The organism is Kosakonia sp. MUSA4, from assembly GCF_013085925.1.
GTDB classification, from domain to species: Bacteria; Pseudomonadota; Gammaproteobacteria; order Enterobacterales; family Enterobacteriaceae; genus Kosakonia; species Kosakonia sacchari_B.
The window spans coordinates 3,180,796-3,237,528 of sequence record NZ_CP025697.1; the positions used below are offsets into that span (position 1 = coordinate 3,180,796).

The following is a 56,733-nucleotide window of genomic DNA, read 5'->3' on the forward strand; positions in this document are numbered from 1 at the left end:
GGACAACGGTTTCATTTGAGATATTAAACCGTGCAGCAGCCTCACGCATTGAAAGTTCTTCATCGGGAGCAGTCCGGACAACAGTCATCCGGAACGCCGGAGAATGGCGGTCATTTTTCCAGGTAATACCATCAAGACCGTGGAGTTGCCAGGCTCTTACCCAGCGTCGCACTGATGTTCTTTCAACACCAAAACGTTCAGCGGTACGGTGTGTTCCATCTTTTCCGGCGAGGTAGTGATTAACTACAGCTAATCTGGTTTCGAGGGAATATTTTGGCTTTGCCATAAAAAACTGCACCCTGGAGTGACCACGCTCCGGTAGACAGTTTCTGTCCTCACGACGGGGCCTGCTCGAAGGCCTCAGGACTGATGCTACCCAGATGACTGTGGCGTCGGGTCCGGTTGTAGAACACTTCAATGTAATCGAAGATATCTGCCCGTGCCATATCCCGGGTTTTATAGATACGTTTCCTGATCCGTTCTTTTTTCAGCGAGCTGAAGAACGATTCGGCCACCGCGTTATCCCAGCAGTTGCCACGCCGGCTCATACTCGGTGAAAGATTGTTGGCCCGGCAGAACCGCTGCCAGTCATCGCTGCCATACTGGCTCCCCTATTACCCTTTCCGACGGTTTATGTCGCCAGACCGCCATCATCAGCGCATCCAGCGCCAGTTCCCGAGCCAGCGTGGGTTTCATCGACCAGCCCACGACGTTACGGGCAAAGAGATCGATAACCACGGCCAGATACAGCCAGCTCTGCCAGGTACGGATGTAGGTGATGTCGGTTACCCATACCTGATTGGGCTTCAGAACAGTAAATTCACGCTGTACGCGATTAGGCGCTGTCAGCGATGGCCGCCCTCTGATCCCGCGAGGGACTTTATAACCATGTATGGCCTGTATCCTGTTTTTCTTCATGATCCTGGCAACGCGGTTTTTGCTGCACACTTCACCAATTTCACGAAGATCTCCATGGATCCGACGATAACCGTAGACTCCGCCGCTCAGCGTATAGGCGTCGCGAATAATTTCCAGCAGTCGCTGGTTATCCTTTTCTCCGGCAGAAACAGGCTTATGAAGCCAGACATAAAATCCAGCACGGGCAACCTTCAGAACCCGACACATTGTTACGATAGACTAGACTTCACGGTGATCATTGATGAAGCGGTACTTCAGTCGGGCTCCCTTGCAAAGTACCGCGCCGCCTTTTTCAGGATATCGCGTTCTTCTTCAGTGCGTTTGAGCTGTGCTTTCAGCCAGAGAATTTCTGTTCTGGCATCCAGTAAATCCTGTGCCTGTTGCCCGCTGTTATCCGGTTTTATTGCGCGGAGCCATTTATAAAGACTGTGTGCCGACACGCCAGGACGTTCGGAAACTTCAGCAATGGAATAGCCCCGCCCGGTAATCTGGCGGACAGCTTCTTCCTTAAACTCAGGGGTAAATCGTGGTGTGCCCATAGACTCCTCCTATGCTCAAAATATAGGGCAGATTTGTCTACGGGCTCAGGGGCACTCCATTAGTGGGCTATTCGTTATTCTCCAACCTAAAAAGGCTTCGTATACTTTCCAGTTTCAGGCGCGCTCAAAGAGCCTGACGGAGCCCAGAAATAATGCCCCACGCGCCAGGCTCAGGTTTGTAACTATCTGAGCAATCCTAAAGTTACAAACACTAAACCTGCATGTTCATGATGTCCTGATAAGCAGACACCAGTTTATTACGCACCTGAACGCCCATTTGCAGCGAAATGGATGATTTTTGCAGATCGGTCATCACGTCATTCAGCGCCACACCCGGTTCACCGAGTGTGAATTTCTCTGCCTGCACACGTGCTGCGTTTTGCGTATCGCTGATGCGATCCAGCGCAGCATGCAGCTGCCCGGCAAAGCTGATTGTCGGTTCGCTCTCCACGCTCTGATTGCGCGCAACGCCTGCAGTGGCCTGCAACTGGCTGATGACGCTTTCAATGCCCTGTATAGCCATTGTTTTTCCCCGGATGGTTTGATACTGGACAAGGTTAACAGCTTGTCAATGGGATAATGGCGGTAAATAGCGACAAAAAACCAGGTTATTTGGCGCATAGAAAATTGGGAATCATCAAATAATGGCATTGCCATGTTAATGGATAAATGTCGAGTTTGCCGACCCGGGAGTCTGTTTTGTTTCTCAACTCAAATAACAACATCCACCCAGAGTTACGAGGTGCGCAATGAGTGCGACTGCAACAACTGCACCGCAGAATAAATCTCTTGAGTGGCTTAACCGCTTACGCGCGAACCCCAAAATCCCTTTAATGGTGGCCGCGGCAGCAGCCGTCGCCATCGTTGTTGCTATGGTGCTGTGGGCCAAGAGCCCGGATTACCGGACGTTATTCAGCAACTTATCCGACCAGGATGGCGGAGCCATTGTCACGCAGTTGACCCAAATGAATATCCCTTACCGCTTCGCCGATGGCAACGGAGCGATTGAAGTTCCGGCGGATAAAGTGCACGAACTGCGTTTGCGTCTGGCGCAACAGGGTCTGCCGAAAGGCGGCGCAGTGGGTTTTGAACTGCTGGATCAGGAAAAATTCGGTATCAGTCAATTTAGCGAGCAAGTGAACTACCAGCGCGCGCTGGAAGGTGAACTGGCCCGTACCATCGAAACACTTGGCCCGGTGAAAAGTGCCCGTGTGCATCTCGCCATGCCGAAACCATCGCTGTTTGTTCGCGAACAAAAATCCCCTTCCGCCTCCGTCACCGTTAATCTGCAACCGGGCCGCGCCCTGGATGACGGCCAGATCAGCGCGATGGTACATCTGGTTTCCAGCGCGGTGGCAGGTTTGCCGCCGGGTAACGTAACGGTCGTCGATCAGGGCGGTCGTCTGTTAACGCAGGCCGGGACTGCCGGTCGCGATCTGAACGATGCTCAACTGAAATATACCGCTGACGTTGAAGGCCGTATCCAGCGCCGTATCGAAGCCATCCTTGGCCCTATCGTCGGTAATGGCAACGTACACGCACAGGTTACCGCTCAACTCGATTTCGCGAATAAAGAGCAAACGGAAGAGCAGTACAGCCCGAACGGCGGCGATCCGGCGCAAGCGGTTCTGCGTTCACGCCAGGTGAACAGCAGCGAACAGATTGGTGGCCAGTACCCTGGCGGTGTTCCAGGTGCGCTCTCTAACCAGCCAGCGCCGGCGAACAGTGCGCCAATCACGACGCAGAATAACCAGCAGAATGCGCAGGGTCAGCAAGGCACCAATACCTCCACTGCCAACAGCAGCAATGTGGGGCCGCGTAATACCACGCATAACGAAACCAACAACTACGAAGTTGATCGCACCATTCGTCATACCAAGATGAATGTCGGTGATATTGAGCGTCTTTCCGTTGCCGTGGTGGTGAACTACCGCACGCTGGCAGATGGTAAAACGGCTGCGCTGACCGCCGATCAACTGAAACAGATTGAAGATTTAACCCGTGAGGCGATGGGTTACACCGAAAAACGCGGTGATACCCTCAACGTCGTCAACTCGCCGTTTAACGCAACGGACGATATCGGTGGTCAGCTCCCGTTCTGGCAGCAGCAGTCGTTTATCGACCAGTTGATGACCGCAGGCCGCTGGTTACTGGTGCTGATTGTTGCCTGGCTGTTGTGGCGTAAAGCGGTACGTCCGCAACTGGTACGCCGCCAGGAAGAAGCGAAAGCTGCACAGGAAATTGCACAGGCACGAGCCGAAATTGAAGAGTCGGTGGAAGTTCGCCTGAGTAAAGACGAAGTGAACCAGCAGCGTCGTTCTAACCAGCGCCTGAGCGCAGAAGTGATGAGCCAGCGTATTCGCGAAATGTCAGATAACGATCCGCGCGTCGTGGCGCTGGTCATTCGCCAGTGGATGAATAACGAACATGACCAATAATCTTTCCGGGACAGACAAAAGCGTCATCTTGCTGATGACCATCGGCGAAGACCGCGCAGCAGAGGTGTTTAAACACCTCTCTGCCCGCGAAGTTCAGCATCTGAGTACCGCGATGGCCAGCGTGCGTCAAATCTCCAACAAACAGTTGATGGACGTATTGCAGGAGTTTGAGAACGAAGCGGAACAATTCGCGGCGCTGAACATCAACGCCAACGACTACCTGCGTTCGGTGCTGGTCAAAGCGCTGGGCGAAGAGCGTGCCTCCAGCCTGCTGGAAGATATTCTCGAAACCCGCGATACCACCAGCGGTATCGAAACGCTCAACTTTATGGAGCCGCAGAGCGCCGCCGACCTTATTCGCGACGAACATCCGCAGATCATCGCCACCATTCTTGTGCACCTCAAACGTTCTCAGGCGGCAGATATTCTGGCGCTGTTTGACGAGCGCATGCGCCATGACGTGATGCTGCGTATCGCCACCTTCGGCGGCGTACAGCCTGCCGCGCTGGCGGAACTGACCGAAGTACTGAACAACCTGCTCGATGGCCAGAACCTCAAACGCAGCAAAATGGGCGGCGTGAGAACGGCAGCCGAGATCATCAACCTGATGAAAACGCAGCAGGAAGAAGCGGTTATTAGCGCGGTTCGCGAGTTCGACGGCGAACTGGCGCAGAAAATTATCGACGAGATGTTCCTGTTCGAAAACCTGGTGGACGTGGACGACCGCAGTATCCAGCGCCTGCTGCAGGAAGTGGACTCCGAGTCCCTGCTTATCGCTCTCAAAGGCGCCGAGCCGCCGCTGCGCGATAAGTTCCTGCGCAACATGTCCCAGCGTGCTGCCGATATTCTGCGCGACGACCTCGCCAACCGTGGCCCGGTGCGTCTGTCTCAGGTGGAAAACGAACAGAAAGCAATCCTGCTTATTGTTCGTCGTCTGGCGGAAACCGGCGAGATGGTAATTGGCAGCGGCGAGGATACCTATGTCTAACGAATTGCCCTGGAAAGTCTGGACGCCGGACGATCTGGCGCTCCCGCAGGCTGCCGAGTTCGCTCCCCTGCTGATGAACGAGAGTGCATCAGAAGAAGTCGACGAGGAAGAAGACGTCTTAACCGAGGAGCAAAAACAGCAGCAGCAACTGGCGCAAATCCAGATGCAGGCTCACGACGCAGGTTACAACGCTGGCCTCGCTGAAGGACGCAAAGCGGGACACGATGTCGGTTACCAGGAAGGGCTGGCGCAGGGCCAGGAGCAAGGGCTGAATCTGGCTCGCCAGCAGCAGGCTCCCCTGCACGCGCGGATGCAACAACTGGTTAGCGAATTCCAGTACACCCTGGATGCGCTCGACAGCGTGATTGCCTCCCGTCTGATGCAAATGGCGCTGGAAGCGGCTCGCCAGGTGCTGGGACAGACGCCCTGTGTCGATAACAGTGCGCTGATCAAACAGATTCAACAGCTGTTGCAGCAGGAGCCGCTGTTCAGCGGCAAGCCGCAGTTGCGCGTTCACCCGGACGATCTGCAACGGGTAGAAGAGATGCTCGGCGCGACGTTAAGCCTGCACGGCTGGCGTCTGCGCGGCGACCCAACGCTGCATCCGGGCGGCTGTAAAGTTTCCGCCGATGAAGGCGATCTTGATGCCAGCGTGGCAACACGCTGGCAGGAACTGTGCCGTCTGGCGGCGCCGGGAGTGATTTGATGACTGCGCGTTTGACCCGCTGGCTGACAACGCTCGACAACTTTGAAGCCAAAATGGTGCAGCTTCCTTCTGTGCGCCGTTACGGGCGACTGACCCGCGCCACCGGCCTGGTGCTGGAAGCCACCGGTTTGCAGTTGCCGCTGGGCGCAACCTGCATCATTGAACGTCAGGAAGGCGGCGAAACTCACGAAGTGGAAAGTGAAGTGGTCGGCTTCAACGGTCAACGTCTGTTTCTGATGCCGCTGGAAGAAGTCGAAGGGATTTTGCCTGGCGCACGCGTTTATGCACGCGGTGCGGTGGGCGATGGTTTACAAAGCAGCAAACAGTTGCCGCTCGGCCCTGCCCTGCTGGGACGCGTGCTCGACGGCGCAGGTAAACCGCTCGACGGCCTGCCCGCGCCCGACACCGGAGAAACGGGCGCGTTGATGACGCCGCCGTTTAACCCGTTGCAACGTACGGCGATTGAGCACGTGCTTGATACCGGCGTGCGCGCCATTAACGCCCTGCTGACGGTAGGCCGCGGTCAACGTATGGGTCTGTTTGCCGGTTCCGGCGTCGGTAAGAGTGTGCTGCTTGGCATGATGGCGCGTTATACCCAGGCCGACGTGATTGTCGTGGGGCTGATTGGTGAACGTGGCCGTGAAGTTAAAGATTTTATCGAGAACATCCTTGGGGCTGACGGTCGCGCACGTTCCGTAGTGATCGCCGCGCCGGCGGATGTTTCTCCGTTGTTGCGTATGCAGGGCGCTGCCTACGCCACGCGCATTGCTGAAGATTTCCGCGATCGCGGTCAGCATGTGCTTCTGATCATGGACTCTCTGACGCGTTATGCCATGGCGCAGCGTGAAATTGCGCTGGCGATCGGCGAACCGCCAGCAACCAAGGGTTATCCTCCTTCTGTCTTCGCCAAATTACCGGCGCTGGTGGAACGTGCGGGGAACGGCATTCACGGCGGCGGCTCGATCACCGCTTTCTATACCGTCCTGACCGAAGGGGATGACCAGCAAGATCCTATCGCGGATTCTGCGCGCGCGATTCTTGATGGACATATCGTACTTTCCCGCCGTCTGGCGGAAGCCGGTCACTACCCGGCGATTGATATTGAAGCCTCCATCAGCCGTGCCATGACCGCGTTAATTACTGAACAACATTACGCAAGGGTCCGGAATTTCAAACAGTTGCTGTCTAGCTTCCAACGAAATCGCGATCTGGTGAGCGTTGGCGCGTATGCGCGAGGCAGTGACCCAATGCTGGATAAAGCGATTGCATTGTGGCCACAGCTTGAAGCCTTTCTGCAACAGGGCATCTTCGAACGTGCCGGGTGGGAAGATTCTATCCAGTCTTTAGAGCTGATCTTCCCGACAGTATAAGGTAGTGGAGAGCTGACTTTATGACGCAAAACAGCGCATTAACGACGCTAAAAGATCTGGCTGAGAAAGAGGTTGACGACGCGGCACTGAAGTTGGGTGAAATGCGCCGCAACTGCCAGCAGGCGGAAGAGCAGTTGAAAATGCTGATCGACTATCAGCATGAGTATCGCAACAGTCTGAATAACAACATGAGCCAGGGCATTGATAATCAGCGCTGGCAAAATTATCAGCAATTTATTCAGACGCTGGAAAAAGCCATCGATCAGCATCGTAAACAACTGATGCAATGGAACGAGAAAGTCGATATCGCTCTGGGTTGCTGGCGAGAGAAGAAACAGCGCTTACAGGCCTGGCAAACGCTGCAAGAGCGGCAAAGCGCAGCAGCATTACTGGCGGAAAACCGCCTCGATCAGAAAAAAATGGATGAGTTTGCACAACGCGCATCCCAGAGGAAAATAGAATGATCACCTTGCCAAAACTGGTAGTAACTGAATCCGATACCGCCACCAGCGCGCAGACAAGCAAAGCGGGCGGCGATTCGGCACAAGATTTCCTCGCCCTGCTTACTGGCGCGATGTCCGGCACCCAGGGGCAAACCCAGGAGAACGGTGAACCGCTGACGCTTGCCGATTTACAGGCTGCGGTAGCAAGCGGCAAGCTGGCGAAAGGCAACCTGACCTCAGCCGCCGGGGAAGATGCGCAAACGCCTGCGCAGAAACTCGCGGATCTGCTTGCGCGTCAGATTGCCAAACGCGACATCACCGCCGGGGCGACGGAAAGTACAACCACCACCGCTGACATGCAAAAACTCCTTTCTGGCCTGACGCCTGCGGCGAAAAGCGATGTTCTCGCCGCACTGAATAAAACGGCACAAAGCAGCGACGAGAAGAGTGATGCAACGGATGACGAACTGGCAGGCCTCAGCGCGCTGATGGCGATGCTGCCGCACCAGCAAACTGCGCAGCTGAGCGCTTCCGCGACGACGAAATCGACCGGCGTCAGCACGCAGGATGTTGCCGCAGCCGCTAACCGCGCGCTGAACAGCAGCTCACTCTCGACCGCTGCCGATACCGATATCTCACGTAGCGCCGCGAAAAATGATCCGGGTGCGAACACACCTTTCCAGGTGACTGACGATTCACAACAGGCCGCGGTACTGGCCGCTGCCAGCGCCACGAAGAAAGATAGCGACAATGCGCTGCAAACCACCAACACCACGGTTAGCGTGGCGCCAGTGACCACCAGTGCCAGCGCGGCTCAGGCCAGCACGCCTGTGGCAGCGCCGGTTATCAGCGCCCCGCTGGGTAGCCATGAATGGCAGCAGAATATCAGCCAGCACGTCACGCTGTTCACCCGCCAGGGCCAGCAGACGGCTGAACTGCGTTTGCATCCGGAAGATCTGGGCCAAGTGCAGATCTCCATCAAGCTGGAAGATAACCAGGCACAACTGCAAATGGTTTCGGCGCACAGCCACGTTCGTCAGGCGCTGGAAGCCGCATTACCGACGCTGCGCACGTCTCTGGCTGAAAGCGGTATTCAGCTTGGGCAGAGCAGCATCAGCAGCGAAAGTTTCACCGGCCAGCAGCAACAGCAGGCCTCGCAGCAGCAACACGCTTCACGTTCGGGTTCCGGCGATGTTTTTGGTTCCGACGATGATACAGCCCTCGTGACGCCAGCAAGCTTACAGTCTGTGGCTCGCGGTAACGGCGCTGTAGACATCTTTGCCTAAACGCCAGAGGTAGCATGATTATCCCCGTCTTTTCCGCGCTTTGACGCGAGCAGGACACGGGATAATCAACCTCATAAGCAGTACTAACAGGAAGCCCGTATCTAATGACTGACTCCGCTATTAATAAAAAACGTAAGCGCTCTATCTGGATCCCGCTGCTGGTGTTAATCACCCTCGCGGCATGCGCCACAGCTGGCTATAGTTACTGGCGTATGCAACAGAAACCTGCGGCAAACGCAAAAGCGGAAGCCCCGCCACCGCCAGCGCCGGTTTTCTTCGCGCTGGATACCTTTACTGTGAACCTGGGCGATGCCGATCGCGTGCTGTATGTGGGCATTACGCTGCGTCTGCATGATGACGCAACGCGCGCCAGACTGAGTGAATATTTGCCGGAAGTGCGTAGCCGCTTGTTACTGTTGTTCTCTCGTCAGAGTGCGCAACAGCTTGCAACTGATGAGGGTAAACAGGCGCTTGCTACCGCGATTAAAGAGACGCTTGCAACGCCGTTAGTGCCAGGACAGCCGAAGCAGGAAGTCACTGACGTTCTTTATACAGCTTTCATTTTGCGGTAAAGACATGGGCGATAGTATTCTTTCTCAGGCCGAAATCGATGCGCTGCTCAATGGCGACAGCGATAAGAGTGATGATCCGAAACCGGGTATGGGCGGCGATAGCGATATTCGCCCCTATGACCCGAATACCCAGCGCCGCGTGGTGCGTGAGCGTCTGCAAGCGCTGGAGATCATCAATGAACGTTTTGCGCGTCAGTTTCGCATGGGGTTGTTCAACCTGCTGCGTCGTAGCCCGGATATCACCGTTGGCGCGATCCGCATTCAGCCTTATCACGAGTTTGCGCGTAACTTACCCGTTCCGACCAACCTTAACCTGATCCACCTGAAACCGCTGCGCGGCACCGGCCTGTTTGTATTCTCGCCGAGCCTGGTGTTTATCGCCGTGGATAACCTGTTCGGTGGTGATGGACGCTTCCCGACGAAAGTGGAAGGCCGTGAGTTTACGCATACTGAACAGCGCGTGATCAACCGCATGCTCAAACTGGCGCTCGAAGCGTACAGCGACGCATGGAAGGCCATTAACCCGCTGGACGTAGAGTATGTCCGTTCTGAAATGCAGGTTAAGTTCACCAACATTACTACGTCGCCGAATGATATCGTCGTCAATACGCCGTTCCACGTGGAAATCGGCAACCTGACCGGTGAATTCAACATCTGTCTGCCTTTCAGCATGATAGAACCGCTGCGCGAGATGCTGGTGAACCCGCCGCTGGAAAACTCACGCACCGAAGATCAGAACTGGCGTGACAATTTAGTGCGTCAGGTTCAGCACTCTGAGCTGAATTTGATTGCCAATTTCGCGGATATTCCCCTGCGCCTGTCGCAGATACTTAAGCTCCAGCCCGGCGACGTGCTGCCGATTGATAAACCCGATCGCATTATCGCTCATGTGGACGGCGTACCGGTTCTTACCAGCCAGTACGGTACAGTCAATGGACAATATGCGTTACGTGTAGAGCACCTGATAAACCCGATTTTGAATTCGCTGAATGAGGAACAGCCCAAATGAGTGATATTAACAATCCGTCCGATGACAACAACGGAGCAGTGGACGATCTGTGGGCTGACGCGTTGAACGAACAAAAAACCTCGACTGGCAGTAAAAGCGCGGCTGATGCCGTGTTCCAGCAGCTTGGCGGCGGTGATGTTGGCGGCAATCTCCAGGATATCGACCTGATTATGGATATCCCGGTCAAACTGACGGTCGAACTGGGCCGTACGCGGATGACCATTAAAGAGCTGCTGCGTCTGACGCAGGGTTCCGTCGTCGCCCTTGACGGGCTGGCAGGCGAGCCGCTGGATATCCTGATTAACGGCTATCTGATTGCGCAGGGTGAAGTGGTTGTCGTCGCCGATAAATACGGCGTGCGTATTACCGATATCATCACCCCGTCTGAGCGTATGCGTCGTCTGAGCCGTTGAGGCGAGCATGAAAACACAGGCCACGGTTTCCCAACCGTCTGCCATTTCCGGTTCGCCACTGCTGCAAGTCAGCGGCGCACTGTTTGGCATTATCGCGGTGATCCTTGTCGCCGCGTGGCTGGCAAAACGCCTCGGCTTTGGCGGCAAAACCGCCGGTGCCAGGGGCTTAAAAGTGACGGCCAGCGCCTCTGTCGGCACGCGTGAACGCGTGGTGATTGTCGATGTTGAAGATGCACGTCTGGTACTCGGCGTGACTCCCAGCCAAATAAACCTGTTGCACAAACTTCCTCCTGCGCCTGCTGAAAGTGAAGACGTGAACGACAAAAATGCGGATTTCCAGTCCGTGATGAAGAATTTGCTTAAGCGTTCCGGGAGATCCTGATGCGCCGTTTGTTACCCCTTGTGCTGGCCGGTTTATGGCTGGTTGCGCCAGCCGCTTTCGCTCAACTTCCCGGTCTTATTAGCCAGCCGCTGGCTAACGGCGGTCAGAGTTGGTCGCTGCCGGTGCAGACGCTGGTGTTTATCACCTCCCTCACCTTCCTGCCGGCAATTCTACTGATGATGACCAGCTTCACCCGCATCATCATTGTGTTTGGTCTGCTGCGAAATGCGTTGGGTACGCCATCCGCGCCGCCAAACCAGGTGCTGCTTGGGCTGGCGCTGTTTTTGACCTTTTTCATTATGTCGCCGGTTATCGACAAGATTTATACCGACGCCTATCAGCCGTTCAGTGAAAGCAAGATCTCCGTGGATGTGGCGCTGGAACGCGGCGCACAGCCGCTGCGTGAATTTATGCTGCGCCAGACCCGGCAAGCCGATCTGGCGCTGTTCGCCCGCCTCGCCAATGAGCCGCCCATTCAGGGGCCGGAAGCCGTACCCATGCGGATTTTGCTGCCTGCTTATGTGACCAGTGAGTTGAAAACGGCTTTCCAGATCGGCTTTACGATTTTTATCCCGTTCCTGATTATTGACCTGGTGATCGCCAGCGTACTGATGGCGCTGGGGATGATGATGGTGCCACCCGCGACCATCGCCCTGCCGTTCAAGCTGATGCTCTTCGTGCTGGTCGATGGCTGGCAATTACTCGTCGGCTCGCTGGCGCAAAGCTTTTACAGTTAGGAGTAAAGCATGACACCCGAATCGGTCATGATGATGGGCACCGAGGCGATGAAAGTGGCCCTCGCACTCGCGGCCCCGCTGCTGCTGGTTGCGCTGATCACGGGTCTGGTGATCAGTATTTTGCAGGCTGCAACGCAGATCAACGAAATGACGCTCTCCTTTATCCCGAAAATCATCGCCGTGTTTATCGCGATTGTGGTTGCCGGGCCGTGGATGCTGAACTTGCTGCTTGATTACGTGCGCACCCTGTTCAACAACATTCCTTATATCATCGGGTAAACCCGCTTATGCTGAACGTCACCAGCGACCAGTGGCTCCACTGGATCAGTATGTATTTCTGGCCGCTGCTGCGTGTGATGGCGCTGATTATGACCGCGCCGATCCTCAGTGAATCGCGTATTCCGCGTCGCATTAAAGTTGGGCTGGGTATTGTCATTACCGTGGTCATCGCCCCGACGTTGCCGCCAACGCCCGATGTCGCCATTTTTTCACCATCGGCGCTGTGGCTGGCGTTACAGCAAATTCTGATTGGTGTCGCGCTCGGTTTTACCATGCAGTTTGCTTTTGCCACCATCCGTACCGCTGGTGAATTGGTTGGCCTGCAAATGGGTCTCTCCTTCGCCACCTTTGTCGATCCCACCAGCCACTTAAACATGCCGGTGCTGGCGCGTATTCTCGATATGCTGGCGATGCTGCTGTTCCTTACCTTCAATGGGCATCTGTGGCTGATTTCCATGCTGGTGGATACCTTCCACACGCTGCCTATCGGCGGCAATCCGGTAAACAGTAACGCGTATCTGGCGCTCACCCGCTCGGCGGGAATGATTTTTCTCAATGGCCTGATGCTGGCATTACCGGTTATCACCCTGCTGCTGACCATTAACTTGTCACTCGGTTTGCTAAACCGTATGGCTCCTCAGTTATCGGTGTTTGTCATTGGTTTTCCGGTGACATTAAGCGTGGGGATTTTGCTGATGGCGGTGATGATGCCGTTGCTTGCACCTTTCTGTGAACGATTATTCAGCGAGTTTTTCAATCTGTTAGCAGAAATTGTCAGCGAGCTGCCGCAGAATACTAATCCTTAGCTTTGGTATTGTCTTAGTAAGGATAATCCTAAAGTGAAATTTGCAAAACATCTTCCAACATATATCTGGCGCGGCTTATTTGTTTTTAGCAGTCTCACAGAACACAACATTTACTTTACTTTGAGATGATTCCTGGCAAATTATACGTAACTTTACGGGATAGTGGATTCGCCTGAAGTCTTCATCCTGCACTTCAGTAATATAAGTTTTTCCTGTATAGCTTTGGAAGCTTCTGGCGGGTGGTGAATTATCGTTACGCATTGAGTGAGGGTATGCCATGTCAACGATTATTATGGATTTATGCAGTTATACCCGGTTGGGATTAACAGGGTATCTGACGAGCCGGGGGGTAAAAAAACGGGAAATCAACGACGTACAAACAGTCGATGAACTCGAATCAGCTTGCACTACACTTCAGCCATCCGTGGTGTTTATTAATGAAGACTGCTTTATCCATGACCCAAGCAGCAGTCAACACATTAAGCAAGTCATTAATCAACATCCCCGAACACTGTTTATCGTGTTTATGGCGATAGCCAATATTCATTTCGATGAATATCTTTTGGTCCGTAAAAATTTATTGATTAGTTCTAAATCAATCAAGCCTGAGTCGCTGGACAATATTCTGGGAGATTATCTGAGCAAGGAGAAAAAAAGCGTCGGAACCATTAATTTACCCACGCTTTCATTGAGTCGTACAGAGTCCAGTATGTTGAAAATGTGGATGTCCGGGCAAGATACGATCCAAATATCGGATCAGATGAATATCAAAGCCAAGACGGTATCATCACATAAAGGCAATATAAAAAGAAAAATAAAAACACATAATAAACAAGTTATTTACCATGTCGTACGTCTTACCGACAATGTCACGACGGGTATATTTGTTAATATGCGTTAGAAAGTCGTATTTTTTTCACCCTCCCTGGCAGGAGGGCGAAATATTATTCTACTCGCTCGACAAAAATCCCATCAGGGTGGTCCTTTTCGTTAAAGAACCAAATACCGAGCGGGTAATCTTCAAGTGATACCAGGTACATCGTACCCTCATTGAATGCTTCAACAGCCAATACCACACCCGGACGGCGTGGACCCCCGTCCGTTTTGACTGTAACCCGATCGTTTACCTTCATATTTACCCTCCTGTCGCATTTACGCCAGTGTAGAACAAAACGCCGATGCTGGCAGCGTTCCGGCGTTTAGCTGGCGATTTTTTCTACCGTCTATACTTAACAACGGCATCGCAACGAGGTGACAGCATGAAAACGGCTAAAGAGTACAGCAATACCATCAAGCGAGACGTCGATATTGATGTTGATGCGCTACTGGCGGCCATTAATGAAATTAGCGAAAGCGAAGTTCATCGGGTCGAGGATGAAGAGGGCCAGCGCGTGAGCGTTGATGGTCGCGAATATCATACCTGGCGGGAACTGGCGGAGGCGTTTGAACTGGATGTTCATGATTTCAGCATTACGGAAGCGAATCGCTGAAGAAACATCCCGGCCGTAAAACGGCCGGGATAAAGCTTGCTTTCGCAAGAAGCACTTAAAATTCGTACACCAGGGAATCTGATGTAGCGCAACTTTATCGACAAAAACGGACAATGACAAGAATTATTGATCAGGCGAATAATTAGAAATACAACTGTATTCTGTTGGATACAATAACCCCGCCGCCTGCCCTTTTCCGCATGATAAGGAGCCGAAAATGCCGAGTCTGGACGATCCCCTACTGGTATTTACCGATGTCGATGGCACGCTGCTTGATAACCATACCGGCGAGTGGCAAGCCGCTGCAGAATGGCTTGCCCGCCTTCGCACACAATCAATCCCGGTCATTTTATGCAGTAGCAAAACAGCCGCAGAAATGATGGCCATTCAGAAATTGCTGCAACTGCAGGGGCTGCCGTTTATTGCTGAAAACGGCGCCGTCATTCAGCTTGATGAGCAATGGCAGGATCATGAGGATTATCCGCGTATTATTAACGGTTCGCCCCACGCTGATATTGCCAGCGTACTGACCCGGCTGCGTCAGCAGCATGGCTGGAAATTCACCACGTTTGGCGAACTGGATGAGCATGTGCTGGCAGACGTGACCGGTTTACCTCTGGCGCAGGCAAACCTTGCGCGACTCCAGGAGGCGTCAGAAACGCTGATCTGGCGTGACAGCGACGAGGCGATGTCTGCTTTCGATCAAACCCTTCAGCAACTCGGCCTGCGCTTTGTGCAGGGGGCGCGCTTCTGGCACGTTCTGGATGAACGCAGTGGAAAAGATCAGGCCGTCAACTGGCTCACGCGCCAGTATCATCACTACCGGGGCCAGCGCATGTTAACGCTCGGCCTCGGCGATGGCCCGAACGATGCGCCGCTGCTTGATAGCGTCGATTACGCTATCGTGGTGAAAGGCCTCAATCGCCAGGGCGTGCAATTGCGTCAGGATTCGCCAGAGCGGGTTTATCATACAATGCAGGAAGGCGCGGCGGGCTGGCGCGAAGGTATGGATCATTTCTTTGGCGCGCCGTCCGTAGAGCAAACCTGATTGCGTCCGTTGTTTTTCGCGCGGTACAGGCGGCTATCAGCAACAGATTGCAGGGATTCGAAATTGTAATCGCCATGCTCTGAGGCATCGCTGACGCCCAGCGACACCGTAATGCGCAGCGTGGTGTCTTTCTGCACCAGGATTTCTTTCCCTCTGATTCGCACGCGAATACGCTCGGCAACCCGGGCAGCCTGCTCCAGCGTGCTGCCCGGCAGCAGAATACAGAACTCTTCCCCGCCGACGCGCCCGGCGACATCCTGCCCGCCGATAGTATTGCTGATTATCCCGGCGGCATGAGAGAGCACCAGATCGCCAGCCTGATGACCGAAACGGTCGTTAACGCTTTTAAAGTGATCGAGATCCAGCTGGATAACGGCAAACGGCAGATTCTCCACGCGCGCCTGTTCGGATAACGTTTTTGCCCGTTCAAAAAATGAGCCGCGGTTATACAGGCGCGTCAACGGATCGAACCACGCCTGCCACTGCAACGTGTTCTGCATGCTGTACATGTTATTCACCATCCTGCGGATAATCCCCCAGGAGAACAGCAGCATGCCGGTAAAGAGTAGCCACAGCAGCGACAGCGCGATGCTGATGCGCCCAAAATCGCCGGTTATCCCTTCCCGCAGCGTGTGAATACGCACCAGTACGCCACCAAACTGTTTCAGCTTTTGCCAGCTAACATAGCGGCTACCGAGATTGCGCCCGCCGACGGTATCGCGTTCCATATCCGCCAGCAGTTGATTGCGTTCCTTCGCACTAAACACGGGTGCGGCCCCCTGCTCTGTCAGCGTGCTGGTCAGCAGATTAAAACTGCTGTCATAAAGCAGATATTGGCCCCCTTCCTGATCTTCACGCGCTTTGACCAGTAAGCGATTGATATTGCTAACGGGGAAGCTCAACACCAGCACGCCATACCAGTATCGCTGATAGTCCAGCGGCACGCTGGCGGCGACGAACCCGCGAGTTACGCTGCCCTGGCGCGCCTGATCGGTATACCAGCGGACGCCACGGGCCCGATTTTGCTGCTGTTGCTGCCCCCGAAACCAGGGGCGCATCAGCAGGCGGTAATAGGTCGGAACGATCTGGTCTTCACTCTCCACCGGGTTTGTCGAGAGATAGAAACCAGCGCGAGAAACGTAATATGCCTGGCGCGGCAACATCGAAGCATTGGCGGAGAGACGAAACAGATAGCCCAGCTCCATCGCCGCGGTCAGCTCGTCAGGTAAGCGCTCATCATCACGATTGAGGAGATCGCTTTGATTCACAAAATAATCGGATACGCCATAAATGGGCAGCGTGCGCGTGTTATCAATGCCGATTTCCCACTGCGGCTGTGTGCGCCGCAGGCCGAACTCCTGCTGTACATTATTCAGGACTTTAAAACCGAGCGGCGTTTGCAGTGCGGCCTGCATGCCGTTACGGAAAAACAGCAGCCTGTCCACGCCACTCTGCATTTGCATGTCCAGCGCGTTACTGACATTTTCCAGCTCGCTGCGCTGGCTGGCGACATAAGCCCCTTGCAGGACTATCACCTCTCGCCAGGTCAAAATTGTGGAGCACACCATGACAATCAGAAAGCAAAGGTTAACCACCCGCGCCGGGAGAAAATAACGCTTCAGAGTAATAAACGACTTCGGTTGTTTCACGACGCTGTTCTGCCGCACACGAGCTCCCTGGAATTCAGTCTGTATTGCCGCAGTCGGTCTTTAGCACTGGCGTCGAATGGAGAACAATAAAAACGCCCAGCAAAAGCCGGGCGTTTTTATGGGTTACACCTGCTCGTGCGCCCTTTGCCTGTCGCCAGGCATCAGTTCATCTTCACGAAAGGCTTCCCGTTTGACCCCATAACCGTCATACCATCGGCACTCCACCATACCGCTGGAGTAGCCGGTAACGATCATGCGAGGACCACCCTCTTTTGGTATCACTTCATCGCTGACCAAAAAGACCATCACTGCCTCCTGTATCAGGGCGAAACTTTTTCACATTAGACGAAGTTTGCCGGTTTTGCATAATCGCTGCGGCGAGATTTTACCTGGCCGCGCCGCGCAGATGCGTAATCCCTTTAACGATGGCCACGACCACCGCACCGATGGCGAATCCCAAAAGTAAATTAGCGACAACCGGTATCAGCATCTGCAGCAATGCGTGCTGGCCAGCCGCGAAATGCGCGATTGCATGGTGCAGCGGCGCTATGCCATGTACCACAATACCGCCGCCAACAAGGAACATCGCCAGCGTGCCGACCACGCTTAAGCTCTTCATCAGCCAGGGAGCCAGAACAAGCAGCCCTTTGCCCATTCCCTGCGCCAGCGCGCCTTTCCGTTCTGCCAGCCAGTAACCCATGTCATCAAGCTTGACGATAATCCCCACCAGGCCGTAAACACCGATGGTCACCAGCAGGGCAATGCCCGATAAAACCAGCACCTGGTTGAGCAGTGGCGCGTCGGCCACGATACCGAGCGTGATGGCGACAATCTCTGCCGATAAAATAAAATCGGTACGGACAGCGCCTTTGATTTTGTCTTTTTCGAACTGCAATGGATCCTGTGCGGCCAGCGCCTCCAGCCGTTGCTGCCGGGCTTCCGGGCTCTCTTTATGCTTACGCGCAGCCAGGGTGTGCAGCACTTTTTCCACACCTTCGAAACACAAAAACGCGCCGCCGACCATCAACAGCGGTGTGATGGCCCACGGGATAAACGCACTGATCAGCAAAGCCAGAGGCACCAGAATGACTTTGTTGAGCAGCGATCCGCGCGCCACACCCCACACTACCGGCAATTCACGGTTGGCACGAACGCCGGTTACCTGCTGCGCGTTGAGCGAAAGATCGTCTCCCAGCACACCTGCAGTTTTCTTCGCCGCCAGTTTGCCCATCACGGAAATGTCATCCAGCAAGGTGGCAATGTCGTCAAGCAATGTTAATAAACTACTTCCTGCCAAAATTTCTTCCTTTTCAGCGTTATCACTAAATTAAGTGCAGTATGCAGTAAAAAATCTATGGCGAAAATCATCCCATAGTGTCAACAAAAATTTAACAGTTTCTGCCGAATTAACCACTCGCAAGACGTATAGTTTTGACGTTTACTATAAGCCTCGTATCTTTTGTCGTGGTGAGTTATGCGTTTCAGGCAAGTTTTACCGCTTATTGGCGCGTTGTTTGCGCTCTACATCATCTGGGGTTCTACCTATTTTGTTATCCGCATTGGCGTCGAAAGCTGGCCGCCTTTCCTGATGGCTGGCATCCGCTTTTTATCTGCGGGCATCGTGCTGACAACCATTCTGTTGCTGAGCGGCCATAAACTGCCGCCGCTGCGCCCACTGCTCAATGCGGCGCTGATTGGCGTATTGCTGCTCGCTGTCGGTAACGGCTTTGTCACGGTGGCGGAGCATCAGAATGTACCGTCCGGCATCGCTGCGGTCGTTGTGGCGACCGTACCGCTGTTTACGCTGTGCTTTAGCCATTTTTTCGGTATCGCGACGCGAAAGCTTGAGTGGGCTGGAATTGCTATTGGCCTGGCGGGGATCATTTTGCTGAATAGCGGCGGAAACCTGAGCGGTAATCCGTGGGGCGCGGTCATGATCCTCATCGGCTCGCTAAGCTGGGCATTTGGTTCGGTGTACGGTTCGCGGATTGAACTCCCGAGTGGGATGATGGCGGGCGCGATTGAGATGCTGGCCGCCGGGATCGTATTGCTGGCCGCTTCTGCCCTGAGCGGCGAGCACCTTAGCGCCGTACCGCCGCTGTCCGGCTTTTTCGCCGTCGGCTATCTGGCGTTGTTTGGCTCCATCATCGCCATTAGTGCCTATATGTATCTGATCCGCAACGTGTCGCCGGCATTAGCAACCAGCTACGCCTATGTGAACCCGGTCGTGGCGGTACTGCTGGGTACGGGCTTTGGCGGCGAACATCTCTCTTCCGTTGAATGGCTGGCGTTGGGGATCATTATTCTGGCGGTGGTCATGGTGACGCTGGGCAAATATCTCTTCCCGCCGCGCCCGGTGGTTACGCCTTGCGCGGAGAAGTAACCGCCATCGCATGAATCCCCTGAGTGTCGATCTGCGCGGTTTGTTGCCCCTCGCAGATCCACTCTTCCAGCCGCTCGCTCAGTGCTTGATCGCTCAATTTCAGCTTGCCGCGCAATGCGCACTCCCACACCACCAGCACCCGCCAACCTTGTTCAAGCAGCAACGCGCAGTCACGCGCATCACGCGCCACATTTTTGCCGATTTTTTCCAGCCAAAAATCCGTACGCGTAGCCGGAACTTTAAACAGATAGCAGTTATGGCGATGCCAGTAACACCCGTGGGTGAAGATCACGCAGCGATACGCATCCAGCACAAAATCAGGGCGGCCTGGCAACGCGGCATCCTGTACGCGAAACGCCAGCTCCAGCGATTGCAGGCAGGCGGCCAGCCGTTTTTCGATGGCCGTATCGCGCGTGGCGATCGCCCGCATATTTTTACTGCGCGTCGCTTTGTCATGAACATCCGCCATGGGTTTTCTCCCTTAAAATGCTGAGGTACGAAAACGCCGCAGCACCTCATCATCAATCCGTTGATGATCGCCCTGCAGTTCCGCGCTCAGTTTCGCCATGTAATGCACCAGAAAATCGGCGTTATGCGCTGCCAGCTCCCGCCCTTTTGCCGTCTGCATGGTGGCAGGCAGCTTTAGTAACTTACAGCGGAAATGATCGAGGGCGTAGGCTTTGTCGTCCAGTTCCCGCTCTGCGGCAAAGGGATCGTTGCCGTCAAAGAGCGCCGCGCCCATCGCGCCGGAGACGGCAAACACGCGGGCCAGGCCAATCGCGCCAAGCGATTCCAGCCTGTCTGCGTCCTGAACGATTTTGGCTTCCAGCGTGAGCGGTGCGATACCTGCACTAAAGCTATGCGCTTCAATCGCATGACGCACGGCGGGCACCGAGCCTTCAGGAAAATCAGGGAAGTCGTTGGCCAGAATTTCAGCGGTTTTTTGCGCCGCCAGTACCGAGGACTGATGGCGTTGCGGGTGGTTTTTCGCAAAGCTGACAATGTCATGGAAATAGCAGGCCGCCAGCACCACCAGCCCATCAACCGGCTGCCCCTGCATCAGCGTCTGCGCAGTTTTCCACACCCGACGAAAGTGCGACACATCATGAGCTGCATCAGCATGATCAAAGTGTTGCGTAACCCATTTGTCGAAACGGTGCTGCCAGTCAGATAAATTCATTGTGCGTCCTGTCGATGAAAAGTCATTACCATAACATCTTCAGGCATCAGGATCGCGCGGGCCAGTATACCAGGCAATCGCGCCGAGTATCGCACCCACCACGCCAAGCAGCAGTACGCTGCTGACGCTGTTGAACCCATCCGTGCTGGTTGCGCCTCTTGCGCCATTCGCGTTGCCCGAAGGCGGCCCCGGCAGCCAGATATCGTTCAGCAGGCTCCAGATAAACCAACCACAGAAAATCCAGAAAACCCATAACGCCAACTTTCCCCCCAGACTTCGTTTCGCTTTATCTTCCATAATGTCGTTTTCCGCGCGGTTAAGGGTGAAAAGGAATCGCTTCTTTCAATACGAATGTGACTGCTTTCACATCATATCCTCAGAAAATGAATTTAAAAGATATATCAGCGTTATTTATATATTTCTTCATCACACGCCAGAGCGCCCTGTTTTGGTGCAAAAAAAATCGTAGAAATAAGCAGAATAAAAAAACAAAGTGCTTTGGTTTTATTTAAGGCTAAAAAATTAGTTTTCTTATTACAAAAACTGTGTAATTATCCTGACTCGTTTGTTATCCACCTTCCTTTCTTTATTTTTTACTGTCGCTCCTGTTTGACTTGTCCGACATTTTATGCCGGACTTTTTTTCGTCTGACAAAATAAAAAAACAACCCCTTCGTCTATTAACGCCACGCCATCCGTGACATTAAAATATAAATTTATTCATTAAAAACAATAAATTACATGAAAATTATTTTCCATTCATCGGCGTTAACACCAGAGAAGATGGTGTTTTTTCTTATGTGGAATAGATGATATTTTCAGCAATTACTTAAACTACCATACTGAGGAGAATTGTTATTTACCGAGGCTATTTCATTAATGAAATAAATAAGCAGAAAGCGAACCATCAATATAAATTATTTCTGTATAAGTACAGAAAGTTTACCGCTGCTACATCCTTTGCAAAATGGTTAACGAGCGCCAACCGGTAAGCGGATCAAAGCCGTGCATACATAAGCATGATTGATATGCAGTTCGATACATTAATGTCATTGAGGATACATACACACGTTGCGATGTTAATGAAAGGTTTATAAAAAAGTAAAGCAGTGTAACGGATCAGGCTGGCCGGGATGCGAAACGAGAATAATGACTTCAGTTCAGGGTAGGCGACGGGTATCAGCAAAAGGGAAATGACTGGCTCGCAGCAACGCGACCTGCTGGTTACGTTGCCACAGGATTTACTGACAAGCAAATGGCATGGGATTGGCGCTATCAGTATCCGAGAGCCGAGGAACATTCCGTCGCGCCACCTGTATTCTACTCGTTAATAACCGTACGATATTGATTCGGTTTATTTTGGGCCCGCGGTTCGACTTGAATGCCGTTTTTCATTACATATCTTGTCCCTTTAAAATCTCTTTTAATATCTCCTTTTATTATCTTGTATTTTCCAGGTGTGTAAGAAGTACCATATTTCAGATCGTAAATATATTGTCCTTTGTCACCGGAAGAGGACGGACCGCTAATATAAGAAAATGAAATTCCATCTCTGAGCATTTTTTCGCCAAGCACCCGCAACCATTCTCGCCCACCAATATGGCAACAATGGAATTTTAATACCCCAATGCGTTTCACCCCCCATAGTTTCAGATAATGAATAAAATCATCTGTCACTTTTGCATAGCGTAATCCAAATTCAGTTGAATGGCTGACGATAATTAATTTATCATTCTCACCCATATCGGCACAGAAATCCCTTACGAAGCCCCCGAATATAACATCCCAGCAATCTGGATATCTTTTTTTTATGAAAGCATAGGTATTCGGTTCGGTGAACTTGAGATCATCAAGAATAATGCATCTAACCTTTCCATATTTCCACACAGCCGAAACACTTGTTTTTCCATAGCGCCTTAAAAAATCAAACATATTCCCTCCGGTTAATAACATAATGAACGAAACTGGTAAATAAGTTGAACGTGAGAACAACTCAGACCAATAAAATAATACTCTTAATGTCTAAGAGTGAGTGTTTTTATTTGAGCTTATAAATACAGATATAATAAATTCAGAAACGTTTACACTCTTCAGTTATTACTTTCTGCTATGGCAACTTCCAGTAATAATGAAAACGATAGTTAATAATAATTGTAGGAAGCAATGTTACTGATTACTACAATTAACATCTTATTTAAAACAGTATTTCTCAGATCATTAAAAAGAAGGGATAAATCGCCAGGTGCACTCACTGCTGCCAGGAAAAAGAGCGAATGCAGATCGCTGTTAAGTGACGCAGAGCCGGCGCATAATCACTGTGCCCGGCAGGCCAGGCGTACCGCTTCGCAACGCGAAGAGATCAAAAGGAACGCGCATGCTTTCGACGATCAAAATGCTCAACCAGAGCGAGAGGAATCTGAAGGTAAAAATAATAAATCACATTACGTTTTATGAGATGTGTGCACATGACAGATTTATCCATGATGTGTAACATTCATACAGTACAGGCAAGGTATTTCCGGAATGAAATCAGTAAGAAACAAGCGATTGGGTGAAGTGGCGGAGAGAGGGGGATTTGAACCCCCGGTAGAGTTGCCCCTACTCCGGTTTTCGAGACCGGTCCGTTCAGCCGCTCCGGCATCTCTCCGTTCAGATGGTTGCCATGATGCCAGGTAATTTGGCATTTTAACAGACCCTGTCCCGTTAATTTGGTTCAAGTGGCGAGTTTGCGAGCAAAACGATGATTAAGTGGCCCTGGAAAACAAAGGACTCCGCTGATGAGGCGACGTTCCCGTGGGAAGAAGCACTAAACGCCCCGGTATTAGCAAATTTATCGCCAGATGAGCAGGTTAAACTTGTTCAGCTTGCGGATCGCTTTTTACAGCAAAAGCGGCTGGTTCCATTACAAGGATTTGATTTAGATGCCTTAAAGAGCGCGCGCATTAGTCTGCTCTTTTGTCTGCCCGTGCTGGAACTGGGCCTCGAATGGCTGGATGGTTTTCACGAAGTGTTGATTTACCCGGCTCCGTTCGTGGTGGACGATGAGTGGGAAGATGATATCGGTCTCGTGCATAACCAGCGCATGGTGCAATCCGGTCAGAGCTGGCAACAGGGGCCGATTATCCTTAACTGGCTCGATATTCAGGATTCGTTTGATGCTTCCGGCTTCAATCTGATTATCCACGAAGTGGCGCATAAGCTGGATACGCGTAATGGCGACAGAGCCAGCGGCATCCCGCTGATCCCGCTGCGTGAAGTGGCTGGCTGGGAGCATGATTTACGCGCCGCCATGGATAATATTCAGGATGAAATCGATCTGGTGGGAGAAAGTGCAGCCAGCATTGATGCCTATGCCGCAACCGATCCCGCAGAGTGCTTCGCCGTGCTGTCGGAATATTTCTTCAGCGCGCCCGAACTCTTCGCCCCACGTTTCCCGGCATTGTGGCAGCGCTTCTGCCACTTCTACCAGCAGGATCCGCTCAACCGCCTGCGTGGCCAGACTGGCGGTTACAACGAAGGGATAAACCAGGTACATTAAAACAGCACGCTGCTCTTTAATTAGCCAATTGAATCAGCGGGTTAAATTTAGTGTTGACACACCAGTTCGGGGCCAGTACTATGCGCCCCGTTCACACGATTCCTCTGTAGTTCAGTCGGTAGAACGGCGGACTGTTAATCCGTATGTCACTGGTTCGAGTCCAGTCAGAGGAGCCAGCTTCTTGTTTTCATGCCACTTTGCGAATCCCTATGTGATTCAGATTCAATAAGTTAGCGTGGAAAGTCTTCCCGATGCATTTTCAGTTTACTCTCCGCATCGGGAGAATTTGGTGGTCAGATTTGGGGTCAAGTTGGTTCGATGACGGAGTGACCCCCAAATGTCTCTTAACGACTCAAAAATCCGCAATTTAAAACCATCCGAAAAACCCTTCAAAGTCTCCGACTCTCACGGTTTATACCTTTTGGTCAATCCAGGCGGTTCACGTCTCTGGTATCTCAAATATCGCATCAATAAAAAAGAATCGCGCCTCAGCTTAGGGGCCTATCCTGCAGTATCTTTGGCCGACGCTCGTCAGCAGCGTGATGGTATCCGTAAATTGCTGGCGCAAAATATCAATCCAGCTCAACAGCGCTCTGCTGAGAGAGCCACTGCCTCACCAGAGGAAACCTTCAAATCAGTGGCGCTAAGTTGGCATAAAAGCAACAGAGCATGGTCGGAGAACCATGCAACCCGCCTGCTTGCCAGCATGAACAATCATATTTTCCCGATAATTGGACAACTGCCCGTCACAGAACTGAAAACCCGCCATTTTATCGACCTGCTGAAAGGGATTGAGAAAAAAGGTCTGCTGGAAGTGGCGGCACGAACCCGACAGCATATGTGCAATATCATGCGTCATGCCGTGCATCAGGAGTTGATAGAGCATAATCCGGCGGCCAATCTGGACGGTATAATCGCCCCGCCCGTTAAACACCACTACCCAGCCCTTCCGCTGGAGAAACTACCGGAACTGTTGACTCGCATTGAGGACTACAAGCAAGGGCGAGAATTAACCCGTTTGGCAGTATCACTTACTCTGCACCTGTTCATCCGTTCCAGCGAGTTGCGTTTTGCCCGTTGGTCTGAGATCGATTTCAAAAACAAAATCTGGACCATTCCTGCCACTCGTGAGGCTATCCCCGGAGTGCGTTATTCCGGGCGTGGCGCGAAAATGCGCACGCCACATATCGTTCCCCTCTCTCGTCAGTCCATCGCTATTCTGAAACAGATACGGGATATATCCGGGCATCAGGAACTGATATTCCCCGGTGACCATAATCCGTATAAACCAATGTGCGAAAACACGGTCAACAAGGCGCTGCGCTTGATGGGTTATGACACAAAAGATGAAATCTGCGGCCACGGATTCCGCGCAATGGCCTGTAGTGCCCTGATGGAATCGGGTCTATGGTCACAGGATGCCGTTGAGCGTCAAATGAGCCATCAGGAACGCAACAGCGTCAGAGCGGCTTACATCCACAAAGCAGAATATCTCGATGCTCGTAAGGCAATGATGCAGTGGTGGGCTGACTATCTGGAAGCATGCTCAAATGAATATATTCCTCCCTTTACCTGGAATAAATAAATGTTAGCTATGGCCCAGAAAAGATAAGTAGGCGAGCGCACCAGAAGAAATTTTCATGGTGCGTATTCACCACACCGCGACAATCATTAAATTCACGTTATAGCCGATGGCCTGCCATTTTTATCGTAAACGGATAGTCACGAACAGTGCAAAACAGTCGAGTATGCATATCACTTGAAATTGAGTTACCCAAAGTAAAAATAATCGATAAGCACTCCTATTAAATCATCCACACAGGCATAAAAACTAACAATCATAATTATATAAAACTACGATATATCAACATGATAGACTGCTATGTAAATTATTATAATAATTTATGAGGCTAGCCAGAAGCTAAAGGTAACCTAAATGAATATTAACTAAATATTATTCTTATTTGGGAAATTGACATTTTCGCTCAATATCTTTTCGTTATTAAAAAACACGCTCTGCAGCTGATGGAAAAACCGCCTAAAACCTAATCCTACGTTATTGGCTAAATCTTTAGTCAGTCGACGTGAAAAAATAATAGAAGTTCGTAAAAATTGGATTCTCGGACACTGGAGCCTTCTTCCAAACTAGCCAAGAGGTCTTTTAGGTCCTTTTTGAAGGCAGAGTCAACAATGCATACACAGGAAGTTCCCGGATATGCTGGTCTTTACCGATATAATACATCCAAGGTTCTCCGCAGTACCGTGTAGTAACCGCAGTGTCCTTCATATTGTCCAGCATAGCGCCCCCTCCAACACTGAGAATAGCATGTGCATGGGCTTCGCTGGCATGTGAAATGGCCTTTTGTAATGCAAACGGGGTCTCATCACAGACCAAGCCGCCATATCCAGTCCACGCAACACCAGCTCTCGTCAGTTGACGAGTGATTGCCTGAAAAAGCCCCTGCTGTCTGACGTTTTCGCTACCGTAGCAAATCAGAATTCTTGTTATACCTGCTGCAATAATATGACTGGCAATACTTACTTCCCGCCCGGGTCCAAATTCAACCAGCGTGGCCGGGAGGTAATGAATACTCTGCATGACGTTCTCCGCAAAATTTAACTGATCCGACTAGGACTAATCCCCGGAATAGTGGAGAAAAAGCCCACGCTGTACTATCCAGCAAGTTGACCGACCATCTGATAATAAGAACATGCTGTAAGCATTATCATGAGCGCATGATGACTTTTATCGACGTTCCCCCCTCACTACGCGCTGTAAACAGTGCACATAAGGATGCCGCTATAAGTAATACAGCACTGACTTCAAAAGTGGCTTGATAGCCTCTGGCATCGTAAAGTACTCCCCCAGTGACCGCGCCGAGCATGATGGCTAGCTGGATAATAGCCACCATTAAGCCACCACCAGCTTCTGCGTCTTGCGGTAACGTTTTTGCCAGCCATGTCCACCAACCGACCGGTGCTGCGGTAGCAAACAATCCCCATAGCCCCAACAGAAGCGTAGTGACGACAACATGCTCACCGACATTCACAAGCGCCAACGCGATCGCAGCCATTAACAGCGGTAGCACCATCAGGGGGCGATACAAGTTCCTTCTGATAAAAATGCCAATCAATGCAGTACCAGCAAAACCGGCCACACCGATAATCAGCAGGATCAAGGAAAGCGTAGTGGTGTCGACTTTCGCAACGCTCTCAAGAAAGGGTCGCAGGTAAGTGAACAGCGTAAACTGGCCCATAAAAAACAGGGCACAAGCTGTCATACCAAGTACAACGGGTAGACGGTGCAGCAGCCGAAAAATATTGCCTGATATCGGTGATACATCCTGCTTTAGCGGCGGTAACGCCTGAATCTTCCACGCCAGAGCGATGACAGCCACCGGTACTACGCAAAAAAAAGCCCAGCGCCAGCCAATAATCGCCCCCAGAAAGCTGCCCAGAGGAGCAGCAAGCACTGTTGCCAACGCATTGCCACCATTCAGGATCGCCAGCGCCCGGGGGACATGATGCGAATCAACCAATCGCATTACCACCGCTGCCGACAGAGACCAGAATCCCCCGATAGCTATTCCAATGAGCGCACGCCCAACCATAAATACCCCATAATTTGGAGCAAAGGCTACAACGGTGCCGGAGATAATCATCAGCAATGTCAGACAGAGCAACATGTGTTTACGGTCACGCTTACCGGCCACGGCAGAGATCATCAGGCTAGTGAGTAGAGCGAATGCTCCGGAAATGGAAATAGCCTGCCCGGCCTGGCCCTCACTGATGTGCAGTTCACCCGCAATTGGCGTCAGCAAGCTGACTGGCATAAATTCTGATGCCACCAGCGCAAATGCCGAGAGGGACATTGCCAGTACCGCGCCCCAGGCTTGCCGGGGGCGGAATTTATGATGTTGTATCTTATCAGTCAAACCGATGTACCTGTGGTGTCAAAATTGAGAATGATGCGGCCACGCAGACGGCCTTCGTCGAAGCGGCGATGCGCGGCAACAGCATCAGCAGCCGGGAAGACAGCTGCGACTCTAAGAGGCAATACCCCCTCAGAGACCTGTTGTCCGATACGGGAAAGGGCGGCATGATCAATGATACGTTCGCGGACATTCACAAATATCGCGTTAATACCGCGCTCAAAACCATCTTCATTACCTGGACGTAGAGTAATCACAGTCCCTCCTGAACGAACAGCGGGGATGATCTGCTCACCAAGATCAGCCGCATCCACCACCGCATCAACACCCTGTGGAAGGGCTTTGAGGATCCGCATGGCAATGTCATCCCCCCGCGCAATCACCATGCTGGCTCCAACAGTACGCATAAAGGTTTCATCTGAAGGTGAGGTAACAGCCACCATATTAAGGCGATCTTTACTTCCTAACGCGACGGTATAAGCGCCCACAGCACCGGCCGCGCCGGTAACCAGCACCGTCGCGCCTTCCGTTAGCTGCAGGGTATCCAGCGCGTTGCGGGCCGTTAATGCGTTCATCAGAAAGGATGCTGCCGCAGTCAATGGCGTCTTCTCAGGTAAAGGAATAACAGACGCCGCTGGCAGACAGACATACTCGCTGTAACCGCCATAACTGCCAAAGTTATCCACGAGACCGACCACATCCTGACCTACCGTCAAACCGTATGCCGGATCAACGCCGCCACCCATTTCATCTATAGTTCCGGATATATCCATACCCGGTACAAATGGCGGTTGGGCACCAGCAAACCAATCTTTAAGGGAACCGTCACGGACCATAATGTCGACAGGGTTAATTCCAGCCGCTCGCACTTTTATCCGCACCTGATCCGGTAACGGATGAGGGTCTGGGAGCGCCACGCGCTGCAGAACATCTGGACCACCATAATGATTCAATCCAATTGCATACATATGTTGTTGCTCCTTCGGGCTATTCCGCCCGGGAAAGGGTCATGCTTATCTGACCTGACTGATGAAGTGCTTCAGAACCAGAGAGTATTTTTCCGATTCTAATGACGCCCGAAGCATCCGGCCCCTGACCGCGATAAAACGCGATGTTCCCCCACGGGGCGTAATATGCGATGTCACCTGTCTCACCAGCGGCACTTTCCGGCGCGCCTGCTTCGGAAAGACGGCGCGGCAAAGCATCACTGACTTTTTCCGCACGGCTGTAATCCCGCAGCGTAACGGTCAGCGGCAAAAGAGACAGAAAATCGCGCGCAGTAGGATTGTCATCCAGTTCAGCCGTCATCATCTTTGAGCCTATGGCAATCCGAACTTTCACTCTCTGCTCACTTGCATGGCTGATAGCGGTAGAACTGTCAGCCAGTGTTGACTCCGAGGAACTTGCTGCCCCTGCCATATTCGCCAGGCAGACACTCAGTGCCAGACAGACAACGAAATGTATTTTCATCATTGCTCCTCCCGGATGGAATACGACAGGGTAGCCTCTTACTTAAGGCTGTCTTTAAAGAAGGACGTCAGTTTGGCAAACGGGATAAGGTCAGTACGATCATAGAGATCGACGTGACCGGCACCCGGTACAACAAACAGTTCCTTCGGCTGACCAGCCAGTTTGTAGGCTTCTTCGCTGAATTCGCGGGAGTGCGCCTCAGAACCGGTAATGAACAACATTGGACGCGGGGAAATGGTTTCAATGTCATTGAATGGGTAGAAATTCATAAATTTCACTTCCATTGCATCTTTGCGGAAAGTCGTCGTTTCCGATGAGGCTCCAGCAGGCGTGAACTCACCGCGAGGCGTGCGATAAAAGTCATAAAACTCGCGTTCGATAGCATTGGAATTTGCGGTCAGTTTTAGCGGTGTTCCGTTTCCCCACGGGGTTTTGCCTCCGGTGAATTCCGTATAGCGCTGGTTCGCAGCCTCAACAAGGACCTGCTTACGTTGTTCCAGTGTCTGGGAGTGATTGAGCCCATTACGTTTAGCTCCCCCCATATCGTACATACTGACCGTCGCTACAGCCTTCATACGTGGATCAATCTTGGCCGCGCTAACGACGAAACTGCCACTGCCACAAATTCCGAGCACACCAATACGCTCACGATCTACGATGGGCTGAGTTCCGAGATAATCGACAGCAGCACTGAATGCTTCAGCATAAATATCCGGTGCAACGGCGTTACGTACCTGCCCTTCGCTCTCCCCCCAGAAAGACTGGTCGATAGCCAGGGTAATGAATCCCTGTTCAGCCAATTTCTGGGCGTAAAGATTAGAGCTTTGTTCCTTGACGGCCCCCATTGGGTGCCCCACAACAATGGCTGGGTAACGGGTGCCCTCCTTCAGATTCTTGGGAACAAACAGGTTGCCGACAATCTTCATTTTGTACTGATTGTTGAAAGACACTTTTTGCGTGGTGACCTGCGTGCTTTTATAAAAGTTATCCGCGCCACGAGACATGTCCTGCCCGGTAGCGGTGAATGAAAAGGCACTGGCGACAAAGGCCAGCATCAGCGTTAATGTCTTCAAAATATGTCCTCACTTCGTGTGAAATCGGTTGTGCTATGGCGAGCATATAGAGATCTGAGGTTGCCCTCAGATCGGGTTGCCTGATGACTCAGGCGAGGTGTGTGGTGAAAAAGTCCGTCAGTTTGTCGAACGGAATCACATCGATGCGATCATAAAGATCGGTGTGATTTGCCCCGGGGATGATCATCAGCTCTTTCGGTTGCGCCGCAGCGGCATAGGCGGTTTCGCTGAAGTATCGTGAGTGCGCCTTTTCACCGTGGATAAACAGAACCGGACGTGGAGATATCTCCGCGATATAAGTCAAAATTGGCATGTTCATGAAGGATAACGGTGTGGTTATGGTCCACGCGTTGCCTGAGTTAACCGCCCGTGGATGGTATCCGCGAGGTGTCATGTAATAATTGTGGTAGTCAACCATAAACTGGGCCGCCCCCGCCGTTACCTCTTTGTTATAAGGCGGCTGGTAAGCCGGTGCGCCTTTTTCTGCATCCGCCCAGCGTTGCTGCCCCAGATGCTCCAGTGTCTGCGTGCGCTGTGCAAGGGTAACGCTGTCGTTATAGCCCTTCGACATTACGCGGGTCATGTCATACATGGTACTGGCAACAACCGCTTTTACACGCTTGTCGACGGCAACCGCATTGAGAGCCATCCCACCCCAACCGCACACACCAATGATGCCGATACGCTCACGATCAACAGAAGGGTGTAAGCCGATAAAGTCCACGGCGGCACTAAAATCTTCAGTATTAATATCAGGAGAGGCCACATTGCGCGGTTCTCCACCACTTTCTCCCGTATAAGAGGGATCAAATGCCAGAGTGACAAAACCACGTTCAGCCATGGTTTGTGCATACAACCCGGACGACTGCTCCTTCACGGCACCAAACGGGCCGCTGACGACAATGGCCGCCAGACGTTTACCGGCACGGTTTTTTGGCAGATACAGGTCAGCTGCCAGAGTAATACCGTACCGATTAATAAAGGTGATTTTCTGGTGATCCACTTTGTCACTTTTGGGGAAAACTTTGTCCCATTTCTGCGTCAGTTGCAGGGGGGATTTAGCTGCCACAGGTACGGTTTTGGCAATACCCGAACTCGCTGCCAGTAATGCAGCCGATCCCACAACAGCCCCTTGAAGGAACTTTCTACGGGGAAGGCCGTTTTCCTCAGTCTGGATATCTGCATCAGACTTTTTCATATTCGTTTTCATAAGCAACTCCTTCTTATTCAGCGGCCGCCAGGGTGGCGTTATCAATCACAAAGCGATACTTAACGTCGCCCTTGAGCATACGTTCATAGGATTCATTAATTTGGTCTGCCCGGATGAGCTCGATGTCGGAGACAATGCCGTGCTCAGCACAAAAATCGAGCATTTCCTGCGTTTCTGGAATGCCGCCGATCATCGACCCGGCAATAGCCCGGCGTTTAAAAATCAGGTTAAATACTTCAGGCGAAGGATGTGGCGAGGCCGGTGCCCCGACCAGAGTGAGGGTGCCATCTCGTTTCAGCAGCGTCAGATAAGCATCCAGGCTATGTGGTGCTGCAACGGTATTGACGATCAGGTCAAAGCTTTTGGCATGCACGGCCATTTCTTCTGGATAACGCGATACCACCACTTCATCAGCACCAAGTGCCCTGGCATCATCGCGTTTGACATCAGAAGTTGTAAACGCAACAACATGTGCACCCAGAGCATGCGCCAGCTTGACCCCCATATGGCCTAGCCCACCAATTCCAACAATGCCCACTTTTTTTCCCGGGCCTGCTTGCCAGTGCTTCAGTGGTGACCAGGTTGTAATGCCCGCACATAGCAGAGGAGCGACACCTGCGAGTTGTTCCGCCGGATGGCGAACACGCAATACATAACGTTCATGTACTACGATCTGCCCGGAATATCCCCCTAGTGTCCAGCCAGGCTCATCTGTGGTGGGAAAGTTATACGTACCGACCATCCCGTCACAATAGTTTTCATGACCGGAATCGCACTCTTCGCAGTGACGGCAACTGTCTACAATGCAACCGACCCCGACCAGATCACCAGCGCGGAAACCGTTAACATGCGCCCCGACAGCCTCAACCCGACCGACAATTTCATGGCCTGGCACACAAGGGAACTGAGTACCCGCCCATTCCGCCCGCACCTGATGCAAATCGGAGTGGCAGACTCCGCAGTAAGCAATGGCAATCCGGACATCATGTGCTCCGAGATCACGTCGTGTAATTTGCAACGGCTCCAGCGGACGGTCACCCGATGTAGCCCCATAAGCGTTAACAATCATTTAAGAACCTCCGTTAGCGATTCGGGGTGCAATACCACGTAACAGCGCAGCCGCCTGGCTTTGCCGATTCTGAATCTCTGGTAAGGGGGTCGAAACCATGTCGACGATTAACACCGCTACAGTAGTGTTCGCAAGCCTACTCACATTCTTACCCAACCCCATTGATAGATATTCTTTCATAATCTAATATGATTGATTAGATATTTAATAATTAATGGGCTTATAAACAGCGTTTATTAATTCGATGAGAGAACATGAATATGGCCAGACATAACCTGAATGATCTTCAGGCTTTCTTGATGGTTGCCCGGGAAGGAAGCTTTACGCGGGCAGCAGCCCGACTCGGTGTGACGCAGCCTGCATTAAGCCATGCCATCTCTGGTCTGGAAGCAAGACTAAAGATCCGTTTATTGACGCGAACAACGCGCAGTGTTTCGGTCACAGCAGCCGGAACCCGACTAATGCAGGTTATCGGTCATCGCTTTGATGAAATTGAAGAAGAACTCGATGCGCTGACCGAATTACGAGATAAACCGGCGGGAACGGTAAGGATCACTTGCGGTGATCACGTTCTGAAAACAACACTGCTGCCTAAGCTGATGCCTCTATTGCATAAATATCCGGATATAAAAGTGGAGTTCGATATCAATTACGGATTCAGGGATATCGTTGCCGATCGATTTGACGCCGGGGTACGTTTCAGCGAAACCGTCGATAAGGATATGATTGCCGTCCCGATTGGTAAGGAGGTGCGCATGGCTGCGGTCGCGTCTCCAGCCTATTTTGCCAGTCACCCGAAACCCACAACACCGCGCGACTTGGTGGATCACGAGTGCATCAACATTCGTTTCCCGACATACGGTGGACTTGATGTGTGGGAGTTTGAAAAGAAAGAAAAAAAATTAAAGATCCGTGTCGACGCAAAACTGATTTTTAACACTACGACACACATTGCTGCTGCCGCAGTCGGTGGGATGGGAATTGCTTATCTCCCGGAAGAAGAATTTTCACCGTGGCTTGAAGAAGGTCAATTGATAAGAGTTCTTGACGACTGGTGTCCCCCATTTTCGGGCTATCACCTGTACTACCCCAGCCGACGTCAGACCTCGCCAGCATTCTCTCTTGTTATTGAGGCTCTGCACGTGAAATCTACGGGTATGCAGGAAGAGTAATTTTGCGATTATGGGCTGTTTAAAGAAATAGCCCAGCCCCACTTACAACGTTATCTTGTCAGCCCATTGATTGATAATATTAATTTATAGGCCTTGTAAGTATTCGCTGGCTAGTCAGCCGATATAAGAACGATACAATAAGTGAAATACTTTACTCATTTGCAACCAGGGAGCTTCTCTCCCAGACAGGGGCGTTTTCATGTCAACTATCGTTCTCATTTTCCAACAAAATTTCGTTGTAAAGCAGCCCAATTCTAGCCGGGCTACGACCCGATTAATACAGTCATAGTGGGGAGCGTCTGTGAAACGTTACCTCATTCGAGCTTTAATTGTTTTGTCGATCGCTATCTTGCTCCTGGCAGGTGCCGGATATCTTTATCTGCAGCGCCCCCTATTTGGCATGCTTCCTGGAGAGGAACAGGCAAGACAATTTGAGCATTACTCCCCGAATTATCATGATGGACATTTCGTCAATCAAATTCCGTCGCCGATCCATACTAATGGCAGTACAGAATGGTCCATCTGGAAAGAGGAATTATTTGGTAAAAAAGGGCAGCCACGCCCTGACTCTCCTTTGCCTAACCTTAAAACAGACCTCAAGGCACTTGATATTCAGCAGGATTTATTTGTCTGGCTGGGACATTCCTCATTTTATATCCAACTTGCCGGGAAACGGATTCTGATTGATCCAGTGCTAAGTGAATACGCTTCTCCAGTACCAATAATAAATAGGGCATTTGCTGGTACCAACATTTACAAGGCCGATGATATTCCGCCTATTGATATGCTGCTGATTTCACACGATCATTATGATCACCTGGATTATCCCACCATCAAAGCCCTTCAGCAGGGCGTGAAGGAAGTTATGACAGGTCTTGGCGTTGGGACACATTTTCAAGCGTGGGGATACCCGGAAAATATTGTTCATGAAGCAGACTGGTATGACTCTATTCAGGTGGGTAATGTAGCGATAACCGCGACACCGGCACGCCATTTTTCCGGACGAACATTGTCCCGAGATCAATCCCTGTGGGTGGGTTATGTTATCAAATCAACAGATAGGACGCTGTTCATTAGTGGGGATTCAGGGTATGGGCCTCATTTTGAGGAGCTCGGAAAACGATTTGGTCCATTCGACTGGGTGGCACTCGATAGCGGCCAATACGACCCGAGATGGGCGAACGTGCATATGTCTCCTGAAGAAGCGCTGCAGGCGGCGCGCGATTTGCATGCAAAAGCGTTTACCCCAGACCATATTGGGCGCTTTTCCCTTGCCCCACATGACTGGAATGATCCGATGAGGAGGATCATCAAGAATAATACGTTTGGTCATGCACTGTGGACTCCGGTGATAGGGCAGCCTGTCTATTTTAACCATCCCCCTACCCACTATTCCCCTTGGTGGGATCCGAAATAACTGTAGGTATTACTTATGTTTATTTTTTAAAAGATTGTTCAATTATTGGCTAACATATCCGGGAAATATTATGTCAAAAGATGAGGTAATTGTATACGCACTATAATACATGTAATCATATGAAATTTTTAAATTAAAGCAATGGATGAATGATTAATATATAGGAACTGTGTCAAATTATGACTACAGCCCGCCAACCCCATCTTCTGAAGCGTTATTCTGATTCGATATTTTCATTATCAAACTCGATGAGATTAGTTAGTTGTTTTTTAATAAGAAATAACAAATTAGATAGCAAACATTATTGTTCTTAATAACAATAAACACCCACGTCGCTTATCACCTTACACCAATAGATATCATTGACACATTAAAATTAGTCGACAAAAAAATCACACCGACACCTTACACTTTTTCTAATTTATTACATATCAAACCATTTACCATATGAATTTCATTATCAACAAGAAAATCATTACCCCTTCAATTGAATAATGGAGATCAATATCATGAAGAAAAATAATAACGACATTGCTTTTAATAACAGAATGCCTGACTGGATAACCATCCAAGAGGCTATTGAACTGGCGAGCAAAAGTGTAAAAATATGCGAAAGTGAAATTTACCGCTATGCACTTACAGGAAAAATACAACTATCGATATACTTTCAATCACCAATCGCTTTTAAAAAAAATAAAGATAATAAATAAAAAAATTAGTCTACATTCAATTGGAGATAAACTAATTGACCAACTTTGCTTACTTGATAGAAGTAGTATCATGAATGGCCAAAATTATGTTGTCAGTACTGAAGGTGATTTTATTCATCCTGAAAAGCAGGTTGTTGACACTAGGCTTTTGGGCCATGAATACGTTTTAATCCAAAATTTATTAGCTATTAGCTTAGGCATTCCGCTGCCAATAACTGGATTTTATAATATAAACCATGGTATTTCTGTGAGTCTGGATGGCGATCTTTATCAGGTCTTTGAAAAAATAACATGGCCGCAAAGAATAAAAAACCAATTAGATCTACTAGGGGGCAAGCAACGTTGCAATGAAGTAGAAGTTGTAAAATCATTGGCATATGATAAAAATCCAAAATCGGATTACTTCCCAATATATAACCTTCCCAAAGATGCTTGTTTTGTCATCCTCATCAATGAGGTTGATAAGATAATAAAAATTCACAGCTCATCAGTACAATCATCCTCATCGCGGATCTCGACACCAGTATCTCGCCTGTTATGGCTCGCTTGCAAAAACAATAATTCAATCAGCCCATTACTCAAACAGCCTTACAAACTTCTTTCTATATTTGAGCAGTGGGCCCTTGCTGAAGGCATAACGGACCGGTTAAGTGGTGACACGTTAAAAAATGCACTTGAACGAGGCTCACCTCATTAAATTGTATTCTCTAGGATGGTATCTCATCTGTAGCTTAAAACCCGTATTAAGGATTACGAAATCCTAGATACGGGTTAATAAACTTCCTCTTTATCTTTCTTTGTGCTTATTTGTCATTGCTAGTAATTTCCCTCATTAGCACTGGAGAAATATATGGCATCTCATCAGCTATTACGTCTAAAGCAGGTTGAAATAAAAACTGGTCTGAAACGTTCACAAATTTATCTGTATATGAAAGACGGTACATTTCCTCATTCAATAAAAATTGGGCCAGCCAGTGTCGCTTGGCTCGAATCTGAAATTGATGAATGGATCAACCTTAAATTAGCGAACCGATTAACGCGTTGAAGGGAGATACTTAATTATGATCCCATCACTAAATCACGCAGTATTAACTGAAGTACTGTATGCCCTGAAAGAAGGTAATTTTCGTCACTGCGAAACGCTGGGATTTACTTTTGACGAAATGAACTCACTTAATCAGCTTACCCTTGATCAACTGTTTATTATCAGTCGGACCTCAGATCAGTTCATGAGAGTAACCGTCCATCATGATGCTTTCCAGCAGATTTTGGCGCGGTCCCGTCAGGAAATTCAGCGTCAGCAACAGATGAGTCGGGCCATTAGGCTAGGTGCATCAATTACCCTGTTGAGCCAATATTATGGCCTCACCTCTAATGAAATCTGTTTACGTCGCCGCCTGCTGGGCATCGTAGTTCCTATGGGACGTCCCCCAGTTCCGGATGAGGAGACCGATGCTGAAATCTGGCGGCGATGGCAAAACCATCGGGTGGAAAATCTTCAGTCATTTGAAGCACTGGAAGTGATGATGCAAATCACCGAAGCGCTGTCCTCGCTTGTTGAAAGTCCCTCTCTGAACGTTGTCTGGAGTCGTATATCCCTTTGCGAGAAGGAAAAATCGACCAAGAGGTCAACACATGCCGGATGAAATCGATCGCGATCAGGAATTCAATGAGCAACGACTGGACGAGATGATTGAACAGAGTCGTTTCAAACCGGGTGTAACACCATCACTGTTTCAGTGTTGCGTATGTGGTAAACCCATTCCAGAAAAACGCCGTCAGACGCTGCCGGGTGTGACAACCTGCACGCAATGCAAGGAAAAGCTCGAACGCCGTAGACGTTAATTTTTCTGCAAGACGTGGAGAAGGTATTTCTCTCCACGTCTTTATATATATCTGAAACTCAAAATAGCATCCTATTATATTTTCCTGATACCCATGATTATTTATAATTTCTTAATCCTCACCAGATAAACTCTTTCATTTTTATTTTGAATTTATGGTTCAAAAAATAATTCCAGACCTTCATCCTGAATATGCCGCAACATAATATCCGACCTGATGGGCGTTAACTCGTCCGGGCCGAGTATCGCTCTTTAACAAAATGTATCGGGCTATCACATAACCACAATTCAGGGTGCCGCTGAATGTTCTCGCTGACCCGTTAAAACCGGAATGCAGAATCGGGATGTGACTCGTTTATTTCATTCGTTGTAGTTCTGATGAGAGGATAATTCATGAGAAAACCCATCTACCACGTATTTGTCACCCAGGAAGGCCCGTCTGATATGCAGGGCGAAAAAAACACCTACTGGACCAGGGTTGGTGTGGCATTTGCCCATAACGGCAAACCCGGCCTGAATATTGTCCTGACACCCGGTATTGCGGTTTCCGGCAAACTGGTCCTGCTTGAGCCACGGGAGGATAGCAATCTGCCACAGAGTACGGAGCCAGGCGAAACGGCGCTTTAACCCTTCTTTATTACTCCTTACTCCGCAGCGTGCAGGGGCCACAGCCTGTGCACACTGCCTTCAATTCCGAGGCAATCATGCTTTCCACCACTGCCTTTCTGGCGGCGGCCATGCAGTGTGCCGCCAGCATTCATCCGTCCACTGCACTCGACGTGGCACGGGTGGAATCCGGTTTTAACCCTTATGCCATCGCCGAAATTATCCCGAAGGCCACTCGCTCCCTCGGAGATAATAATATTATCTCCCATCAGCCCGCCAGCCGGGACAAAGCTGAGCTCATTATTCGCCGCCTCGTGACACAAGGCCGCCGTTACTCTGTGGGACTGATGCAAATCACCAGCACCAATTTCCATCATTACGGCGTGACGGCCTCTGACCTGCTTGATCCCTGCACCAATTTGTCCGTTTTTGAACGCATTCTCAGCGACTGCTACCAACGTGGCGGTTCTCTAAAAAGAGCATTGAGCTGCTATTACTCCGGCAATTTCCGTACCGGACAACAGCCTGAAGCAGCTTTTTCCGGGACCAGCTATGTGCAGCGGGTGGGTTATGTTTCGGCGTATCCCCGTTATGCCGTACCAGGCACCCGCGAGAATAAATCCACAACATCGACTCCCCTGGAATCCATTCCTGTTGATAAGCCATCCCCTCCCCGTCTGATCTGGCCGGGGACCGTCGTCCGGGGCGTCCCCGCAAAATTCCGTCAGGGGAAAATCGCCATCGCACAGACCTCCGCGCCGTCAGTACGTCGCAGCCTCTCTCAGTCACCCCGTGAGGAAGAATAATGACACTTTTTCGCAAGCTAAAGACCGCTGTCAGTGCGGTTTCCGTAGGTGTGCTCATGGTTTTTTCTACAACCACGGCCTTTGCCGATGGTTTCACTCGCGCAAATACCGTGATGGAAAAGGTCTCCACCGGTCTTCATGGTCTGGCGGCCATCACCATCACAGTGGCCGTGATCTGGGTGGGCTACAAGACGCTCTGGAAAGGCGAAAGCCTGTCCCAGTGCGCCTACATCATTATTGGCGGGATCCTGATTGGTGGAGGCAGTGAGATCGGCGCACTGCTGATGAGCTGAGAGGTCATCTATGGCAAAGCTGCTCAAAGCAATGAAACGCCCGGCGGCATTGTGGGGGGTGCCGATGGTGCCCCTGCTGGGTGTCACCGGTATCACCATCATCGTCGCTGTCTGGACTTCCGTCGCTTTCCTTGCCCTGCTCCCGGTTGAATTTCTGGTGATGAAATCCGTCACCCGGAATGAGCCCATGCGGTTCAGCCTGATTGCCGTCTGGCTCAGGGCAAGAGGAAAACCGACAGCAAACCGTCTGTTTGGTGCAACAGCGTTTATGCCCGTTGAGCATGATGCTGTTGATATCACGGAGTTTCTCAACGCCATGAAACTGAATCAGTGTGCCACGCTCAGGAAGTACATTCCGTATTCATCGCATATTCATCAGCATGTTGTTCGCTCACCACACAGTGATCTCTACTGCACCTGGGAACTGACAGGGACACCGTTCGATTGCGAATCAGAAGAAACCCTCAGTATTGACCGCAACCAGTTGCACGGACTCATCCGCTCATTCGAGGGGATGCCGGTCACCTTTTATATCCATAACGTGCGGGAGCCGTTTACCGATTCGCTGCATAAGGCATCCGGCAACCCTTACGCCGATGAAATCAGCCGTCTGTATTATGCCTCGCTGGCGGCAGACCCATTTCGCCGTAACCGCCTGTTCCTGACCGTCTGCTACCGTCCGTTTGTTAGCCTGGAAAAGGCCGGACGCAGACGCATGAATGACGGCAAGAAGCTGAAAGAGCTGGACGCTGCGCTGCGGGAAATGCTGGAAATCAAAGGTTCGCTCGATACCGCACTGTCACGCTACGCCGCACGTTCTCTTGGCACGTTCACCGAAAGTCACGCGGTATTCTCCTCCCAGTTATCCTTTTATGAGTACCTGTTGACGCACCAGTGGCGCAAGGTGCGCGTCACCCGCGCTCCTGCGTATTCGATGATGGGGTCGGCGGCGCTGTTCTTTTCCGGGGAGTCCGGGCAGATAAACCACGCCAGCGGTACACGGTATTTCCGAGGGCTGGAAGTGAAGGAGTTCCCGGAGGAGACCGCGACAGGGATGATGGACTCGCTGCTGTATGCCCCCTGCGATTATATAATCACCCAGTCGTACACCTGCATGTCACGTGAAGAAGCCCGCAAGGCCATCAAACGTACCCGACGTCTGTTAATGAGTGCAGATGATGATGCGGTGTCACAGCGACTGGATTTGGATGTGGCGCTTGACCTGCTGACCTCGGGGAAAATCGCCTATGGAAAACACCATTTCTCCATCATGGTGTTTTCCCGCTCGCTGGACAATCTGGTGGCCGATACCAGTGAAATCAGCAATGCCCTGAACAACCTTGGCATTACACCGGTTCCCGCCGCACTTTCGCTTTCAGCCGCGTTTATGGCGCAACTTCCTGGCAATTATCATCTGCGGCCTCGCAAGGGCGAACTGAGCAGCCAGAATTTTGTTGAGCTGGCCGCACTGCACAATTTCTACCCCGGCAAGCGCGATAACGCGCCCTGGGGGGATGCGATGGCCTTACTGCGCACTCCCTCAGGGGATGGTTACTATCTGAACCTGCATAACACGCTGGCGGACAAGGACGAATTCAATGAGAAGAACCCGGCCAGTACCTGCATTCTCGGCACCAACGGTTCAGGTAAAACCATGCTGATGACGTTCCTTGAAAACATGCAGCAGAAATACGGGCGTAAGGACAGCTTTTCCCCCGATGCGAAAACCAAACGACTGACCACCGTTTATCTGGACAAGGATCGGGGCGCGGAGATGAATATTCGGGCACTGGGAGGCCGTTACTACCGCATCACACATGGCGACCCCACGGGGTGGAATCCGTTTTCTATGCCACCGACGAAACGAAATAGCAGTTTCATCAGCCAACTGATGAAACTGCTGTGTACACGTAACGGCGCGACCATCACGCCCCGTGATGAACGCCGTCTGAATGACGCCGTGCTGGCGGTGATGAGTAATGAACCACAGTATCGCATCTATGGGATCACCCGTTTACTGGAGAATCTGCCAGAGCCTGCCACTAGGGAGGCGCAGGAGAACGGTCTGAGTATTCGCCTGTCGCAGTGGGCACAGGGCGGCGAGTTTGGCTGGGTGTTTGATAACGCATCAGACACCTTCGATATCAGCCACTGCGATAACTTCGGCATTGACGGCACGGAGTTTCTGGATGATGCCAACGTCTGTGCGCCGATCTCCTTTTACCTGTTGTACCGCATCACCACTCTGCTCGACGGACGACGACTGGTTATCTTCATGGATGAATTCTGGAAATGGCTGAAGGATCCTATCTTTAATGATTTCGCCTATAACCGGTTGAAAACCATCCGTAAGCTCAACGGGATGCTGGTTGTGGGGACCCAGTCCCCGGCGGAAATCATCAGGGATGAGATTGCGCCCGCCATCATTGAGCAGTGCGGAACACAGATCCTGGCAGCTAACCCCAATGCCGACCGGGCACAATATGTGGACGGGATGAAGTTTGAACCGGAAGTGTTCGATGTGGTGAAAAATCTGGATCCGCAGGCCCGCCAGTATGTGGTCGTGAAAAATCAGTTCAGGCGTGGCGACACAAAACGTTTTGCTGCACGCGTGACGCTCGACCTCTCCGGTATCGGCAGATACACCAGAGTGATGAGCGGTAGCGCTGACAACCTCGAAATCTTTGATTCCCTGTACCGGGAAGGGATGCAGCCGCATGAATGGCTGAATTCCTACCTGGTTCAGGCACTCTGATAATCCAAAGGAGATCCGTGATGAAAAGGCGTTTTCATGCTCTGTTTTTGGCGGGCGTCATCGTGAGCCCGCTGGCGCACGCTGGTATTCCCGTCCTTGTTGATGCTGACCCGCTGCGTGAGCTCGAATGGTTGAAAGAAGCACAGCGCTGGATGCAGACCGCGCAACATTATCAGAGCCAGATCCAGGCGTATAAAGATCAGCTGGCGACGGCCACTGGTGTCCGTGATATCGCTGATTTTGTGGATCAGGCGAAGAGTCTGAAATCGGATCTGGAAAAACTGCGCAAACCGGGCCAGACACTCAATGACCTGCTACTTTCCGGCGGCACCTCCGGACAGTTCGATGCGCTATATGCGAAGTACCGGGTCTTCGATACCTGCAACGCGGAACAGTCAGGAAGTTATGCCAATACCTGCAAACAGTTGGTCATCAACAAAGCGATACAGTTTGAGCAGACTGGCGAGATCCAGGAGCAGGTCAGCCAGACGCTGGGCGAGATTAACGGCCTCTCGAACCGCATCGCACTATCCAAAGACTCAAAGGAGTCTCAGGACCTTGCCAACAGTATTCAGCTAAAATCAGTGATGCTGAACACGCTCACTGACCAGTGGGAAATGAGCGTGAAGGCAGCAGAAAAGCGCGAAAAAGCACTGGAGGATGTGCGTATTAAACAGTGGAATCAGCAACAGTTAACTGCGCCAACCCCTGATTTAAACGGCTAGAGGAGTCTCACATGCGTTTATTAACCTTTTCTATCCTGTCCTTATTATTCATCATCAGTGGCTGCAAAGAAGAAGCCAAAACCACTCAGTGGTACAAAGATCATCCCGATGAGCTAAAAGCGGTGTATGAAAAATGCCAAAAAACCGGCGATGCCTCAGATAACTGTAGAAACGCCAATGAAGCCCATCATCAAATTCAGCAGTTAAATGCCCCCACTCCCGACCTGAACTCATAGTGAGGTTAATATGCCCGGTGGTGTATTTATCGGTGTTGAAAAACACCTGATAGGAGGAGTTACTGACGCCACAAAGGGACTGATGATGTCATATTCTTCCATGATGGTAGGGCTGGCGGCAACGTCAGCCACACTCTATATCATGTGGCGCGGCTACCAGACCCTGGCAGGTAAGCTGTCCACGCCAATGGAAGATGTCATGTGGGACATCATGAGGATGGCAATCATCCTGTCCTTTGTGGCAAATGTCAGCGGTTATCTCGATGGGGTTATTGACGCCATCAATGGCTTAAAGGAGGGGTTTTCCGGCAGCGATAATATCTGGCAGTTACTGGATAGCTTATGGGGTAAAGCGAAAGTATTGGGTAAAACGTTACACGACATGGATAACTCAACGTACATAAAAGATGAGGGCATGACGGCTCAATTTTATGTCTGGCTCGGGATATTCGTATTAATGATTATCACCGCCTTTATTTCAATGATCGCGGAAGTCATGGTTTTACTGCTCAGTATTACCGCCCCCGTCTTTATCTTTTGTCTGCTGTATGGCTTTTTACGCCCCATGTTTAACAACTGGCTGCAAAATGTTTTCGCCGCCATATTAACGGTTCTGTTTTCTGCGTTATCACTGCGCATTGTCGTTAATTATCTAAACTCGCGGTTAGATATTGCAACCCAACTGTCAGCACAATCCAACATTGTGGAGTTAGGCGCACAGGTCTGTCTGGCCGGTGTCTGTGCTGCAATACTGGTCTACCTCTCCGCAAAACTGGCCGGCGCGCTGGCCGGGGCCGGAGCAACCGTCTCCATGCAGGGGCTGGCGGCGGTGGGTATTGGTGCGGCGGCGTTTGGTGCAGGAAAACTGGTAGCAGGGGCCGGTAAGCAGACTACCCGCACCCTTCAGGACAATATTCAGGGCTGGAGAAATGCCAGTGCGGGTAAACCCGGCAGTGGTCCGGGATACAGTGCGGCTCAGGCGCGTAAAAACGCGATTGAGCAGATGATTGCCCGCAACGAAGCCCGGCGACTGGCGCAATCAAGAGAAACGGCCGTTCAAAAATTCCATCGTTAAATCTGTCATCCCTGGTCGAAATCTCCCCGTTACATCCCTTATGAAAACATAGCCGTGTTTTCGTTCCACTGATCTCACTGAGGAAAAATCCCATGAAACGCTTGATTGCGCTGGCTTTGCTGTGCGCGCTTTCCGGCTGTGCACAGTCTCCCCGTCCTCCTGCCTTTGGTGGTCAGGGCATCCCGGTGAACACCCCTCAGATTATGGCGGAGTTAAACAGTCATGAGTGAACAAACCCTCATTGCGGATTCCCGCACCTTTGAGCAGCAGATGATTGAGCGGGACAAACGTGCCACGAAAGCCGGATTTATGGTGGGCGGTGCGGGGCTGCTCCTCGCCGCACTGGCGCTTATCGCCGTAGTGCTGATGTTGCCGCTGAAACAAACGGTCATTGAACTGTACACAGTGGATAATCATACCGGGCGGGTGGAGCACGTCACCCGCGTATCAAAGACCAGCCTGACGGCCGAGGACGCTTATCAGAAGGCGATGACCTCCAGCTACGTCAGACTGCGTGAACGATACGTGTACCCTTCCCTGCAGGACGATTATGCAACAGTACAGGTTTTTAACAGTCCCCCAGTCAACGATGACTACCTGGCGCTGTATGCCGGAAAAGATGCCCCGGACAAGGTCTGGCAGAATGCGGCTCATACCGTGCAAATCGACATCCTGTCAAACCAGATCACCGAAGGCACTGCCCCCGATAAAGTCGCAACTCTCCGATACAAAAAGACTATCCGCCGCCTCGCGGACAACAGCACCCGCACAGAATACTGGGATGCCCGCCTGACGTTCCTCTCCGACCCAGGCAAAGAAATGAGCGATACGGAGCGAGAGATTAACCCGTTCGGTTTTACCGTGACCAGCTGGCAAGCAGACCGTGAAATCCGGGGAGGTGAATAATGAAAAGCATCATCCTTATCGCACTGGCGCTGATGCTGTGCGACACGGCATGGAGCGCGGTCATTCCGCAGGCGAGCCGCTATGATGCCCGCGTTCAGCAGGTTGTCTATAACCCGCTGAACGTTACCGTCGTCAGTACCCGGCCTGGCTTCATGACCACGCTGGTCTTTGACATCGATGAGGCAGTTCTCAGCGCCAGACCCGGTTTTGAGGAGGCATGGGAAGCCACACCGGACGCCAACAGGGTCAACATCCGTCCGGTGGCGCTCGTTCAGGGCGCGCCCGGCGCGGACGGTAATACCACGCAGATGGTTATCCCGCCCAGCAGCCGGGACTGGCACACCAACCTGCTGGTAGTCACCACCCGGCGGCTGTACAACATCGAGCTGAACGTCATCGATGATAAGTCATCGCAACAGCCTGCTTTCCAGGTGAGTTACCGTTATCCGGGCGAAGACAGGGAGAAGGCCAGCCGTGAGACAGCAGCCAGAGCGCTGGAGCGGGAGCAAAAACAGCAGCAGACTGACATTCAGCAGGCCCTGAATGCCGCGCAGACGCCACGCAACTGGGACTACCTCAAATATCCGGGGCGCGACAGCGCCCGGATTGTTCCGGATTTTGCGTATGACGATGGCCGCTTTACGTTCATGGGTTTCTCTCCGGCCAAATCCATCCCCTCCGTAACGAAAGAGCTCAACGGCCAGGAGCATGTGATTAACAGCAGTGTCCGCAGAAAAGGCGACTTCACCGTACTGGTCATTCAGGAGGTCACGCCCCGTCTGGTCCTGCGTTCCGGTAACGCCGTAGTCGGCCTGGAAAATCGTGGATTTGGCAGGGTCCAGGCCGCTGATGGTGCCACGGTTTCTCCACAGGTTGAACGGGTGGAAAAACCTCAACCCACTAACAACTAAGGAGCCATGCAGATGAATGACGAATATCAGCATTCTGTGTCTGATGGAGCCCGACCTTCTCCGGCGCAGGCGGATGACGATATTGCCACGCTGGAGCGCGAGGCCCGTACAAAGCGTGAAGCGGCACTTCTCACAGAGCAGGACGATGAAGAGAATGATCCGCTACAACCCGCCGTCAACAAACTGAAAAAGCGCAGGCGCGGGAAAGCCACCGCTTTTCTGGCGCTCGCCGCCGTTGCGCTGATTGCGCTGGCATGGGCGGGCAACTGGGTATACCGCAATCTGCTCTGGCAACCCGGTGAAGAGAAGCAGCAGGATTCTGCGCCACAGACGAACCGGACAGATTACCGGCAGCGTACCGATCTGGGTACGCAAGATACCGAAGCCGAAGCATCGGTACCGGCGGGAAACAGACCGCGCATTACGATAGCCCCGGAGGCTGAGATGCCGCCTCAACTTAATAAAGCTCATTTTCTGGTTCGTCGCGACAGGTCAGCCGCTGCGACCCAAGCCCCGGCACGGAGCCGCCAGCAGGAGATGACGCAGGCAACCTCTGACGGACAACCGTTAGAAACGTCATCCACTGCCCGGCAAAATACCACTGCGCCACAACCGGAACTCTCTCCTGCAGCGGTCCAGCGTATTCCTTACAACCCGGACCTGTACGTTCCGGAAAATACCGCCATTCCCTGTTCTCTGGATTACCGCTTTGTCTCGGACCGGGCAGGGAAAATCCGCTGCACGATCGCCGAAGATATCTGGAGTGCAAGCGGTAATACGAAACTTATTGAAAAAGGGACTGCGGCTTCAGGCGTTTACCAGACTGGCGCAGCGACAGGAATGGCGCACGGACAGGAACGCGCCTTTCTCATCATCACAAAACTGCGTACCCGCCAGCCCCCTTACCTTGATATTCCGCTGGTCGATACCCGTGCTGCCGGAGAACTGGGCGAGGCTGGCGTTGACGGCTGGATCGACACGCATTTCAGAGAGCGATTCGGCGGCGCATTACTGGTTGGTATGCTCCCTGATATTGGTGCATGGGCATCCAACAGTGCTGGTCAGAAAGATCGTAATACGGACTATACCGAAAACAGCCGTCAGGCCATGGCGGATATGGCACGTACCACGCTGGAAAACAGCATCAATATCCCACCGACCCTCGACAAAAATCAGGGGGAGATCATCAATCTGATCACAGGGCGGGATATTGATTTTTCCGGCATCTATACGCTGAGGTTGAAGAGTGAATAATCGAAAGTTTCTGTTTGGCGTCACCGCGACAGACGTCATCGTCAGGGACGATTACAACAATGCCGTAGTCAACGACGTAATGTCACACCTTACCGGGATCAGGAGAATAGTCATGACATGTTATCGTGCCGGGGGCACATTGACAGAGCTCATCATTGACTTTGGGGAAGAACAAACGTTCTGCCTCACCATCGGTGAAGGTTCTCTGGATGTACCGCCTTTTACCTCAGACGATATCCGGCTGGCACATAAGCAGATATCGCTGCCTGACATCACCGATATTATCATTCTTGTGACGACATTAGCCCGCTATGCCGGACTGTCCCCCTCCTGCTCCGAGGATGGAGAATCATCTACCCTGCTGGAGTTCAGCTCGTAGTAAATCGCCAGTTGGCGCAGCTTTGATATTTCAAGGTTGATAACGGATTTTCCTGCGCTATTTTCCCTTTCAAAAACAACCGGATTGAGCAGAAATACACGGAAATACCTGACGTTCTCTGTGTCCAAAATTTCATCGATATAATGACCAAATCGCCCTTTCGCCATCAGATCTTTACTGACATACAGGCGAACAGGTTTACCCTCATATTTATCAAAGAAATTAATAAGAAAACCCCGGCCATACCGATGCATCAGGGTCCCACCGCCATAGATGACGCCCGCGTAGGGGTTAGTCAATCCTCGCTGAATATGCGTTATATATTCATGAAGATAGACCTGACCGTGATGCATGATCCTGAGTCTCAATGCCCTGAACTCATCCTGAGGCAGCGTTTCTTTCGCTTCCTGCCATGTGTCGATCAGTCGCTGCAGCTGGTTGGTTCGCGTATAGCGACTCCAGCGTGGCTCTTCATCTGCACCGGACTTTTCATCATCCCCGACAGGTTTTTTTACATGAGCGGGAGTGGCAAGCTTCAGGGGATCAGCTGGCTCACCCTCAGGATCATCAATCGAAGGGTCAAAGCAGTTGATATAGTCCGTCAGCTTTTGCTTTGCTTTTCTTTCCGTGAAATCAGCCTCTGATTCGTCCGGCCGTCTGTCCTGATCGGCATCCTCGGTGAACGCGATCCATTCACATCCGAACTTGTGAGGATGGGGGGAACGGAAGTGTGCAGCCCTGAATTTTTCGCCATCCTCAGCTTTGACGTGATAGTTAACGCCGCTAATGGTGACATTACAGTTGCGATCGCTACAGGAAAAAGTGAACCGCTTTCTTTCTTCCGGCTTTCTGGAAAAAAATTCCGTTCGCGCTTCATCAATGGACAAGCAGCGCCCCATTTCATGGCAATAAGCGAACAGTACCTTCGTCTTAGACATGCTCCCTCCACACATTTATCCGCTCCAAGGATATCACATGAAAAACCTCTCTCTCGACCGCTATAAGCAGCGATTTTTTGGCGATTTTCTGGATCACCGAGGACTGACAGAGATCGCCGTCAACCGCCCGGGTGAGCTATTCACCAAAATTGATGGCATCTGGGAACAGCATACTGTTCCGCTGGATTATGAGGGCTGCTACAACTTTGCCAGATGCCTGGCGAAGCATCACGGCGACAATATCGAAGATATCAAGCCAGGGCTGTCAGCCACGCTGGAATCCGGCGAACGTTGTCAGGTTATAGTGCCCCCGGCCTGCGAACGTAACACGGTGTCTATTACCCTGCGTAAACCCTCACAGGTGCAAATCCCGCATCAGGACTATATCGCCGCCGGGTTTTATAACCGGGTAACGGGCACGGAAAAAACGCATACGCACGATCAGGAATTACTGGCCTTATATAATGCGAAGGACATTCCGCGCTTTATGGAGAAATGTGTGGAATACGGTAAAACCATTGCGGTGGCCGGGGAAACCAGTACCGGGAAAACCACCTATATGAAGATGCTGATTGGTTATATCCCACTTCATCTGCGTATTACGACTATTGAAGATAACCCAGAAATCACCTTATTTATTCATAAAAACTACGTCCACCTTTTTTATCCGTCGGAATCGGCAGATGAAAAAGGGTCAATTGTAACGCCCGCCAGCCTGCTGCGCTGGAATTACCGCATGAATCCCGACCGCATACTATTAACCGAAGTACGCGGCGGTGAGGCCTGGGATTTTCTTAAGATAACCGCTTCCGGCCATGAAGGCAGTATGACCTCTATCCATGCCGGTTCGGCAATGGAAGCGGTAGACGGGTTTATTACCCGCTGTTATGAAAACCCGCAATGTGCCCGACTCCCATACACCTTCATGTTACGCAAGGTACTGGACAGTCTGGACGTTATCGTGAGTATCGACCTGGACGGTAATGTGCGCCGGATGAATGATATTTATTTCCGGCCACTGCACCGCAGCGCCTTTTTTGAGGAGATGAAAGCATGATGAAGGTTATCAATATGCTGCTATTTTCGTTGGTACTTTCCGGCTGTTCTTCACCCCCGCTACCGGTTCCTGTTGAATGGGATAAACCGGGCCAGTCAGTCAATACCGGTTTACCGCAATGGCGAGACAACCCGGTTATTATTCCTTCTCCAATGATTAAAGATAAATGGTTATTATCCATTCACGCACGGAATTTTAATGAGACACACTGGACGCCCGCCGTATTTTACGCGGTCGCCCACTCTGCGCGTATTGTTGTTGCTGCAACATCAGGCGCAGAATTCTTTACTGCAAAAGACTGGCTACGTCAATATGGTGCAAAAGGCGTTATTGAATATCAGCTAGTCTCTGGATGCCTGACATGCAGCGACACCCGCATTTATTTCTCGTATTAAATCTTCCCCCTCACATCCTGAAATTTACCTCACCGTAAGGACGTCATCATGAAATATTCTATTATTGCGGCGGCAGTGCTGTGCATTGCTGCCGGGACGCCTGTTTATTCTTTCGCTACTGACCCGTGCGAAGTGGTGCTTTGTATGTATGGTAAAGCAACCGGAAACAATGGAGGAAGTGAATGTCGTTCTGCGGAACGTGCTTTCTTTAATATCGTCAAAAAGAATAAACACGGTTTTTTACCCAATCACACACTGAATGCCAGAAAAGCTTTATTGGGAGAATGTGCCAGTGCTGACCCGGAGGCGGTGAATAAAATCCTGTCCAGGTTTGGCAGGGTCAGAGGCTAATACAACACTGCCGTTATCTTAATGTATTTCCCTGCATGGAGAAACAAAAGTGGATAAAGAAGACCTGTTTATTGCCAACATTCACTCAACGCATCACGACAGAATATCTGTCACGTGTATCTATGATTTTCTGTCAAAAGAAGCCAATCATGGATGTGGGCTTTATTACGAGATATATGAGAGCCGATTTATCGGTTTATTGCGGCATCATCTGTCACAGCTTAATAAATCGGACGCAGAGAAGCTCAGGCGGTATGCCGAAAGTCAGGGAACGAAAGCCGATGATGAAACGTACCGTGCGGCATTAAACGCTGAACGGGTATGTCGGGCTGAAATAGCCCGCGAACAGATGTGAATGATAAACATTGATAATGTATCGAACGACACCACAAACTGACAGACGGCGATTTTAAAGCATGCTTATTTTGGCTTCAATTTCGGAGAAATTGTTAAGCCGTAAAATAAGTATGTGGAGCGCGGACAGAAAATTAAATTTCGCAGAAATTGCTAATTTTCAGGCACCGCGCCCACCTGCGAACATTCGCCCAAAGCGAATTGAGCAGGCCGGGGGGAGCCGAATAAATTTCGCCGCCCCAGCGAGCGAAAAGCTGTCGCCCACGACAGCGGTTTATTTGGGGGGCAAAGCCCCGCACACCGTCAAGCCAGGTAATATTTACCGCCCCAGCGGGGAATATTGCCGATCAGGCGCGACCAACCCCTTTAAAGCAGCGTTCCCGTTTTTTGGAGCTTGCGAGAAAAAACAGGCGAAACGCGCGTCTTAAAGGGGTTGGTCGCGCGTAGCGGGCGACGGTGTGCCGCCGTTGACCTCGGGGGTTTTGGCGCGGCGTCCAGCCGCGACATTACCCCCATGTGACATGCAGTGAGAGCGTCCAGCCCGAGCGTAATGTCACACGCCGTTGCCCGTCATTCGCGCGTTTCAGGGGACTGACGACCATGCGTCGGCTGTTTTCTGAAAGCGTGGATCACGGGCATGAGCGTCGGAGACGTTCAGTGCTCTTCATCCGTTTATGGGCGTCCTCAATAGGCGTCGCGCGTGGGCGTGGGGTTTAACGCCCATCGGTGACGCCCATGTGATGCGCACATCACACCGAAATCAGACCGGAGATCACTGCAATGGGAACTCATCTGATGCAAAGGCTGAATGCCTTTACGGATGCCTTTTCTTTTTTTCTGCTCTGGCTGCAACATAACCCGGTAATATTATCCATATTTGCCGGGCTGACGCTGCCATTCATCTTTCATCTGCCACGTGAAGAAAGAAAAAACTCCCCCTTCTGGTTAAAAATGGTAGCGGGTGTATCCACCTTCTTTCTCATTTTTGGCACCCTGTCACCGCTGACCATTCAGGGGCTGAGTTTTTTCTTTAAAGTACTCAACAATAACATTCTACTCAGATTACCACTCTGGACACTGACAGTCGGATTTACGCTGGCAGGTCTGGCTTTTCATATTACAGCCCGAAGGCTGCTGGCGGGTGAAATAGACAGTTTAAAACACAGGATGATTAAAAAAAGTAAACTGGAAAGAAATGTCAGAACGGATGTTCGTGAAGTCAGGGACATGTTACCTGACAGCATTGCGTATAATCCTCTGGATTATATTGACCTGAATAAAGGTATCTTTATCGGGCTGGATAAAGATGATCAGCCGCAATATATCACCCCCGAAGAATTTCAAACTCAACACGCCGACCTTATCGGCACCACAGGTTCAGGTAAAGGTGTCAGTGCCTGTGTGCTGCTTTATCAGGCAATACTTTCAGGTGAAGGCGTATTTGTCGAAGATCCTAAAAATGATGAATGGGCACCGCATGTACTGCGGGAAGCTTGTCAGAAAGCGAATAAACAGTTTGTTCTTATTAACCTGAATGACCTTAATTTCCAGCTTGATTTACTGGCTGATATTTCTCATGAACAACTGGAGGAGCTGTTTAATGCCGGTTTCAGCCTGGGTAAAAAAGGCGAAGGTGCTGACTTTTACCGTATCGCCGACCGTCGCGCAGCCAGAAATACGGCAGCTATTTATGAAAAGGGAATGACGTTACGCGACTTATTTAACACTGACTTTGTTAAATCCATCAGTGAAGATGTGCCTGCTTTTTATGGCGAGCTTGAGGAAATCGCTTTAGTGAATTCCATTAATGCCAGTAAGGGATTTTCATTAAAGACAATATTTGATGAGGGCGGCGGCTGTTACATCATTGGCTCGATGCGTAATCAGAAAATCATTTCGGCGCAACGCATGATTTTAACCCGCCTGATTCAGATGGCCGAAACGCGGGATCGAATCAAAGGCAAACCTCGCCCTGTCGCTATTTTCCTTGATGAACTTAAGTATCACCTGTCCCGCCCTGCGCTTGAGGGGCTTGGCGCCGCGCGGGACAAAGGTGTGCATATCATCATGGCCCATCAGTCGGTTAAAGATTTATATGACTGTCCGGCAGATCTGGAAGGTGACGCCGTTGCCGGTTCAGTGATTGAGAACTGCAAGTTTATGCTGGTTTATCGCCTTCGCGATCCGGATACCGCCGACTGGGTGGCAAGGATGACCGGCTCTATTCTGGTTGACGATGAAATGTGGAAAGTGAAAACAGATATATCCCTGACGGAGAAGATGGAAACGGACAGAATGATCCGCCAGGCGGAACGCTATTATATCGACAGCAATATGCTGCTCAATTTGCCGAAGTTTGTCGGTTTTGTTTTTACCCAGAATGATCTGGCGAAGGCAACCAAACTATTCCATATACCGGCGAAAAAGCAATATATCGACCTACTTTCGTTTGAACATAAACAATGCCTGCATACCGAAAAAGAAAGTCAGATCCACAAACCTTCCATTAACCTGTGAGGTTATCAATGCTTATTCATAACGTTGCTGAAAGAAATGAAGCCGCAAAACGGAGAATGCGGGCATTGCTGTATTTTCTCAAGGAAGAAACCTTCTCTGATTTCCGGACCTTAAAAAGAGTTGTCGGCTATAAAGGGAAACATAACCATGCGATGTATAACCTGCTTAATAAAGCGGTTGCGATGGGCTTCCTGAATAAACATAAATACCTGGTATTGACCGGAAAAAAATCATTGTGGGGGATCACCATGCAGGGACTGGCAATGGTGGTTAGCGCTAATGACAAGGTTTTCCCCGCCTATTTTGAGCCAGGCAAACTCAAAAACTCGACACTGGAGCATCGCCTGTTAAACCAACGGGTCAGGATCGCCCTTGAGGAAAAAGGTGGCACAGACTGGCTTAACGGCGACCGGGGAGAGTTTATGGCGCGGTACCCAGGTATCCGGCACCGACCCGACGGCATTATTACCTTAAGCAGCGGTGCCATCGTCGCAGTGGAAACAGAACGGTCAATGAAAACCCGCGCCCGTTACATCAGCATTATTGGCAGTCATCTGGCAGCCAGCGACGCCGGTCGCTGGCACTATGCCATGTATGTGATGCCGGATAATAAAACTAAAGAATCGCTGGTCAGGCTGTTTGTCAGTATCAGAACGGTAATGAGAAACGGTGTTCCTGTTTCGTTTGATGCGAAGCAACGCGAGATGTTCCTGTTCCGCACCCTTGATGAACTGGAAAATAGTGTCAGTGATAAACAGGGGGCCCCCTCTTCATCAGTTGGTGACGATGTCGGGAGGGAACGCCATGCATGACATTTTGAACCATGGCGACTGCCTAGACGTTCTGCGCAGCATGCCGGACAACTCTGTGGACAGCATAGTGACCGACCCGCCATATGGTATTAAATTCATGGGGAAAACGTGGGACTATGATGTCCCTTCACAAGCCATCTGGGAAGCGTGTCTGCGCGTACTTAAACCCGGTGGTCATTTGCTGTCTTTCGCGGGATCCCGTACTCAACACCGGATGGCAGCGCGTATTGAGGATGCGGGCTTTGAAATACGTGACATGATCGTATTTCTCTACGAGACCAGCAATGCTGCTCAGGTCCTCATTGAAAGTTTGTCGCCGGACCAGCTCAAATTACTGGACACAGCATTTGGACGTGACGGAATGCTAAGCTGGGTATACAGCTCGGGTTTTCCTAAATCTCACCACGCATTAAAGCCCGCACTGGAGCCAATTACCCTTGCCCGTAAGCCATTCAGGGGGTCTAAAGCTTCGAACGTATGTGTGTATGGTACCGGCGCGCTGAACATCAGCGAATGCCGGATCCCTCTGACAGAAGGGGAATCACCCTATAATTATCCAAATGGGCCGGGTGGCTCTGAGCCCAACCATATGTGGCGAGGCAGAAGTAAAGGTGATGGCGGTATCGCCAGACAAGGAAATCCTAATGGTCGCTGGCCTGCCAACCTTATCCATGATGGCAGTGATGCAGTACTTGCTATGTTCCCGGATACCTCTCAGCAGGCAGAAATTAGTAGCGCCAGTCGGTTCTTTTATTGTGCAAAAGCCAGCAAAAAAGATCGCGGTGAGGATAACAATCATATGTGTGTGAAGCCCACAAAACTGATGCGTTACCTTTGCCGTCTGGTTACTCCCACGGGAGGCACTGTACTTGATCCTTTTATGGGGAGTGGAAGCACCGGCAAAGCTGCGGCGATGGAAGGTTTCTGTTTCATCGGTATTGAGCGCGAAGCAGATTATGTGAACATTGCTCGCAGGCGTATCGCGGCAGTACGGGGTTCCATGATTCGTTCTGGTGATGCAGAACACAATTAATAGTTGAAGTCGGGTTAGATGCCTTTAAACGCGTGTTAGCTCAGATTTGGGCTAACATTTTTATGGCTCAGGGCATAACCTCATCTGACAGGCAGCATTGTGCCAAGCGGACATTGCTAACTCGCATACTGCGTAGGGAGTAAGCCAATTGAACTGATGTTATCTGGTTCTCATTTTCTGACTACAAAGAGCATTCTGTAGGATACTAGGAGGGATAATTTCGAAGATTTCTATGAAGATGCTTATTCAAGATCGCTAAACAGCTGCGCCTAACACAGCTACACTTGCCGTTTACTGATAGGTGGCATGTTGCGTATGTGCAACACATCTCAAGCACCATGTAGCACAGTCAGACAGAGGAAATGGCCCTGATGCCTTGCACTGTATGGGCTGGCCAAAAGTGGAGCACTATTCCGCGCAGCTGTTTAATTGCTGGAATTTTTTATGACCAAAAATTGAACTATGCATCGGCTTGTAACATACTGACAAACATGAGTGTTAATATTCAAAAAAACATCAACGATAACTATTGGATATATCATGGCCGACAGAAGTGCAGTTGACACAATACGAGGTTATTTTTACCAATTTGATCTGACTATTCTCAGCATCTTAAAACTAACATCATTAGACGAATCTGTTGAAATCGAATGCACTGAGGACATTGATATTCGAACTGCAACTGACGTTACTGCCACACAATGCAAGTATTACGCCAAGACCGAATATAATCACTCTGTTATTAAAGATGCGATTAAGTATATGCTATCACATTTCAAGGAAACGCTGGTAGGTACGAAGCAAAAGATGTTTTACTCCATTTACGGACATTATGCGTATGGTCAAGAAAAATTAGATGTAGAAATAGACATTGATTTCCTAAAGAAACACTTTCTTACCTACACTAAAGACAAAGTCACTTACCATCACCATCAGGATTTACAACTTAGCGATGCAGATCTTGAAGAGTTTCTGAAGCGGTTATCAATAAACATCAGAGCAGTGGATTTTGATACACAGTTCCGTGAAGTGATCGATATCCTCAAATCAATATTTAACACTAAGTCATTTTCAGCCGAATACTTTTATTATAACAACGCTCTAGCTGTTATACGCGAACTCTCAATCGCGGCTACTCAAACAAATAGATCAATTAGCAAAGGAGATTTCCTGAAAAGAATTAACACTTCAAGCATTCTCTTCAATGAATGGTTCGTAGATAAGAAAGGAAAGAAAACACATTTTTCGGCCCTACGTAAT

Annotated in this window: 63 protein-coding genes, 2 tRNA genes and 2 pseudogenes (1 of these 67 only partly in view); 47 read left to right on the top strand and 20 right to left on the bottom strand. The window is 50.9% G+C overall.

What is annotated here, in order from left to right:
- From C0557_RS15085 to fliE, 3 genes and pseudogenes are all read right to left on the bottom strand, one after another.
- A partial coding sequence (locus tag C0557_RS15085; RefSeq protein WP_208659185.1) for a helix-turn-helix domain-containing protein occupies positions 1 to 286 on the bottom strand: 286 nt, incomplete at its 3' end.
- Between the two features lie 49 nt (positions 287 to 335).
- Positions 336 to 1,457: pseudogene (locus tag C0557_RS15090) on the bottom strand (IS3 family transposase).
- Between the two features lie 211 nt (positions 1,458 to 1,668).
- Complete coding sequence (fliE, locus tag C0557_RS15100; RefSeq protein WP_007371501.1) at positions 1,669 to 1,980, bottom strand: flagellar hook-basal body complex protein FliE; 312 nt, start codon at positions 1,978 to 1,980, stop codon at positions 1,669 to 1,671.
- Between the two features lie 226 nt (positions 1,981 to 2,206).
- Between fliE and fliF the strand changes: the two genes are divergently transcribed.
- The 14 genes from fliF (at position 2,207) to rcsA (ending at position 13,787) form a co-directional block, all read left to right on the top strand.
- On the top strand, positions 2,207 to 3,895 hold the full coding sequence (fliF, locus tag C0557_RS15105; protein WP_074780891.1) for a flagellar basal-body MS-ring/collar protein FliF: 1,689 nt from the start codon (positions 2,207 to 2,209) through the stop codon (positions 3,893 to 3,895).
- Positions 3,885 to 4,883, top strand: coding sequence for a flagellar motor switch protein FliG (gene fliG, locus C0557_RS15110; RefSeq protein ID WP_074780893.1), 999 nt, complete (start codon positions 3,885 to 3,887; stop codon positions 4,881 to 4,883). Before fliF ends, fliG begins: the two co-directional genes overlap by 11 nt.
- Positions 4,876 to 5,589, top strand: coding sequence for a flagellar assembly protein FliH (fliH, locus tag C0557_RS15115; protein ID WP_208659190.1), 714 nt, complete (start codon positions 4,876 to 4,878; stop codon positions 5,587 to 5,589). The genes fliG and fliH overlap by 8 nt, the downstream gene beginning before the upstream one ends.
- Positions 5,589 to 6,959, top strand: a complete 1,371-nt coding sequence (gene fliI / locus C0557_RS15120; RefSeq protein WP_007371496.1) for a flagellar protein export ATPase FliI — start codon at positions 5,589 to 5,591, stop codon at positions 6,957 to 6,959. Before fliH ends, fliI begins: the two co-directional genes overlap by 1 nt.
- Positions 6,960 to 6,979: 20 nt before the next feature.
- Complete coding sequence (fliJ, locus tag C0557_RS15125) at positions 6,980 to 7,423, top strand: flagellar export protein FliJ (protein WP_074780898.1); 444 nt, start codon at positions 6,980 to 6,982, stop codon at positions 7,421 to 7,423.
- Complete coding sequence (gene fliK / locus C0557_RS15130) at positions 7,420 to 8,688, top strand: flagellar hook length control protein FliK (RefSeq protein ID WP_208659192.1); 1,269 nt, start codon at positions 7,420 to 7,422, stop codon at positions 8,686 to 8,688. The genes fliJ and fliK overlap by 4 nt, the downstream gene beginning before the upstream one ends.
- A 104-nt stretch (positions 8,689 to 8,792) precedes the next feature.
- Positions 8,793 to 9,260 (top strand): flagellar basal body-associated protein FliL, encoded by a 468-nt coding sequence (gene fliL, locus C0557_RS15135; protein ID WP_074780904.1) that lies wholly within the window; start codon positions 8,793 to 8,795, stop codon positions 9,258 to 9,260.
- Between the two features lie 4 nt (positions 9,261 to 9,264).
- A complete protein-coding gene (fliM, locus tag C0557_RS15140; RefSeq protein WP_043953148.1) occupies positions 9,265 to 10,269 on the top strand; it encodes a flagellar motor switch protein FliM in 1,005 nt (334 codons plus the stop codon).
- Positions 10,266 to 10,682 carry a flagellar motor switch protein FliN gene (fliN, locus tag C0557_RS15145; RefSeq protein WP_074780908.1) on the top strand — a complete coding sequence of 139 codons (417 nt, stop codon included), beginning with the start codon at positions 10,266 to 10,268 and terminating at the stop codon, positions 10,680 to 10,682. Before fliM ends, fliN begins: the two co-directional genes overlap by 4 nt.
- Positions 10,683 to 10,689: 7 nt before the next feature.
- A complete protein-coding gene (fliO, locus tag C0557_RS15150) occupies positions 10,690 to 11,064 on the top strand; it encodes a flagellar biosynthetic protein FliO (protein ID WP_074780911.1) in 375 nt (124 codons plus the stop codon).
- The gene (fliP, locus tag C0557_RS15155) at positions 11,064 to 11,801 is read left to right on the top strand and encodes a flagellar type III secretion system pore protein FliP (RefSeq protein WP_074780914.1); all 738 of its coding nucleotides are present in this window, start codon (positions 11,064 to 11,066) and stop codon (positions 11,799 to 11,801) included. Before fliO ends, fliP begins: the two co-directional genes overlap by 1 nt.
- A gap of 9 nt (positions 11,802 to 11,810) precedes the next feature.
- A complete protein-coding gene (gene fliQ, locus C0557_RS15160; RefSeq protein WP_007371488.1) occupies positions 11,811 to 12,080 on the top strand; it encodes a flagellar biosynthesis protein FliQ in 270 nt (89 codons plus the stop codon).
- A gap of 8 nt (positions 12,081 to 12,088) precedes the next feature.
- Positions 12,089 to 12,886, top strand: coding sequence for a flagellar biosynthetic protein FliR (gene fliR / locus C0557_RS15165; protein WP_208659194.1), 798 nt, complete (start codon positions 12,089 to 12,091; stop codon positions 12,884 to 12,886).
- A 277-nt stretch (positions 12,887 to 13,163) separates the two neighbouring features.
- Positions 13,164 to 13,787: a transcriptional regulator RcsA gene (rcsA, locus tag C0557_RS15170; RefSeq protein WP_208659196.1), complete on the top strand. Its 624-nt coding sequence runs from the start codon at positions 13,164 to 13,166 to the stop codon at positions 13,785 to 13,787.
- Between the two features lie 43 nt (positions 13,788 to 13,830).
- Here rcsA and dsrB read toward each other — a convergent pair whose 3' ends face one another.
- On the bottom strand, positions 13,831 to 14,019 hold the full coding sequence (dsrB, locus tag C0557_RS15175; RefSeq protein WP_007371485.1) for a protein DsrB: 189 nt from the start codon (positions 14,017 to 14,019) through the stop codon (positions 13,831 to 13,833).
- Between the two features lie 126 nt (positions 14,020 to 14,145).
- On the opposite strand from dsrB, the gene yodD reads away from it, so the two are divergent.
- The gene (yodD, locus tag C0557_RS15180) at positions 14,146 to 14,376 is read left to right on the top strand and encodes a YodD family peroxide/acid resistance protein (protein WP_043953142.1); all 231 of its coding nucleotides are present in this window, start codon (positions 14,146 to 14,148) and stop codon (positions 14,374 to 14,376) included.
- Between the two features lie 217 nt (positions 14,377 to 14,593).
- Positions 14,594 to 15,424: a mannosyl-3-phosphoglycerate phosphatase-related protein gene (locus C0557_RS15185; RefSeq protein WP_074780920.1), complete on the top strand. Its 831-nt coding sequence runs from the start codon at positions 14,594 to 14,596 to the stop codon at positions 15,422 to 15,424.
- On the opposite strand, the gene dgcQ is transcribed toward C0557_RS15185, so the two are convergent.
- The 3 genes from dgcQ to C0557_RS15200 form a co-directional block, all read right to left on the bottom strand.
- Positions 15,388 to 17,091 (bottom strand): cellulose biosynthesis regulator diguanylate cyclase DgcQ, encoded by a 1,704-nt coding sequence (dgcQ, locus tag C0557_RS15190; protein ID WP_208659198.1) that lies wholly within the window; start codon positions 17,089 to 17,091, stop codon positions 15,388 to 15,390. The two genes, C0557_RS15185 and dgcQ, sit on opposite strands and share 37 nt — an antisense overlap.
- Positions 17,092 to 17,196: 105 nt before the next feature.
- On the bottom strand, positions 17,197 to 17,379 hold the full coding sequence (locus tag C0557_RS15195) for a YodC family protein (protein ID WP_007371481.1): 183 nt from the start codon (positions 17,377 to 17,379) through the stop codon (positions 17,197 to 17,199).
- 79 nt (positions 17,380 to 17,458) lie between these two features.
- Positions 17,459 to 18,370, bottom strand: a complete 912-nt coding sequence (locus C0557_RS15200; protein ID WP_208659200.1) for a DUF808 domain-containing protein — start codon at positions 18,368 to 18,370, stop codon at positions 17,459 to 17,461.
- A 177-nt stretch (positions 18,371 to 18,547) separates the two neighbouring features.
- Between C0557_RS15200 and yedA the strand changes: the two genes are divergently transcribed.
- Entirely contained in the window at positions 18,548 to 19,456 is a 909-nt protein-coding gene (yedA, locus tag C0557_RS15205; RefSeq protein ID WP_208659202.1) for a drug/metabolite exporter YedA, read from the top strand.
- Here the strand turns inward: yedA and C0557_RS15210 are convergent.
- From C0557_RS15210 to C0557_RS15230, 5 genes and pseudogenes are all read right to left on the bottom strand, one after another.
- Positions 19,434 to 19,925, bottom strand: a complete 492-nt coding sequence (locus C0557_RS15210) for a very short patch repair endonuclease (RefSeq protein WP_074780957.1) — start codon at positions 19,923 to 19,925, stop codon at positions 19,434 to 19,436. The genes yedA and C0557_RS15210 overlap by 23 nt on opposite strands.
- A gap of 12 nt (positions 19,926 to 19,937) precedes the next feature.
- Complete coding sequence (locus C0557_RS15215) at positions 19,938 to 20,636, bottom strand: phosphohydrolase (RefSeq protein ID WP_208659205.1); 699 nt, start codon at positions 20,634 to 20,636, stop codon at positions 19,938 to 19,940.
- Between the two features lie 111 nt (positions 20,637 to 20,747).
- Positions 20,748 to 20,876 (bottom strand): annotated as a pseudogene (locus C0557_RS27680) (hypothetical protein); the annotation flags it as partial.
- A 1,079-nt stretch (positions 20,877 to 21,955) separates the two neighbouring features.
- Positions 21,956 to 22,567, bottom strand: coding sequence for a hypothetical protein (locus C0557_RS15225; RefSeq protein ID WP_208659207.1), 612 nt, complete (start codon positions 22,565 to 22,567; stop codon positions 21,956 to 21,958).
- Positions 22,568 to 23,192: 625 nt separating this feature from the next.
- Positions 23,193 to 23,282 (bottom strand) — tRNA-Ser (locus C0557_RS15230).
- 93 nt (positions 23,283 to 23,375) lie between these two features.
- On the opposite strand from C0557_RS15230, the gene mtfA reads away from it, so the two are divergent.
- The 3 genes from mtfA to C0557_RS15245 all read left to right on the top strand — a co-directional run bounded on the left by mtfA (position 23,376) and on the right by C0557_RS15245 (position 25,758).
- Entirely contained in the window at positions 23,376 to 24,173 is a 798-nt protein-coding gene (gene mtfA, locus C0557_RS15235) for a DgsA anti-repressor MtfA (RefSeq protein WP_208659209.1), read from the top strand.
- Positions 24,174 to 24,273: 100 nt separating this feature from the next.
- Positions 24,274 to 24,349 (top strand) — tRNA-Asn (locus C0557_RS15240).
- 161 nt (positions 24,350 to 24,510) lie between these two features.
- On the top strand, positions 24,511 to 25,758 hold the full coding sequence (locus C0557_RS15245; protein ID WP_208659211.1) for an integrase arm-type DNA-binding domain-containing protein: 1,248 nt from the start codon (positions 24,511 to 24,513) through the stop codon (positions 25,756 to 25,758).
- 576 nt (positions 25,759 to 26,334) lie between these two features.
- On the opposite strand, the gene C0557_RS15250 is transcribed toward C0557_RS15245, so the two are convergent.
- The 7 genes from C0557_RS15250 to C0557_RS15280 form a co-directional block, all read right to left on the bottom strand.
- Positions 26,335 to 26,772, bottom strand: coding sequence for an iron-containing alcohol dehydrogenase (locus C0557_RS15250; RefSeq protein WP_044723074.1), 438 nt, complete (start codon positions 26,770 to 26,772; stop codon positions 26,335 to 26,337).
- Between the two features lie 127 nt (positions 26,773 to 26,899).
- A complete protein-coding gene (locus C0557_RS15255) occupies positions 26,900 to 28,045 on the bottom strand; it encodes an MFS transporter (protein ID WP_185220185.1) in 1,146 nt (381 codons plus the stop codon).
- Between the two features lie 59 nt (positions 28,046 to 28,104).
- Complete coding sequence (locus C0557_RS15260) at positions 28,105 to 29,073, bottom strand: NADP-dependent oxidoreductase (protein WP_044723078.1); 969 nt, start codon at positions 29,071 to 29,073, stop codon at positions 28,105 to 28,107.
- A gap of 19 nt (positions 29,074 to 29,092) precedes the next feature.
- Positions 29,093 to 29,578 carry a cyclophilin-like fold protein gene (locus C0557_RS15265; protein WP_046878095.1) on the bottom strand — a complete coding sequence of 162 codons (486 nt, stop codon included), beginning with the start codon at positions 29,576 to 29,578 and terminating at the stop codon, positions 29,093 to 29,095.
- Between the two features lie 35 nt (positions 29,579 to 29,613).
- Positions 29,614 to 30,648: an alpha/beta hydrolase gene (locus tag C0557_RS15270; protein WP_200064664.1), complete on the bottom strand. Its 1,035-nt coding sequence runs from the start codon at positions 30,646 to 30,648 to the stop codon at positions 29,614 to 29,616.
- Between the two features lie 88 nt (positions 30,649 to 30,736).
- Positions 30,737 to 31,846, bottom strand: coding sequence for an alpha/beta hydrolase (locus C0557_RS15275; protein ID WP_208662966.1), 1,110 nt, complete (start codon positions 31,844 to 31,846; stop codon positions 30,737 to 30,739).
- A 25-nt stretch (positions 31,847 to 31,871) separates the two neighbouring features.
- A complete protein-coding gene (locus C0557_RS15280) occupies positions 31,872 to 32,927 on the bottom strand; it encodes an NAD(P)-dependent alcohol dehydrogenase (protein ID WP_208659213.1) in 1,056 nt (351 codons plus the stop codon).
- Between the two features lie 260 nt (positions 32,928 to 33,187).
- Between C0557_RS15280 and C0557_RS15285 the strand changes: the two genes are divergently transcribed.
- The 18 genes from C0557_RS15285 to virB10 all read left to right on the top strand — a co-directional run bounded on the left by C0557_RS15285 (position 33,188) and on the right by virB10 (position 47,637).
- Positions 33,188 to 34,099, top strand: a complete 912-nt coding sequence (locus C0557_RS15285; RefSeq protein ID WP_208662968.1) for a LysR family transcriptional regulator — start codon at positions 33,188 to 33,190, stop codon at positions 34,097 to 34,099.
- Between the two features lie 301 nt (positions 34,100 to 34,400).
- Entirely contained in the window at positions 34,401 to 35,516 is a 1,116-nt protein-coding gene (locus C0557_RS15290; protein WP_208659217.1) for an MBL fold metallo-hydrolase, read from the top strand.
- Positions 35,517 to 36,025: 509 nt separating this feature from the next.
- Positions 36,026 to 36,226, top strand: a complete 201-nt coding sequence (locus tag C0557_RS27685; protein WP_329601843.1) for a hypothetical protein — start codon at positions 36,026 to 36,028, stop codon at positions 36,224 to 36,226.
- 70 nt (positions 36,227 to 36,296) lie between these two features.
- Positions 36,297 to 36,923, top strand: coding sequence for a hypothetical protein (locus tag C0557_RS15295; RefSeq protein ID WP_371813149.1), 627 nt, complete (start codon positions 36,297 to 36,299; stop codon positions 36,921 to 36,923).
- Positions 36,924 to 37,076: 153 nt separating this feature from the next.
- Positions 37,077 to 37,271: an AlpA family transcriptional regulator gene (locus C0557_RS15300; RefSeq protein ID WP_044723090.1), complete on the top strand. Its 195-nt coding sequence runs from the start codon at positions 37,077 to 37,079 to the stop codon at positions 37,269 to 37,271.
- Between the two features lie 16 nt (positions 37,272 to 37,287).
- Positions 37,288 to 37,872: a DUF2857 domain-containing protein gene (locus C0557_RS15305; RefSeq protein WP_208659219.1), complete on the top strand. Its 585-nt coding sequence runs from the start codon at positions 37,288 to 37,290 to the stop codon at positions 37,870 to 37,872.
- The gene (locus C0557_RS15310; protein ID WP_208659221.1) at positions 37,862 to 38,071 is read left to right on the top strand and encodes a TraR/DksA family transcriptional regulator; all 210 of its coding nucleotides are present in this window, start codon (positions 37,862 to 37,864) and stop codon (positions 38,069 to 38,071) included. Before C0557_RS15305 ends, C0557_RS15310 begins: the two co-directional genes overlap by 11 nt.
- Before the next feature lie 392 nt (positions 38,072 to 38,463).
- Positions 38,464 to 38,697, top strand: coding sequence for a hypothetical protein (locus tag C0557_RS15315; RefSeq protein WP_017346461.1), 234 nt, complete (start codon positions 38,464 to 38,466; stop codon positions 38,695 to 38,697).
- Between the two features lie 77 nt (positions 38,698 to 38,774).
- Complete coding sequence (locus C0557_RS15320) at positions 38,775 to 39,482, top strand: lytic transglycosylase domain-containing protein (protein ID WP_208659223.1); 708 nt, start codon at positions 38,775 to 38,777, stop codon at positions 39,480 to 39,482.
- Positions 39,482 to 39,775 carry a TrbC/VirB2 family protein gene (locus C0557_RS15325; RefSeq protein ID WP_072440280.1) on the top strand — a complete coding sequence of 98 codons (294 nt, stop codon included), beginning with the start codon at positions 39,482 to 39,484 and terminating at the stop codon, positions 39,773 to 39,775. Before C0557_RS15320 ends, C0557_RS15325 begins: the two co-directional genes overlap by 1 nt.
- Positions 39,776 to 39,785: 10 nt before the next feature.
- Positions 39,786 to 42,530: a VirB3 family type IV secretion system protein gene (locus C0557_RS15330; protein ID WP_208659225.1), complete on the top strand. Its 2,745-nt coding sequence runs from the start codon at positions 39,786 to 39,788 to the stop codon at positions 42,528 to 42,530.
- A 20-nt stretch (positions 42,531 to 42,550) separates the two neighbouring features.
- Positions 42,551 to 43,255 carry a type IV secretion system protein gene (locus C0557_RS15335; protein ID WP_208659228.1) on the top strand — a complete coding sequence of 235 codons (705 nt, stop codon included), beginning with the start codon at positions 42,551 to 42,553 and terminating at the stop codon, positions 43,253 to 43,255.
- Between the two features lie 11 nt (positions 43,256 to 43,266).
- On the top strand, positions 43,267 to 43,491 hold the full coding sequence (locus C0557_RS15340) for an EexN family lipoprotein (protein ID WP_208659231.1): 225 nt from the start codon (positions 43,267 to 43,269) through the stop codon (positions 43,489 to 43,491).
- Between the two features lie 10 nt (positions 43,492 to 43,501).
- The gene (locus C0557_RS15345; protein ID WP_208659233.1) at positions 43,502 to 44,566 is read left to right on the top strand and encodes a type IV secretion system protein; all 1,065 of its coding nucleotides are present in this window, start codon (positions 43,502 to 43,504) and stop codon (positions 44,564 to 44,566) included.
- 92 nt (positions 44,567 to 44,658) lie between these two features.
- Positions 44,659 to 44,796, top strand: a complete 138-nt coding sequence (locus C0557_RS15350; RefSeq protein WP_017346468.1) for a hypothetical protein — start codon at positions 44,659 to 44,661, stop codon at positions 44,794 to 44,796.
- Positions 44,789 to 45,472 (top strand): virB8 family protein, encoded by a 684-nt coding sequence (locus C0557_RS15355; RefSeq protein WP_072440286.1) that lies wholly within the window; start codon positions 44,789 to 44,791, stop codon positions 45,470 to 45,472. Before C0557_RS15350 ends, C0557_RS15355 begins: the two co-directional genes overlap by 8 nt.
- On the top strand, positions 45,472 to 46,383 hold the full coding sequence (gene virB9 / locus C0557_RS15360) for a P-type conjugative transfer protein VirB9 (protein WP_133122454.1): 912 nt from the start codon (positions 45,472 to 45,474) through the stop codon (positions 46,381 to 46,383). Before C0557_RS15355 ends, virB9 begins: the two co-directional genes overlap by 1 nt.
- A gap of 12 nt (positions 46,384 to 46,395) precedes the next feature.
- Positions 46,396 to 47,637, top strand: a complete 1,242-nt coding sequence (virB10, locus tag C0557_RS15365; RefSeq protein ID WP_100630785.1) for a VirB10/TraB/TrbI family type IV secretion system protein — start codon at positions 46,396 to 46,398, stop codon at positions 47,635 to 47,637.
- Positions 47,638 to 47,946: 309 nt separating this feature from the next.
- On the opposite strand, the gene C0557_RS15370 is transcribed toward virB10, so the two are convergent.
- Positions 47,947 to 48,954: a hypothetical protein gene (locus C0557_RS15370; RefSeq protein WP_100630787.1), complete on the bottom strand. Its 1,008-nt coding sequence runs from the start codon at positions 48,952 to 48,954 to the stop codon at positions 47,947 to 47,949.
- Positions 48,955 to 48,991: 37 nt separating this feature from the next.
- Here C0557_RS15370 and virB11 point away from each other — a divergent pair, with 37 nt between their 5' ends.
- The 9 genes from virB11 to C0557_RS15415 all read left to right on the top strand — a co-directional run.
- Positions 48,992 to 50,011, top strand: coding sequence for a P-type DNA transfer ATPase VirB11 (virB11, locus tag C0557_RS15375; RefSeq protein ID WP_208659236.1), 1,020 nt, complete (start codon positions 48,992 to 48,994; stop codon positions 50,009 to 50,011).
- Positions 50,008 to 50,406 carry a cag pathogenicity island Cag12 family protein gene (locus C0557_RS15380; protein WP_100630789.1) on the top strand — a complete coding sequence of 133 codons (399 nt, stop codon included), beginning with the start codon at positions 50,008 to 50,010 and terminating at the stop codon, positions 50,404 to 50,406. Before virB11 ends, C0557_RS15380 begins: the two co-directional genes overlap by 4 nt.
- 48 nt (positions 50,407 to 50,454) lie before the next feature.
- Positions 50,455 to 50,757 (top strand): TrbM/KikA/MpfK family conjugal transfer protein, encoded by a 303-nt coding sequence (locus tag C0557_RS15385; RefSeq protein ID WP_100630790.1) that lies wholly within the window; start codon positions 50,455 to 50,457, stop codon positions 50,755 to 50,757.
- A gap of 49 nt (positions 50,758 to 50,806) precedes the next feature.
- Positions 50,807 to 51,112: a dpoa decarboxylase gene (locus tag C0557_RS15390; RefSeq protein ID WP_100630791.1), complete on the top strand. Its 306-nt coding sequence runs from the start codon at positions 50,807 to 50,809 to the stop codon at positions 51,110 to 51,112.
- 61 nt (positions 51,113 to 51,173) lie between these two features.
- A complete protein-coding gene (locus C0557_RS15395; protein WP_227521372.1) occupies positions 51,174 to 51,539 on the top strand; it encodes a hypothetical protein in 366 nt (121 codons plus the stop codon).
- Positions 51,540 to 51,891: 352 nt separating this feature from the next.
- Positions 51,892 to 53,628 (top strand): type IV secretory system conjugative DNA transfer family protein, encoded by a 1,737-nt coding sequence (locus tag C0557_RS15400; protein WP_208659238.1) that lies wholly within the window; start codon positions 51,892 to 51,894, stop codon positions 53,626 to 53,628.
- Between the two features lie 8 nt (positions 53,629 to 53,636).
- Positions 53,637 to 54,440 carry a MobC family replication-relaxation protein gene (gene mobC, locus C0557_RS15405; protein WP_208659240.1) on the top strand — a complete coding sequence of 268 codons (804 nt, stop codon included), beginning with the start codon at positions 53,637 to 53,639 and terminating at the stop codon, positions 54,438 to 54,440.
- Positions 54,433 to 55,473 (top strand): site-specific DNA-methyltransferase, encoded by a 1,041-nt coding sequence (locus C0557_RS15410; protein ID WP_208659242.1) that lies wholly within the window; start codon positions 54,433 to 54,435, stop codon positions 55,471 to 55,473. Before mobC ends, C0557_RS15410 begins: the two co-directional genes overlap by 8 nt.
- Before the next feature lie 540 nt (positions 55,474 to 56,013).
- A protein-coding gene (locus tag C0557_RS15415; protein ID WP_208659245.1) for a DUF4297 family anti-phage-associated protein crosses the window boundary here: on the top strand, positions 56,014 to 56,733 show its 5' portion. The gene runs 492 nt beyond the window's last position; the window shows 720 of its 1,212 coding nt (coding positions 1-720); its start codon is at positions 56,014 to 56,016; its stop codon lies beyond the right edge, outside the window.

Coding starts and splice junctions, on each gene's coding strand:
- C0557_RS15210 (WP_074780957.1), bottom strand. CDS start 19,925: ATGGCGGATGTTCATGACAAAGCGACGCGCAGTAAAAATATGCGGGCG.
- C0557_RS15300 (WP_044723090.1), top strand. CDS start 37,077: ATGGCATCTCATCAGCTATTACGTCTAAAGCAGGTTGAAATAAAAACT.
- fliR (WP_208659194.1), top strand. CDS start 12,089: ATGCTGAACGTCACCAGCGACCAGTGGCTCCACTGGATCAGTATGTAT.
- C0557_RS15335 (WP_208659228.1), top strand. CDS start 42,551: ATGAAAAGGCGTTTTCATGCTCTGTTTTTGGCGGGCGTCATCGTGAGC.
- fliN (WP_074780908.1), top strand. CDS start 10,266: ATGAGTGATATTAACAATCCGTCCGATGACAACAACGGAGCAGTGGAC.
- C0557_RS15225 (WP_208659207.1), bottom strand. CDS start 22,567: ATGTTTGATTTTTTAAGGCGCTATGGAAAAACAAGTGTTTCGGCTGTG.
- C0557_RS15195 (WP_007371481.1), bottom strand. CDS start 17,379: ATGGTCTTTTTGGTCAGCGATGAAGTGATACCAAAAGAGGGTGGTCCT.
- C0557_RS15380 (WP_100630789.1), top strand. CDS start 50,008: ATGATGAAGGTTATCAATATGCTGCTATTTTCGTTGGTACTTTCCGGC.
- C0557_RS27685 (WP_329601843.1), top strand. CDS start 36,026: ATGAAGAAAAATAATAACGACATTGCTTTTAATAACAGAATGCCTGAC.
- fliF (WP_074780891.1), top strand. CDS start 2,207: ATGAGTGCGACTGCAACAACTGCACCGCAGAATAAATCTCTTGAGTGG.
- C0557_RS15285 (WP_208662968.1), top strand. CDS start 33,188: ATGGCCAGACATAACCTGAATGATCTTCAGGCTTTCTTGATGGTTGCC.
- fliL (WP_074780904.1), top strand. CDS start 8,793: ATGACTGACTCCGCTATTAATAAAAAACGTAAGCGCTCTATCTGGATC.
- C0557_RS15355 (WP_072440286.1), top strand. CDS start 44,789: ATGAGTGAACAAACCCTCATTGCGGATTCCCGCACCTTTGAGCAGCAG.
- C0557_RS15215 (WP_208659205.1), bottom strand. CDS start 20,636: ATGAATTTATCTGACTGGCAGCACCGTTTCGACAAATGGGTTACGCAA.
- fliM (WP_043953148.1), top strand. CDS start 9,265: ATGGGCGATAGTATTCTTTCTCAGGCCGAAATCGATGCGCTGCTCAAT.
- fliQ (WP_007371488.1), top strand. CDS start 11,811: ATGACACCCGAATCGGTCATGATGATGGGCACCGAGGCGATGAAAGTG.
- fliE (WP_007371501.1), bottom strand. CDS start 1,980: ATGGCTATACAGGGCATTGAAAGCGTCATCAGCCAGTTGCAGGCCACT.
- C0557_RS15320 (WP_208659223.1), top strand. CDS start 38,775: ATGCTTTCCACCACTGCCTTTCTGGCGGCGGCCATGCAGTGTGCCGCC.
- C0557_RS15265 (WP_046878095.1), bottom strand. CDS start 29,578: ATGATGAAAATACATTTCGTTGTCTGTCTGGCACTGAGTGTCTGCCTG.
- fliJ (WP_074780898.1), top strand. CDS start 6,980: ATGACGCAAAACAGCGCATTAACGACGCTAAAAGATCTGGCTGAGAAA.
- C0557_RS15250 (WP_044723074.1), bottom strand. CDS start 26,772: ATGCAGAGTATTCATTACCTCCCGGCCACGCTGGTTGAATTTGGACCC.
- C0557_RS15255 (WP_185220185.1), bottom strand. CDS start 28,045: ATGTCCCTCTCGGCATTTGCGCTGGTGGCATCAGAATTTATGCCAGTC.
- C0557_RS15295 (WP_371813149.1), top strand. CDS start 36,297: ATGAATGGCCAAAATTATGTTGTCAGTACTGAAGGTGATTTTATTCAT.
- C0557_RS15325 (WP_072440280.1), top strand. CDS start 39,482: ATGACACTTTTTCGCAAGCTAAAGACCGCTGTCAGTGCGGTTTCCGTA.
- C0557_RS15370 (WP_100630787.1), bottom strand. CDS start 48,954: ATGTCTAAGACGAAGGTACTGTTCGCTTATTGCCATGAAATGGGGCGC.
- fliH (WP_208659190.1), top strand. CDS start 4,876: ATGTCTAACGAATTGCCCTGGAAAGTCTGGACGCCGGACGATCTGGCG.
- fliP (WP_074780914.1), top strand. CDS start 11,064: ATGCGCCGTTTGTTACCCCTTGTGCTGGCCGGTTTATGGCTGGTTGCG.
- C0557_RS15340 (WP_208659231.1), top strand. CDS start 43,267: ATGCGTTTATTAACCTTTTCTATCCTGTCCTTATTATTCATCATCAGT.
- C0557_RS15315 (WP_017346461.1), top strand. CDS start 38,464: ATGAGAAAACCCATCTACCACGTATTTGTCACCCAGGAAGGCCCGTCT.
- rcsA (WP_208659196.1), top strand. CDS start 13,164: ATGTCAACGATTATTATGGATTTATGCAGTTATACCCGGTTGGGATTA.
- C0557_RS15275 (WP_208662966.1), bottom strand. CDS start 31,846: ATGAAAAAGTCTGATGCAGATATCCAGACTGAGGAAAACGGCCTTCCC.
- C0557_RS15280 (WP_208659213.1), bottom strand. CDS start 32,927: ATGATTGTTAACGCTTATGGGGCTACATCGGGTGACCGTCCGCTGGAG.
- mtfA (WP_208659209.1), top strand. CDS start 23,376: ATGATTAAGTGGCCCTGGAAAACAAAGGACTCCGCTGATGAGGCGACG.
- C0557_RS15185 (WP_074780920.1), top strand. CDS start 14,594: ATGCCGAGTCTGGACGATCCCCTACTGGTATTTACCGATGTCGATGGC.
- C0557_RS15345 (WP_208659233.1), top strand. CDS start 43,502: ATGCCCGGTGGTGTATTTATCGGTGTTGAAAAACACCTGATAGGAGGA.
- mobC (WP_208659240.1), top strand. CDS start 53,637: ATGCTTATTCATAACGTTGCTGAAAGAAATGAAGCCGCAAAACGGAGA.
- fliI (WP_007371496.1), top strand. CDS start 5,589: ATGACTGCGCGTTTGACCCGCTGGCTGACAACGCTCGACAACTTTGAA.
- virB10 (WP_100630785.1), top strand. CDS start 46,396: ATGAATGACGAATATCAGCATTCTGTGTCTGATGGAGCCCGACCTTCT.
- fliK (WP_208659192.1), top strand. CDS start 7,420: ATGATCACCTTGCCAAAACTGGTAGTAACTGAATCCGATACCGCCACC.
- dsrB (WP_007371485.1), bottom strand. CDS start 14,019: ATGAAGGTAAACGATCGGGTTACAGTCAAAACGGACGGGGGTCCACGC.
- C0557_RS15305 (WP_208659219.1), top strand. CDS start 37,288: ATGATCCCATCACTAAATCACGCAGTATTAACTGAAGTACTGTATGCC.
- C0557_RS15350 (WP_017346468.1), top strand. CDS start 44,659: ATGAAACGCTTGATTGCGCTGGCTTTGCTGTGCGCGCTTTCCGGCTGT.
- C0557_RS15310 (WP_208659221.1), top strand. CDS start 37,862: ATGCCGGATGAAATCGATCGCGATCAGGAATTCAATGAGCAACGACTG.
- C0557_RS15400 (WP_208659238.1), top strand. CDS start 51,892: ATGGGAACTCATCTGATGCAAAGGCTGAATGCCTTTACGGATGCCTTT.
- virB9 (WP_133122454.1), top strand. CDS start 45,472: ATGAAAAGCATCATCCTTATCGCACTGGCGCTGATGCTGTGCGACACG.
- C0557_RS15330 (WP_208659225.1), top strand. CDS start 39,786: ATGGCAAAGCTGCTCAAAGCAATGAAACGCCCGGCGGCATTGTGGGGG.
- fliO (WP_074780911.1), top strand. CDS start 10,690: ATGAAAACACAGGCCACGGTTTCCCAACCGTCTGCCATTTCCGGTTCG.
- C0557_RS15385 (WP_100630790.1), top strand. CDS start 50,455: ATGAAATATTCTATTATTGCGGCGGCAGTGCTGTGCATTGCTGCCGGG.
- C0557_RS15245 (WP_208659211.1), top strand. CDS start 24,511: ATGTCTCTTAACGACTCAAAAATCCGCAATTTAAAACCATCCGAAAAA.
- virB11 (WP_208659236.1), top strand. CDS start 48,992: ATGAAAAACCTCTCTCTCGACCGCTATAAGCAGCGATTTTTTGGCGAT.
- C0557_RS15410 (WP_208659242.1), top strand. CDS start 54,433: ATGCATGACATTTTGAACCATGGCGACTGCCTAGACGTTCTGCGCAGC.
- fliG (WP_074780893.1), top strand. CDS start 3,885: ATGACCAATAATCTTTCCGGGACAGACAAAAGCGTCATCTTGCTGATG.
- C0557_RS15395 (WP_227521372.1), top strand. CDS start 51,174: ATGCTTATTTTGGCTTCAATTTCGGAGAAATTGTTAAGCCGTAAAATA.
- C0557_RS15260 (WP_044723078.1), bottom strand. CDS start 29,073: ATGTATGCAATTGGATTGAATCATTATGGTGGTCCAGATGTTCTGCAG.
- yodD (WP_043953142.1), top strand. CDS start 14,146: ATGAAAACGGCTAAAGAGTACAGCAATACCATCAAGCGAGACGTCGAT.
- yedA (WP_208659202.1), top strand. CDS start 18,548: ATGCGTTTCAGGCAAGTTTTACCGCTTATTGGCGCGTTGTTTGCGCTC.